This is a genomic window from Actinoplanes sp. CA-252034 (genome assembly GCF_050956125.1).
Taxonomy (GTDB): domain Bacteria; phylum Actinomycetota; class Actinomycetes; order Mycobacteriales; family Micromonosporaceae; genus Actinoplanes.
In genome coordinates, this window is the sequence record NZ_CP191846.1 from 4,917,283 (window position 1) to 4,972,081 (window position 54,799).

Here is a 54,799-nt window from a genome sequence, read left to right on the forward strand (position 1 = left end):
CTGCGGGGCTGGCTGCACCAGCTCCCGCCGCGGCACGCCGAGGTGTTCCAGATGTCCTGCGACGGCTACTCCAACGACGACATCGCCCGCATCCTCGGCGTGGCCGACGTCAGCGTCCGCAGCTACAAGGCCGCGGCCCGCAGCCGGTTGCGCCAGCTCGCCGAGGCCGACGGCTTCGCCCGCTCCGGCCGCCACCGGCGCCCGGGAGGTGCCCATGGACCTCGATGACATCCTCGAGATGGCCGCCACCCACCGGCCGAGCCCGCTGGAGCTGGCCCGCGCCCGGCGACTGGCGCGGACCGTGCAGAGTGCCTACGACCGCGCCCTCGACGGCGGCTACGAGATCCTCGTCGACACCGACCCGGTCGACCCACTCACCGCCGAGGCCGACGAGGTCACCCGGATCGCCCGGGCCGCCCAGCTCGCGAAGCGGGGCACCATCACGTGGACCGGAGACGCCGGGCTGCCGGTGTGCTCGGACGAGATGGCCATGATCCTCGGATGCGCCCCGGCGATGCTGCACAACACCACGGTGGAGGTGCTCACCGAGCTGGTTCACCCCGCCGACCGGGCAACCGTCCGCTCCGCCGTGGAGACCGCGTGGCGTCGCCGCCGCCCCGGCGAGATCACCTTCCGCGTGGTCGATCCGGGGGCGCCGTCCGTTACGTGCGCTGCGACATCGAGATCCTCACCACCGCCGGGCGCCCGTCCGGCATGGCCGCCACCGGCGAGGACGTCACCGCGCGAGAGCTCGCCCACCGGGAACGGCACCGGCTCGCCACCCGCAACGAGATGCTGCGCGCCGACCCGGCCGCCACGGACCTCGTGACCGGCCTGCCGACCCGCGACTACTTCATCGACCAGGTCGACCGGGCCCGGCGCACCGGTGACGGCGTGCTCGTGGTCGTGGCGACCGAATCGGCCACCCGTCTGTCGACCGCCCTCACCGACGACGACCACGAGCGGCTCACCGCCGACATCGCCGCACTCCTGCGCGACGCCGTCAGCCCGGGCCTGCCCTGCGGCGTCGTCGGTCCCGGGCTGTGGGGCCTGCTCGTCACCGCCGCGGAGCACGGCACGGCAGCCGCCGACACGCTGGCACCCCGGGTCGTCGACCGGCTCCGGCGACACCTGTTCACCGTCCGGCAGAAGACCGTGCGCCTCAGCGCGTGGGCGGGCATGGTCCGCTTCGGGCCCGACGCCACCGCCACCGGGTTCGACCTGCTCATCGACGCCGAGGACGCCGCCCGCGAAGCACGCCGCGGGTGCGGAGCGGTGAACGTCCTCGATCGGCCGGCATCGAGCCACGACCGTACGGCCCGCTGCCGTTCCCGGATCCGGCGCGCGGTCGCGGCCGACCGTTTCGCGCTCTACGCCCAGCCGATCGTCGACCTCGCCCTGAACCGGATCACCCGCCACGAGATCCTGCTGCGGGTCCGCGGCACCGCCGGTGACCCGGTCGCCCCCTGGGCGTTCCTCGACGTGGCCGAACGGGTCGGCGAGATCCTCGCCGTCGACCGGTGGGTCGTCGACCACGCCCTCGAACTGATCGGCCAGGGCGCGCAGACATCGCACTACCAGATCAACCTCTCCGGGAAGTCACTCGCCGACCCCGGACTGCTCCCCTTCGTGACCGACGCGATCCGCCGTCACCGGGTGGATCCGGAATGCCTGACGTTCGAGATCACCGAGACCGCGCTGATCGAGAACCGCACCGAGGCGCTGGCCTTCGCCACGGGCATCCGCGAGATCGGCTGCGGGCTCGCACTCGACGACTTCGGGACCGGGTACGCCGCCCTCGCCTACCTCAAACACCTCCCGGTGGACCTCGTCAAGATCGATGGCGTCTTCGTCACCGACCTCCGCCGGTCACCCCCGGACCAGGCGCTCGTCTCCAAACTCGTGGAGCTGTGCCACCTGCTCGGGATACGGGTGGCCGCCGAATGCGTCCCCGACGACGAGACCATCGAACTGCTGCGGGCGTACGGAGTCGACTTCGCCCAGGGCTACCGGACGGGCCGGCCCGTCCCGTTCGCGGCAAGCCTGGAGCCCAGGGAGAACAGCATCGAGCTGGAACTGTGGCTACCGGACTCCCGGACCGCCATGGGCTGAGCGACCGGAGCACACGTCGAGCGCGTGTGCTCCGGTCCATCCCGCGAGCCGGAACGGCAGACCTCAGCCGTCGTGGGCAGCGCGGCGGCGCCCGCGACCACGAGGACCGGCCTCCGCTGGGGACAGTGGTCCCGTCACGTCCCGAGTCCCTTGGCGACGGCATTCTATGCTGACCGCAACATCGTCATCGACGGGGGCGCGCGTGGCAGTGGTGGTTCGCCTCCGTGTCCGGAAGGCTGCCGGCTTCGGCCCGCTCATTCAGTGGCTCCGTCACCTCGACGCCCGAATCCTCGCGCTGATCACGTGGGCACTTCGCCATGGCGGCGGTCCTGTTCGTGGGCGCGGCCGCGTCGCTCGTGACCGCCCTGACCGGGCGGGGGCGTCACCGGAACGGCCGGCCCCGGCCGGTCACGTTCACCGAGGTCGCCGGGCAGGAGAAGTCGGCCCGCTCGCCTACCGGCTCTCCACCGGCAGGCCGTCCGCCTGATCTCGCGCCACCCGTGCTACCTGCTACCTGCTACCTGCTACCTGAGGGGAACGAATGACACGCCGTGCCTCCGGGATCCTGCTGTTCGTGCTGGCCGTTCCGCTGCTGCTGCTCGGCGTCACCGCTTGGAGGGACGCCGACCGCGAGTCCGAGGTACGGGCCTGGCAGCTGCGACAGGCCGCCGCCGCACCCGATCCGGCCGAACGGGAGAGCTTCACCGACTACGCCGAGAGCACCCAGCGGCGCATCGACGACGCCGCGTACAACCGCACCATGCTGTTGGCCGCCGGCGCGGCCGGAATCCTCGGCGGCATCGTGGTCCTGACGACCGGCCGGGGCCGCCGTGAGACCCCACCCGCCGTCACCGCCGGCTCTTCCGCCGTCACCACCGGCTCTGCCGGTCCGGTCCCTGCCGCCGGCTCTGCCGGTCCGGCCGTCGCCACCGGCTCAGCCGGTCCGGTCCCTGCCGCCGGCTCCGCCGGTCCCGCCGTCACCGCGGGCTCTGCCGGTCCGGCCTTCACCGCTTGCGGGGCCTGCGGGCGGACGATCTCGGTCGCGGCGACCGCCTGCCCGCAGTGCGGCCACCCGCGCCAGCCGACCGTCCCCGCTCCCACAGCCGCGGCCGCGGTTCCCGTGTCGCGGACTCCGGCCGGCCGGGTGCTGCGAGCGTCGTATGCCGGCCTGATCGTGCTGGGCCTGGGCGCCGCCGCGGTGATCTACACGGTGTTGTTCGACAGCCTGTCCGAGACCCAGTTGGTACGCGTCTCCCCGTTTTGGATCTTCCCGGCGGTGTTCGGCTACTACGGCCTGGTCGCCCAGCGTATGGAGGCACGGCTGCAGGCCACCCACCTGGACACCGTCTCCGACGCGCTGCTGCGGGTCATCCGCGAGACCGGCACGCCGGGTCAGGTCGTGGCATTCCTCGTCCACGCCCCGTTCCTGCTGGTCAAGAGCCGCCAGCCCTGGGTGACCGCACTGGTCGGCTCGCTGATCTGGGCGATCGCGCTGACCCTGTTCTTCAGCGTGGTCTTCCCGACCCTCTGACCACCGCCGCGGTCCCGGCACGGTCGCGCCGCGGAGGAGACGCGGTCGCCTTGGGGGATGCGGTCGCTGGGGGAGACGCGGTCACGCCGCGGGGGCGACGCGCTCGCGGACCAGGTGCAGCATCTCGGTGACCGAGCCGGCCGGGTCGGTCACCGGGAACTGGACGGCACGGATCGTCGCGCCCGGGTCCAGCAGCAGCGTGAGCCGTTTGAGACGGTCGGTGCCGCCCGCCCGGAACGTGGGCAGCAGCAGCGCCGACGTCAGGCGGCCGTCGGTGTCGGACAGCAGCGGGAACGGCAGCCCGGCGTGCGCGGCGAAAGCGGCGAGTTGATCCGGCCGCTGCGTGCTCACCCCCTGGATGTGAGCGCCGGCCGCGGTGAAATCGGCGGCCCGGGCGGCGTACGTCGCGGATTCGAGGGTGCAGCCGGGAGCGCCGGGGATGTCGGACCACTGTGGCGGGAGGCCCTGGGCCCCGGGCACGAAGGCGCCGGGGAAGCAGTAGAGGACCGTCCATGCGCCCACCGCGGCAGGTGGCACCGGGACGCCGTCGTGGCGTGGCAGCGTCAGCTCGGGGATCCGGCGGCCGACCAGCGCGTGCGCACGGCGGGCCTCGGCCGAGTCGGCGGCCGCCGTGGCGGTGAGGGAGCCGTCGCCCAGGACGTGCCGGTCGCCCCATTCCTGGAGGGCGATCAGGACCGGGAGCAGGCCCTCACCCTTGGCGGTGAGCAGGTAGTCGTAGCGCGGGGGCCGGTCGGTGTAGCGGCGTCGTTTCAGGACGCCGTGCCCGGTCAGGGCGGCGAGGCGCTCGGCGAGGGCCCGGCGGCTCATGCCGAGTCCGCGTTGCAGGCCGTCGAAGCGGGTCACGCCGCCGGCGATGTCGCGAACGATCAGGAAGGTCCACCAGTCGGTCAGGACGCCGAGGGACTGGGTGATGCCGCAGTCGGCGTCGGCGGGGTCGACTCTTCTCACGCCCATCACTATAGTCAGTTCCATTATGAAACTAACTCCGTTCTGGCGCTGGTGGACCGCCGGCGCGACCAGTCACCTCGGCTCCGCGGTCGGCGGGGTGGCGCTGCCGCTGACCGCGCTGGTCGTCCTCGACGCGACGGCCTTCGAGATGGGCCTGATCACGGCGGCCGGCTATCTCGCGTACCTGCTGATCAGCCTTCCGGCCGGGGTGATCGTGCAGCGTGTGCCGCTGCGCGGCATGCAGGTCGCCCTCGACCTGCTCCGGTGCGCCGCCATCGTCTCGGTGCCGGTCGCCTGGTGGCTCGGCGTCCTCACGGTCGCGCAGCTCGTCGTGGTCGCGCTCGTGGTGAGCTTCGGCAACGTGCTCTTCGACGTGGCCAACCAGACGTTCCTGCCGGAGATCGTGCCGCCCGACCAGCTCCAGGCCCGTAACAGCCTCAACTCCGGCACCCACGCGGTCACCCAACTCGGCGGGCCGTCACTCGGCGGCCTCGCGGTGCAGCTGCTGGGCGCGGTGCCCACCCTGCTCGTCGACGCGGTCAGCTATCTGATCTCGGCGATCCTGCTGCGGACGCTTCCGGAGCGCAGGGTCGAGCGGGCGGCGCGACGCCCGCCGATGGTCACCCTGATCAAGGACGGCTGGCGGTACGTCCTACGCCATCCGATCATCGGCCCGGCCATGTGGGACGCCACCGCCACCAACTTCGTGTGCGGCGCGATGCTCGCCCTCTTCCCGTTCTACCTGGTCCGCGAACTGCACGCGTCGCCGCTGCTGGTCGGTGTGCTGCTCGCCGCCGACGGCCTCGGCACCCTGATCGGCGCCGCCCTGACCACCCGCTTCACCGACCGGGTCGGCACCGCCCGTGGCCTGATCATGGCGGCGGTCGTCGGCGTGGCCGGAGCGATGATCATCCCGCTGGGCACCGGTGTCGTCGGCTACGTGGCGTTCGCCGTCGGCAACCTGGTCTTCGCCGGCTCCACGGTCGTGCTCAGCGTGACCACCCGCACCTACCGCATGCTGGCCAGCCCGCCGGAGCTGCTGTCCAGGGTCATCGCCACGGTGAAGTTCGTGTCCTGGGGCGCGATCCCGCTCGGTGGACTGCTGGCCGGCGTGCTGGCGGGGCCGCTCGGCGCGCGTACCACCCTGTTGCTCTTCGGCGCCCTGACCGTCCTGTCGCCGATCATCTACCTGTCGACGCCGATCCGCCGGATGCGGGACCTGCCGCTCGACCCCGCCCCGCAACCCGCCGCGGCCGCCGGGTGATCTCGCGGTTGGCGGGTAGGAAGGGAGGATGGCGAGGACCGAGCTGCAGGATGCGATCCGATCACCTCCCGTACCCCCGTCTTCGGTCTCTCCATCGGCAAGAACGTCACCGCGACGCTCGCGCATCTGCTCGTCGCCCGCGGCCACCTCGGCTACGACAGCCCGATCATCGAGGTCCGGCCCGGGTTCGGCGCGCACGGCAAAGGCACGGCGACCCTGCGGCACGTGCTGCGCGGCCCCGGAGCGCGGGATCGCCTTTGCGCTGACGAAGACCCGCCTGACCGCGGGTTTCGACACGGTCCTGCCGGTCGTCGCCATGCTGCCGGACGCTATCGGTGCAGCTTTCCTTCAGACGGGCGGCACGCTGCCGATGGTGGCGCGGCCGAGTTCCCGAGAAGTCGAAAGGCCCGCCGTTCCGTGAAGAGCTCCCCTGTCGTCCTCGCCGTCGCTCTGACCATGTCCCTGACGGGTCTCACCGGCTGCGCCTCCGCCGCCGATCCGGCGCCGCCGTCCGCGAGCTCCGTTCCGGCCGCGTCGGAACCGGCCGAGCCGGCCATGACGATGAAGAAGGCCGGCAAGACGTACGAGAGACTCAGCGCCGCCTCCAACACCGCCCGGGACAAGTGGATGGGCGCCCCCGCACCGACCACCGCGAACCTGGCCAAGCACCGCAAGCTGGCGGCCGGCGTGGCCGAGGCCACCGTCGCCTTCTCCGAGGGCCTCCGGAAGAACCGCTGGCCGGCCGAGGTCCAGCCCGTCATCACCGCCCTGGACGAGCACCTCCGGCAGCGCGCGGCCGCCTACCAGCGTGTCGCCGAGGCCGGCACCCTCGCCGACTATCTCGCCGCCGCGAGCGAGGTGCCGGTGACCAGCTCCCTGACCGCCCAGGTGCGGGAGGTGCTGGAACTGCCGAGAGCCGCCGCGGTCAAGGGCGTGAGCCCTCGACAGTGAAGCCGGTGGATCGCGCCGAGGTGGTGAACTCCGGGGGACCGGCCGCCGGGGCCGGCGTCGAGAGCCGGCCCTCCGCGATGCTCAGGACGAGCGGCCGAGCCGGGTGAAGGACACCGCGAAGACGGTCGAGGCGATCCAGCCGAGGATGGTGCAGAGATTCAACAGCCATTCGAGGAGTACGCCGTCGCGTTCCGATACCGGATACCAGGTGGACCGCTGGTGCAGGTCGATCAGCGGAACCACGGTGTCGACGGCGTAGAAGAACGGGCTCAGGCAGCGGACCTTGCCGTTCCCACAGTCGCCGGGCGGATCGTGCTCGTCCGGCAGCGGCCGTGCCCCGGCCGTGGTGAAGACAAGCGCGTTCTGGTCGGTGGCCCGCATCTGCGCCTGCACCGCGGGCAGGCTCAGCCCGGCGGTGACCGCGGCGATCAGCGCCACCAGCAGGTAGAGCGCCCGCTGCGGCCGGAACCCGTAGCGCACCGTGACGTCCTGCAGCACGTCGAAGAGCCGCCGCCGGCCCGTCCGTAGCCGGCGGGCCCGCCGGCGCTGAGCCACCAGCACGGTGTCCGCGCCGTCGACGTCACCGGCCGTGCGCAGGACCGCCGCGAGACGCTCCCAGGCCCGCGGGTCGTACCGCGTCATCCGGTCCAGCCAGGCGATCCGGGCGTCGGCGTCCCACACCGCCTCGCCGTGCCATTCGACCGCCTCGAACCGTTCGTAGGCGAAACCGCCCAGGTAGGAGTCCGCGGGCCAGTCCCCGTCCGGCCGGTCGGCGAGGTAGGCGGTGGACGCGCCGGTGAAGTCGACCCCGCCGGAGGTGACCTGCCAGCCCAGGTTCACCCCACCGCGGATGACGGCGGAGCCCGCGTCGATCGCGGTGCCGCGGCCCTGCGGCGGCTCGGTGCCCTCGGACCACGTGAGGGTGGCGCCGTCGGCCCGCAGCCGGCCGCCGATGACGGCCCGGTTCAGCACGACCCGCCCGATCGAGCGGAACCGGCCGCACAGGCGTACGTTGCCGGTCACCTGCGCCATGTGCAGGCTGACGGTCGGGCCGCCCGGGTTGACCACGAAGGCGTCCTGAGCGTCGAAGACCCCGGTGATCGAGGCGCCGCGGAAGGCGAGCGCACCGGCGAGAGCGGCGAGCCCACGAAGCTGCACATCGCCGGTCACGGTGAGATTGACGGCCGACAGACAGCGCCGGTCGTGTGGCTTGGCGAACGACGTCCGGTCCAGACGGACCGGGCCGTCCACACGGGCGCTGTCGAGCAGCACGGTGCCCTCGACGGAGACGTCACCCGCGTCGAGGCCGCCACCGAGCCTGGCCTGGCTCAGGTCGACCGCCGTGTCGTGCGGGTTCCACAGCGCCCCGGCCAGGTGGACCCCGCCGTCGAGCTGTGCTCCGGGCAGCAACAGGGCACCGCGTACCACCGTGTCGCCCTCGATGCGCAACGTCCCGTGCACGGTGAGCCGTGGCGCCAGCAGGACGGCCCGCTCGCTGTACGCGGCCACGGCGTACGAGCGCACGCCGGTGCCGGCCGGTGGGGCGGTCAGGTCCGCGTTGCGGATCACGAGCGCGCCCTGGACGGTCGTGTGGCTCAGCTCGATCCGGCCCTGGACGCGGCAGCGCCCCCGGTGCGTACCGAGTCCAGCAGGAAGACGCTGCCACCGATGGTGGCCTCGGCCAGGTCCAGCGCGCGCCCGTCGGCCGGGGTGAACCGCGCGTCCATCACGTCGAGCGAGCCGCCGAGCCGCATCGCCAGCAGGCGCAGCTCTCCGGTGGCATGGAAGCCCCTGGTCAGCCGAAGGTTTCCGGCCACCCGGACCCGTTCGGCATGCAGGGCGCGACCGGTCGCCGGCAGGATCCGCGTGCCGGCCGCGACGACGCTGCCGCCGATGTCGGCCTCGGTGAGCCAGATGCTCGCCGACCGGCCGCGTGCGTCTCCGGTCGCGACGTCGCCGGTGAACACCATGCCGGACAGGACCAGATCACGGTCGATCCGGACGCCGATGGCGACCAGCCCGGGCAGCGTGGCCGGCCGGCTCGCGGCGGGGTCGCCGCTGATCACCAGCTCGTGCAGCTCGGCGCCCTGCACGTTGACCGGGTCGGTGAACGCGCAGGACTCGAAGCGGAGGGGAACCGGCACGGCACACGTGCGGAGGTCGAGCCCGCCGGTGACCGTCGCCCCGGCCAGCCGGAGCCCGAACGGATCGGCCTCGCCGACGGCCAGGCACGCCGCGCGCAGGTCGGCGGCGTCGACGTCGGCGCCCGCACAGTCCAGGCCACGGCGGTCCCGCGACGCCGCGAGCAGTTGCGGGACGAACGACCCGTCCGGTCGCAGTGACACCCATCCGGACCCGTCCATGCGTACACCCTAGGAAGCGCCCCGGCCGGCGAGCTACCGGGCGCGGCGGGCCACCGGGGCGACCTACGAGCCCCGGCCCGGCCACGTCGACCACTACGCGCAGCGACGTGCCCGGTTCGCCGAGGTTCTACGAGACGCTGCTACACCTCTGACGAGGCCCGCAGACTCCGCGTCAGAGCGAAGATCATCACCGCCGCGGGTACGATGTGCAGCCCGATCAGGACGGCGATGGTGGCCGTGTCCGCCCCGGAGACGACCGGCGGCACCAGCGACAGCCCGGTCAGCGCCACCGCCGTGACCACGAACCGTTCGGCGGGCCGCGCGCTCCACCGTCGCAGAGCCGCCGCGATGACGACGCCCACGGCCGAGAAGAAGCCGGTCACCACGGCGAACCCGGGTAGCGGGATCGACTCGCCACCGTCCGGGATCTCGAAGTCGACGCCGGCGGCCATCGCGATCCCGGCGGCGAGGGTGGTGGCCGCCACCGCGGCGAGGACCGCGATCAGCCCGGTGCGGACGAGCCCCAGCGGCCGGGTGCCGGCCTTCTGGGCGGTCATGCCGCACCGTCCGCGGTCAGGCGCTCCGGCAGGCCGAGGCCCTCGAACCGGTCGGCGTGGAAGATGGTGACCTCGGTGATCACGCCGCCGCTGATCCGCAGGACGTCGATGGTCAACGGCAGGTACGCGCCCTCGTCCGCTCGCCAGTGGTAGAAGGCGACCGCGGGTTGCCGGTTCATCGAGGTGGGGACGCCCCGCAGGCCCGTGATCTCGGCGAACCCGTCCTCGATCCAGTTGGCCAGCACCGAGTCCCGGCCGAGGTGCAGACCCGGGGTCGGCGGCATCGAGGAGCGGACGTCGTCGCGCAGCATCGCGGTGAGCGCCGGGATGTCGGCGGCCTCGCTGGCCTCGGTGAACCGGCGGACAAGCTCCCGCGTCTCCGGGTCCTCCTCGGCGCCGGTCCAGTCCTGCCGTTCGGCCGGCAGGTGCTCGCGCATCCCGGCCCGGGCCCGCTGCAGCGCCGAGTTGACCGAGTTGACCGAGTCGCCGAGCAGCTCGGCGACGTCCTTGGCCGGCCAGTCGAGCACGTCACGCAGGATCAGCACGGCCCGCGGCCGGGGCGCGAGATGCTGCACCGCGACCAGGTAGGCCAGCTCGATCGTCTCCCGTGCGACGGCGACGCTCTCCGGCTCGTCCGCGCCGGCCGCGGGCAGCTCGTCGAGGAGCCGGTCCGGGTACGGCTGCAGCCACCGCACCTCGCCACCGGCGGCCGGCTCGGGGCGGGACTTGGCGAGCCGGTCGAGGCAGGCGTTCGTGGCGATCCGGTAGAGCCACGCCCGGAACGTCGACCGCCCCTCGAACGTCTCCCGCCGCCGCCAGGCCCGCAGGAACGTCTCCTGCACGGCGTCCTCGGCGTCCTCGAACGACCCGAGCATCCGGTAGCAGTGCACGTGCAGCTCCCGGCGGTGCCGTTCGGCCAGCCCGGAGAACGCCGGCTCGTCGACCTCGCCCAGACCACTCACGTCCCGATCCTCCACCCGCATGTACGTACCCATGACGTCATCCTTCCGCCTCAGCGAACCCTGTCGTATGTATGACGGGGACGGGGACGGGAACTCATCACCGCGGGGACGGCACCCCTTCCCCGGCACGCGCCGTCAGCGGTGGGGCGTCATGCACGACCGGACATGGGGGCGCGACCGCGGGCGATGGGCCGGCGGCGTCGGCCCATCGCGGCGGGGTGCCACGCACGGTCAGACGCGACGGCGGGACCGGGCCGTCGCAAGGACGCCGAGCACCACGGCGACCAGGCCGAACAGCACGCCCGCCGCACCTCCGACCACGCCGTTGCCGGTGCCGGGGCCGCCGTCGGCGGTGGCCAGCACCCAGACTCCGGCGGCCGTGCCGATCGCCCCCGTCACCAGCGCCACCATGCCACCGCGGGCACGCGCCAGCGCCCACCCGCCCGCGACCACCCCGGCCAGTGCCACGACCGCGGCCGCGGTGGCCACCGCCCGATCGGCGGTCAGGGCGGCCCCGACGTCGGCGGACCCGGCCAGATGCACCATCTCGATCATGATCTCCCCCTCGTCGCCCGAATCGGCTGCCTCCATCCGACCAGCTCACCGGCGTCCGGGAATCGTGCTGACGTGGACATGCCGGCTACCGCGGGCGGGGTAGGGGACCGGCCGGGTACGACGCGGGCGGTAGCGGCGAGACGAGCCCTGTAGGGTCCTGGGCGTGATATCGCAGTCCATCGTTCTTGCCGCGAGTTCCGGTAACAGCGTGTCGTACAACATCGGCTTCGTCGTGGGCAGGATCCTGTGCTGCCTGCTCGTCGTCGGCGCGATCGTGGGTGCTGTCGTGATGGCGGTGCGGTCGGTGCGCGCCCGTACGGCGGCCAAGGGTCAGGGTCAGTACCCGTATCCGCCGCCGCAGGGCTACTACCCGCCGCCCGGCCAGCCGCCCCAGCCGGGCGTCAACCAGCCGTACGGCGAGTATCCGCCGCCGCCGTACCAGCAGCCGCCGACGGACCAGCAGTACCCGCCGCCGTACCAGCAGCCGCCCACGGGCCAGCCGTACCAGCAGCCGCCGTCGGGTCCGTCCTACCCGCCGCCGGGCCAGCCCTATCAGCAGCCGCCGTCGGGTCCGTCCTATCCGCCGCCGTCGGATCAGCCGCCGACCGATCCGCCCCCGCCCTATCGGCCGTAGCGGCTCCCGGCTCCCGTGGCGTCAGTCGGCGCCCAGCTCGAAGTCGGCGCGCGGCGACTCCACCCCGTTGATCTGCAGCGAGATCGCATGCCCACCGGGGTGGTAGCGGCGCGTCGTGATCGGCCGGAACGAGTGCTCGCGTACCACCTCGATCCGCTCTCCCGGCGCGAGCGTGCGGGTCGTGAGCTTGAACGTCTTGCCGGTCTGGCCGCCGTTGGCCTTCCGGTGATGAACGACGTAGTCGATCGTGAGCCGCGCCGGATCGGCGCCGGTGTTGCGGATGGCGGCGGTGAACCGGATGCCGCCGCCGAACGGGACGGTCGTCCGGTCCAGGTGGGGCCCGTCGACCTCCAGGGTCGCGGCGGTGAAGCCGAGTAGTTCCAGCGCTCCCGGATGGCCGCTCTTGATCAGCGTACGCAACCCGTGGCGGACCAGGCGCTCCGTGGCCGGCCCGGGTTCGGCGAGCCAGCGGCGGGCGGTGTCGACGACGAGGCCGGGATGGTCGCGGCTGAGGTCGTTGAGGTGGTTGGCGACCGAGCGGCGTACGTACTCGCTGTCGTCACGGTAGAGGGCGTCCAGGACGGGCACGGTCGCGCCGGGTCGGGCCAGGATCTGCGGCACCCGCGACGACCAGGGCAGATACGGCCGGGTGCCCTCGGAGGCGAGCCGCCGCACGTCGGGGTCCGCCGACCGCGTCCACCCGGCGATGATGCCCAGCGCCCGGTCGAGATCGTGTCGCAGCAGGATGCGGATCGCGAACTCGGCGGTGAGGCGACCGGTCAGCTCGGCGAGCAGTGTCATCGCCGCGTCGAACGCGTCGTCGCCGCCCTCCTGCACCGCGCGGGTGGCGACGGCCCCGGTCACCGGCCAGATCAGCCATCCGGTGAACTCGGGCGCGAGGTCGCAGGCCCTGCGCACCGCCCGGTCCAGGGTCGCGTAGTCCCGGGCAGGTCGGTGAGCAGGGCGTCGCGCAGCAGGTCGGCGCGTTCCCGCAGGGTCAGCGGCGCGATCCGAGACCCCGCGGCGCGCAGGGACGCCAGGTCGGCGCCGGGGACGGCGGTCCGGACGGCGCTGAGCAGACTCTCGACCGTTCGCGGTCCGATGAGCTCGTCGGCGGTGGGCATGCCCGGACTCTAGGGCAGTGGTGGAACCCGGCGTCAACCGACGTATCCGATGTTCGGCGCCGGTGGCTCACGGTGTGGATTCCATCGATGAAACGTTTTAGGATCCGGACTGGACCCCGAGCCATCGAAGCTTGTCAAGATGGAGGGATGCGGTTCGACGATGCCGCTGCACCTGCCGCCGGAGGACCGTGACCTGTCGCCGTCGACCGGCTGGACCCGCGCGCACTGGGAGGCCGTCGCCGGTCACCTGCTCACCGCCGTCGAGCCGTATGCGACCGACGGGCATGCCCGCTACCGGCTTCCCGGAGCACCCAGCCGCAACGGCGTGACCAGCGACGGACTGGAGGGCTTCGCGCGTACCTTCCTGCTCGCCGCCTTCGCCGGCACCCACCTCGACCGGTACGCCACCGGCCTGATCGCCGGAGTGCGCGGCGGCTGGCCACCGCTGACCGATATGGCCCAGCCGATCGTCGAGGCCGCCGGCATCGCGATCGCCCTGCACGAGACCCGCTCCGAGATCTTCGACCGGCTCGCGCCCGCCGACCGGGAGCGGGTGGTCGACTGGCTGGCCGGCATGGTCGGCAAGCGCACCCCGGACAGCAACTGGGTGCTGTTCCGGGTGATCGTCGAGCAGTTCCTCGCGACCGTCGGCGGCCCGCACGACCCGGCCGAGATCGCCGGCGGCCTGGACCGCATCGACGCCTGGCACACCCGCGACGGCTGGTACTCCGACGGGCCCGGCCGCAACTTCGACTACTACAGCGGCTGGGCCCTGCACCTCTACCCGGTCCTGTGGGCCCGGATGACCGGCGACCACGGCCGCTGGACCGGCCGGGTCGGCGCGTTCCTCGACGGCTACCAGCACTTCTTCGCCGCCGACGGCCGTCCGGTCTTCCAGGGCCGGTCGCTGGCCTACCGGTTCGCGACCGTCGCGCCGCTCTGGCTCGGGCCGCTGACCGGCTCCGGGCCGCTGTCACCGGGCCGGACCAGGCGGATCGCCTCCGGTGTGCTGAGACACTTCCTCGGCCACGGGGCGCTCGACGAACACGGGCTGCTCACCCTCGGCTGGCACCGGCCGTTCCCGCCGATGATCCAGCCCTACTCGGGGCCCGCCTCGCCGTACTGGGCGTCGAAGGCCTTCCTCGGGCTCCTGCTGCCCGCGGAGCATCCGGTCTGGACGGCGACCGAGGAGCCCGCCGAGATCGAGCTGCGGGACGTGACCGTGCACCTGCCGGGCCCGAACTGGCTGCTCCACGGCACCCGTGCCGACGGCGTGGTCCGGCTGCTCAACCACGGCAGCGACCGCGCCAGGACACCGGCCGACCCGCACTACGTCCGGCTGGCGTACAGCACCCACACCGCCCCCCAACTCGACCCGGAGTCGTGGACCGACCCGGTCGACGGGCACCTCGCCGTGATCGGCCCGGACGGCCACACCTCGATCCGTTCGCTGATCGAGCCGACCGGCGCCGCGTCATCGGCGTACCGCGACGGGCCGGTCGAGGTGGTCACGGCCTCCGCCACCGACGGCGCCTTCGAGGTCCGCGTCCATCGGGTCACCGCACCGGCGGGCTTCCGGGTCCGGGACGGCGGCTACGCGCTCGCCGGCTCGACCGCCCCCGCCCGCGTGATCACGGGATCCTCCGCCGAGGTGTCGACCCCGTCCGGGCTGCACAGCGCGATCACCGCGCTGGTGGGACTCACCGGCGCGGGCGTGCGTGACCGGTGTGGCGCCGACGCCTTCGCCGAGCGCTCGGCGACGCCCTACCTGACCGCGGTCCATCCCGGCGGCACCGCCCTGTACGCCTCCCTGGTCCGCCTCGGTGGCGGCCCCGCCGGCCCGTCTCCAGAGGTCACCACGCGTAGCGACGAGACGGTCGACGTCCGGTGGGCCGGCGGCGACACGGTGACGCTGCGGATCGCCGAAAGGCCCGCCGCAGCCGGTTGAGCGCGCCCGACGGCTGAGAAGGCGCCCGATGCCTGCACCACGCCGAGTCACCATCCGTGACATCGCGGGCCGGGGCCGGGGTGTCGATCGCCATAGTGTCACGAGTCCTCGGCGGCACCTGTCCGCCCACCCGGGCTCATGCGCGAGGAGAGCGCCGCCGCGGCATGGTTGACACATCGTCAGTTCACTATTAGACGATAAGTTTTGGGAATGATTATCGTTCCGCTCACTCAGTGACAGGAGTGAGAACGATGAAGCACGCCCACCGTCTGACCTGGACCGCGGCCCTCGCCGCAGCCGTCACCGCGATCGCCGGGTGCGGGTCTTCCGCCGCCGATCCGGCCGCTGGTTCGGCCGGCTCCGCATCGGGCGGGCCCAAGCTCGCCGTCGTGGCCACCACCCCCGAGATCGCCGACTTCGTCCGCAACATCGGCGGATCGGATGTCGCCGTCACGCAGATCATCAAACCGAACGTGGACCCGCACGACTACGAGCCGACACCGGCCGATCTGCAGGCCATCGCGAGCGCCAAGCTGATCGTCAAGAACGGCGTCGGCCTGGAGGAGTGGCTGGACCGCACCATCGAGTCCGCCGGGTTCACCGGAACGGTCGTCGACTCCAGCCAGGGTGTCACCCTCCGCGAGGGCGGCCACCACGAAGAGGACGAAGGCGAGCACGCCGGAGAGGAGGGCGAGCACGCCGGGGAAGAGGGCGAGGAACACGACCCGCACATCTGGCACGACCCCCGCAACGCGAAGATCATGGTGACCAACATCCAGAAGGGCCTCGCCACCGCCGACCCGGCCAAGGCCGACGCGTTCGGCAAGAACCTCGCCGGCTACACCGCGCAGCTCGACGAACTCGACGCCGGCAACGCCGCCGCCTGGCAGAGGATCCCCGCCGACCAGCGCAGACTCGTCACCAACCACGACGCTTTCGGCTACTACGTGGCCCGCTACGACCTGCAGTTCGTCGGCTCGGTCATCCCCAGCATGGACACCTCGGCCGAACTGTCGGCCAAGCAGCTCACCGACCTGGTTGCGAAGATCAGGGCCACCGGCACCAAGGCGATCTTCGCGGAGAGCTCGCTGCCGCCCCGGACCGCCGAAGCCCTCGCCCGGCAGGCCGGGGTGAAGGTGGTTGCCGGGGAGGACGCCCTGTACGGCGACAGCCTGGGCGAGCCGGGCACCCCGGAGGGTACGTACCTCGGCGCGGAACGGCACAACACCCGGGTCATCGTCGACGCGCTGGCCGGCTGACCATGACGAGCGTCGCCCTGCGCTACACCGGGGTCAGCGTGGGCTACCAGGGCCGGCCCGTGCTCACCGGCGTCGACCTCGAGCTGGGCGCGGGGCGACGGCTCGCCCTGGTCGGCCCGAACGGCGCCGGCAAATCCACTCTGCTCAAGTCGGTCCTCGGGCTGGCCGAGATCCTCGACGGCACCGTCACCGTCCTGGGCCGGTCCCCGGCCGCCGCCCGTGGCCTGGCCGGTTACGTGCCGCAGACCGGCAACCTCGATCCGGACTTCCCGGTCAGCGTCCGCCAGGTGGTGATGATGGGCCGGTACCGGCGGCTCGGCTGGTGGCGCCCGGTCCGTACCCCCGATCGCCGTGCCGTCGCCGAGGCCCTCGACCGGGTCGGGCTCGCCGACCGGGCCCGGCACCGCTTCGGTCTGCTCTCCGGCGGGCAGCGCCAGCGGGTCCTGCTGGCCCGCGCGATCGCCGCCGAGCCCCGGCTGCTGCTGCTCGACGAGCCGTTCAACGGCGTCGACGCGATCAGCCAGGAGGCCATCGTGCGGGTGCTGCGCGAGCTGTCCGCGGCCGGGACGGCGCTGATCCTCAGCACCCACGACCTGGGCGTCGCCCGTGATCTCGCCGACCTGGTCTGCCTGGTCAACGGACGGCAATGGGCGGTGGGCACGCCCGGCGAGACCCTCACGGCCGGTCCACTGCGGCAGACGTACGCCCATGCCGCCCTCGACCTGGCCGACGGCCGGATGGTGCTGGTCGACCCGTGATCGAGCCGTTCGCCGTACCGTTCATGGGCCGTGCCCTCACCGAGATCGCCCTGCTGGCGCTGATCTGCGGCCCGGTCAGTGTCTTCGTCTTCGTGCGGGGCCTGTCGTTCGTCTCCGACGCCCTCACCCACACCGTCCTTCCCGGTGTCGTGATCGGGTTCCTGGCCGGCGGTCTGGACGGCCTGCTCGTCGGCGCGCTGGTCGCCGGGGTGCTCACCGCCGTCGTGCTGACCGTCCTGACACACAGCGCCCGGCTCTCCGACGACGCGGCCACGGCGGTCGTGCTCACCGCCATGTTCTCGATCGGGGTGATCCTGGTGTCACGGCGTTCGTCGTACACCTCGGATCTGACCGCCTTTCTCTTCGGGCGACTGCTGACCGTGACGCCGCGGCAGATCGCCGAGACCGCCGTGCTGGCCGCGGTGATCCTCGTGCTGCTCGTGGCGGGGTGGCGGGCGCTGCTGTTCCGGGCGTTCGACCCGGCCGGCGCGGCGGCCGCCGGGCTGCGCATCGGCCTGCTCGACCTGTGGCTCAACGTGCTGCTCGCCCTGGTCGTGGTGGCGGCCGTCCGCGCGGTCGGCACGATCCTGGTGGTCGCGCTGCTGATCGTCCCGGCGGCCGCGGCCCGCATGGTCACCGACCGTGTGGCCGTGATGGCCGTCCTCGGCGCCGGGCTGGTCGTCACCGCCGGTTATACGGGACTGCTGGTCAGCTGGACCGCGTCGCTGCGTTACGGGGTGGCGCTGACCTCGGCGTCCTCGGTGGTCCTGGCTCTCGTCCTGGCCTATCTGCTGTTCCTGCCGGTACGCCGGTGGCGCGACCGCCGCCACCCGCGCCCGGTCCCGGCGAACCGGAGGTCCCCGCATGAGCTGGTGGGATGACGTGATGCACCGGGCCGTCGCCGAGGTGATCCTGGTCGGCGCGCTGACCGGCCTGATCGGGGTGCAGGTGGTGGTACGGCGACTGTCGTTCTTCACCATGGCCCTCACCCACGCCACCTTCCCGGGCGTGGTCGCCGCGTCGATCGTCGGCGTGAACCTGCTGCTCGGCGGCGTGGTGACCGGCTCTCTCGTGGCTCTGGGCGTGGCCGCGCTGACCCGCCGCCGGGGGCAGGACGCCGCGGCCGCCACCGGGGTGCTGCTGTCCGGCGGGTTCGCCCTGGGTGCGGCCCTGGTGGCCACCCAGAGCGGGTTCAGCCGGGACCTGTCGTCGTTCCTGGTCGGCTCGATCCTCACGGTCAGCGCCGGGGATCTCGTCACCACCGCCGCCGTGCTGGCCGTGGTCGCGTCGCTCCTGCTGGTCTGCGCCCGGCCGCTGCTGTTCACCGCCTTCGACCCCGCCGGCGCGCGGGCCGCCGGTGTCCCGGCCGGCGCCTGGGACGTGGTGCTGCTCCTGACCGTGGTGCTGGTGGTGGTCACCGTGGTGCCGGCCGTCGGTACGATCCTCGCCCTGTCGTTGATCGTCGCCCCGGCCGCCGCCGCCCGGCTCTGGTCGGACCGCCTGCCGGTGACGACCGCTCTGGCGGTGGCCTTCGCCGTCGCGAGCGGCCTCGCCGGGCTCTATGCGTCGAGCCGGTGGGACCTCGCCGCGGGCGCGAGCATCTCGCTGGCCGCGACCGCGGCCCTGGCGGTGTCGTGGGCACTGCGACGGGCGGCCGGCACGGTACGGGCGGTGCCGGCGTGACCGTCGAGCCGGTGATCCACCCGTCCGACCTGGACCGTGCCGTCGAGGTGCTGCGGGGCATGGCCTACCAGCACCGCCTGCACATCCTGCTGGTCCTGCGCGCGGGGGAGGCGACACCGTCGGAGCTGGCGGGGATCGTGCGGGCGCACCCCACCGCGATCTCGCACCACCTGCGCCACCTCGCCGACGCCGGCCTGATCCAGCGGCGCCGCCGTGGCCAGCGGGTGTACTACTCGCTGCCGGGGGAGTCGACCGGCCGGCTGATCGACGGCATCCTGGCCTTCCTGGCCGATGGCGGCAGCGGCCGCCGATGACTCATGCCGTGCGCAGGTCCAGCACGTGCCACTGAGCCGTCGCGCCGCTGCTGGTGTACCACCACACCAGCCCGCCACGGCTCTGCGTGTCGTTCGCGGCGGCGGCCAGCTCGACGGTCGAGCCCGTGGCGATGTCGTAGACCAGCAGGCCCGCGGTGCCGGTGGCCGCGGACTGCGGTCCCGGGTCGGCGAGGATCTCGAAGCGGTCGAGGATCGCCACGTCCGGCACCGCGGCCCTCGCGCCACCACCGGCGATCGCCCGTCGCTCGGCGCCGTCCGGGCGCATCAGGTCGATGCGGGCCGGCGCGTCGCCGTCGAGGACCACGACCCGGCACCACGACGGGCTGCACGCGGCGAACTCGGCGCTGCCGGTCGGCACCGTGATCTCGCGGCCGGTGCTCGTGTTGCGCAGCAGGGTCGCGGCCGCGCCCCCACTGGCGCCGTCGTCGAGCCACGGCCACGGGGCCATCGTCCACTCGCCCGGCTGCCGGTCGACCCGGACCCGGCCGCCGGTCAGCGCGACCGACCGGACCTCGGTCGTGGCCGTCCCGTCGGTGGGCCGAGCGGTCCAGTACACCCGCCCGGCATGGTGGACCAGGTCGTCCTGGCTGCCGTAGAACAGCACGTCACCGACGTCGCCGGTCAACTGCCGGGCCGGTCCGCCGCCGGTCACGCTCGCCGCCCACAGCGTCGGCGGCCCGGTGTCGGCGAACTCGGTCCACACCACGTCGTCGCCGGCGGGGATCACGTTCTCGAACCGCGGGTTCACCGCCGTGTCCAGCCGCCGCAACTCCCGTGGAGCGCCGTCGGGGCCGTGCAGCAGCAGACGCTGGAAATGGTCGTCGTTGCTGGTCGCGACACCCACCACCCGGGCGGTGTCGAGGAACAGCAGCGGCCGCAACGGCAGGTCCGCGAGGACGGCGGCCTCCACTCCGGGCCAGGCCGTCGCCGCCGCCGGCCGCGCGGGGCGGGTCTCCGGTGGCGGTCCCGGGGCCGGTTCGGCGGGGCCGCGGCCGAGGACCAGGGCGCCGGTCGCGGCGAGCGCGACGGCGACCGGCAGGCTGTGCTTCAACGACGTCCTCACTCGTACGGCCTCCGCGGCGCCGTGGTCTCCTGCCAACTCGTCACCTCGAAGAACGGCACCCCGGCCTGGTTCACCGGGTCCCGGTCCACCCGGCTGCTGTAGACGCCGACCACCTGCACCCACCGGTCGGCCGGCGCTTCGACGGCCACGCCGGTGAGACCGACCTTGATCGGGCGGCCGTCGGCGGCGCAGCAGGCCAGCACCATCCGGGCCAGCATCGGGCGCCCGTCCGGGCCGGGCGTGACGAAGCCGGTCAGTCGCAGCGTGCGCCCGGTCAGGCTCCTTCCCTCGTCGAACACCGCCCGGGTCGCGTAGTCCATCAGGCTCAGCGGCACCGGATCACCGGGTGGCAGCGGCGAGAACTCCGACTCCACCTGCGCGGCGGCCAGCACGGTTCCGGACTGCCCGGCGGCGTACGACCCGAGCGCCGGCGGGGCGATCAACAGCAGCCCCGCCGCTGGAAGGATCAGCAGCCACCCGACGCGCGGCTCGTGATGGGCGTGCCCGTGCTGTGCCGCCGGCCGGGACCGCAGCTCGTACCAGAGCGTCATCGCCGCGGCCGCGAGCAGCAGAACGCCCGCCGCGACGAGGAACGGCCGCAGCCCCTCCTTGACGTAGCGCAGGTAGACGTCGGTGAGGCTCACGCGGAGGATCGCCCCACCGAACAGCGTCATCACGATCGCCTGTGCCCGCCGGTTCACCAGATCACCACCCCGACGGCCGAGCCCACCACGACCGCCGCCACGAAGGTGGCCGGCGCGAACCGGAATGCGAACCGGCGGCCGAACACACCGGTCTGCATCGAGATCAGTTTCAGGTCGACCATCGGGCCGACCACCAGGAACACCAGCCGTGACGTCAGCGAGAACTGCGACAGGGACGCGGCCACGAACGCGTCGGCCTCGCTGCAGATCGACAGCAGCACGGCCAGGACCGCGAGCGTCAGCACCGACAGGACCGGGTCGGCGGCCAGACCCTGCAGCCAGGACTCGGGCACCACGACGTTGATCGTCGCGGCGGCCGCGGCCCCGATCACGAGGAAGCCGCCGGCGTGCATCACGTCGTGCCGGCAGGCCGCCCAGAACGCCCGGGCCCGGGACTCGTCGTCCAGGTCGGAACGGCGCGGCAGCCGGATCCACTCGGTGCGGCCCAGCCGCAACCACAGCCAGCCCATGCCGACGGCCACGACGAGACTGGCCACTGCGCGGGCGGCCACCATCTCCGGATCGCCGGGGAACGCCACCGCGGTCGCGGTCAGCACGATCGGGTTGATCGCCGGCGCGGACAGCAGGAAGGCGAGCGCCGCAGCCGGTGTCACACCCCGCCGGATCAGGGAGCCCGCGATCGGCACGCTGCCGCACTCGCAGCCGGGCAGGATCACCCCCGCGAGGCCCGCCGCCGGGACCGCCAGGGCCGGATGCCGGGGCAGCGCCCTGGCCCAGAACGACCGCGGCACGAACACCGCGATCACCGCCGACAGCACGACCCGAAGACCAGGAACGGCACCGCCTGCACCAGCACCGACACGAACACCGTGGTCCACGTCTGCAACCTCGGATCGGACACCAGACCGGCGAGCGGGGTCCGGACGACGACGAGCAGAACGAGCAGTGCCGCCAGCGCCTCGACGGACCCGATACCCCGCGGCGCCGTGACAGCGGAATTCACCAATGCGCATCCTTTTCGCCGTTCCCAGTCATCAGCGTCAATCAACTTACCGTTTTACGGCGGTCGCGCAATATCCGATTCTGAATGCAACGAATGCGCAATTGTTGATACGTTCACGATATGGCGACCGGTGTCGTCCGGTATCTCCCGGCCGGGCGGGATCCCGTCGTCGCCGAGGCCGTGCCGTCCGCCGCCGGCCGGCCCGGCGCCGATATCGTCGGATGATGCGCGTGATCGAGATGACCTCCCAGCCTGCCGTGGCGGGGGACCGGAACACCGTCGGCGGCTGGCCGGTCCTGGACGCCGGACAGCCCTGGCCGGAGTGCACCTGCGGACGGCGGATGGCGCTGTTCTTCCAGATCGACGTCCCGGACGACGTCGCCGCCTTCGGTGGCGAGCACCTGCTGGTCTTCCAGTGCCCGGTCCACAACGAGGCCGCCTTCGGCCCTTCTCAGCTGCCGGAACGGTATTGGGAGATGCCACTGGGCGGGAACACGACCGCGTTCTGGCGGATCCTGCGGCACCGCGGCGACGTGGTGGCCGCGGCAGCCGACGAGACCCTGCAGCCGCTGCGGCTGGTGTTGCGCGAGGCCGGTCCCGACGACGACTGGGAGTTCAGCGTCGGCGGCGAGCCCGACTGGATCCAGGGGCCGGAGGAGCACACCTGCGCCTGCGGGGCCGCTATGGAGTTCCTGGCGCAGGTGCCGGAGAACTTCGGGTTCCCGAAACGGGCCGAGGCGCCGCGGCAGCCCGACACGTTCGACTCCGGCGCGTACGGCCTGTTCCTCGGCAACATGGTCTACCTGCTCGCCTGCCCACGGCGCTGCGACCCGGCCGCCGCGTGGCCGGTGAATCAGAACTGAGGCGCCACCCGGCCGCGGCGGGCGGGTGAACGAGCACTGGGCGCCGCCCGGCGGCGGCGTGGGTGGTGAGTCAGAACTCGGGCGCGGTCCGCTCGATCAGGGCCAGACCGGCGATCACCAGGGCGAGCCGCTCGGCCGCCGTCCACTCGTGCCGGGCCGTGCGCAGCAGTTCCGGCAGCGTGGAGAGCGGCGCGCCCATGTCGACGGTCTGCTCGGGGTCGAATGCCGGCTCGTGATCCTCCAGGCGCTCCCGGAAGGCGTCGGAGGCCAGCGACAGCACCTGGTTGTCGAGATCGCCGAAGGTCAGCGCCCCGTCGGTGATGGCGTCGGCCAGCGGAACCCCGGCGATGATCTCCAGCGTGGTGATGTCATCGGCGAGCACGGCCTCGGCGAGCGTGTAGGCGTGCTCCAGACCGTCGAGCAGCCACTGATCCGGCCACATGCCCTCCCACGTCTCGGCGGCGAACCCGTGGCCGGGGGCGTGGGCGTGCCGTGTGTCGCCGGTCGGCGCGTGGAACAGGTCACCCAGCGTGCCCGGCACCCGCCCGGAATCGGACAGTGCGACTCCGCGCCGGACCCGCTCACGGTGGGTCTCAGCCGGCCGTCGCCCCTCGCCCGAGACGCCGGCGGCCGGGGCGTCGAGCGCCTCGTACAGATACGTCAGCAGGTTGACCCGCGCGTAGTCGGCGGCGAACCGCAACGCGGCCCCGGTCGTCGGCGGCGGCGTGAAACCGCTGCGACGGGCCAGCACCGCGTCGATCCTCACCTGCCTGGCGGTGATGGCGTCGCGGTCTCCGGCACGGTATCTGCTCGACATTCACCGAACGATACCGTCGCCCCCGGATCCCGGTGGCCCCGCCGGACCGCCCGGGTGATCATGGGCGGATGACGAATCGGGTGGCGGCGGTGACGGCCATGCGCGGGCTCGCGCTGGGTGACGCGTTCGGCGAGACATGGCTGCTCCACTCCGCCGACGGGCTGGAGACGGCTCTGGCCGGGCGGCGGCTCGCGGACGGCCCGTGGCTGTGGACGGACGACACGGCCATGGCCCTCTCGGTGCTGCAGATCCTCGAGCGCTTCGGCTACATCGACCAGGATGCGCTGGCCACCGCCTTCGCCGACGCGTACGCCACCGACCCGAACCGCTCGTACGGCCCGTCGATGCACCGGGTGCTGCGGGAGATCGGTGCGGGCCGGGACTGGGCGGCGGTCACCCGCGATCAGTTCGACGGCATGGGCTCGTGGGGAAACGGCGCCGCGATGCGGGTCGCACCGCTCGGCGCCTGGTTCGCCGGTGACCTCGACACGGTCGTCACCGAGGCGGCGCGGTCGGCGGAGGTCACCCACGCCCACCCGGAAGCCGTCGCCGGAGCCGTGGCGGTGGCCGTCGCCACGGCGGTGAGCGTGACCGGGGCCCGCGGCGGAGACCTGATGGCCGCGGTGATCGACCGGACACCGGAGAGCGAGGTCCGCTCGCGGCTGCGCCGGGCCGCCCGGATACTGCCGGGCGCCGACTCCCGGCACGTCGCGGGCATGCTCGGTTGCGGGCGGGAGATCTCGGCGCCGGACACGGTCCCGTACGCGATCTGGTGCGCCTCCACCGCCGGCGACCTGGCCGAGGCGCTGTGGACCACTGCTCTGCCGGGCGGCGACATCGACACGACGTGCGCGATGGTCGGCGGTGTCGTCGCCGCGCGGACCGGGTTGGCCGGCGTCCCCGATTCCTGGCTGCAGGCGTGCGAACCGTTGCCGGCCTGGCTCGGCGCCGGCTGACGCCGATCGTGCGGGCCTGGCCGGGACGGGGACCGGCGTGCTTGGATCGCGGGCATGGGAGTTGACGGGAAGGCTCTGGTGCTCGGCGGGGGCGGCGTCACCGGCGTCGCGTGGGAGATCGGGATGCTGCACGGGCTGGCCGAACGCGGCGTCGATCTCACCGATGCCGGGTTGTTCGTCGGGACGTCGGCCGGCTCCTCCGTGGCCGCTCAGGTGCTGTCCGGCGTACCGCTGAAGGATCTTTTCGACGCGCAACTCGCCGAGGCGACCGGTGAGTTGTCGGCCCGCATCGGCCCCGGTGTCCTGCTGGGCTTCCTGGTGGCCGGCCTCTGGCCGGGCGATCCGGTGCGCGGCCGGGCGTGGCTGGGGCGGCGGGCGCTGCGCACCCGGACCGCGGTCTCCGAGGCGGACCGGCGAGCGGTGATCGCCCGGCGCATCGGCGACGGTGACTGGCCCGCGGCCCGGTTGCGGATCACCGCGGTCGAGGCGGAGACCGGGGAGGTACGGGTGTTCGACGCCGACAGTGGAGTCTCCCTGATCGACGCCGTCGCCGCGAGCTGCGCGGTCCCGCTGGTGTGGCCGCCGGTGACGATCGACGGCGTCCGGTACGTCGACGGGGGAGTGCGCTCGGTGGCCAACGTGGACCTCGCCGAGGGCGCCCGCCGCGTGGTGGTGCTGGCGCCGACGACCCGGTCGGCGCGCTCGTCGGGCCGGCCCGGCGTGCAACTGCGGACCCTCGGCGTGCCCGGTGTCGTGATCGCCCCGGACGCCGCCGCGGTCCGCGCGATCGGCGCCAACGTGCTCGACCCGGCCCGCCGCCGGCCCGCCGCCGAGGCCGGCTACGCGCAGGCCGCCACCGCAGCCGACCGCCTCCGCGAGCTCTGGAGTCGGTAACGGAAGTGCGACACGAGCGAGTCAGTATCAGTAACGGAAGTGCGACACGAGGGTCCGCAGGTTGGCCGACATCCCGGCCAGTTCCGCGGTCGCCTGCTGGGCCTCGGTGACACCCTGCGTGGTGAGCTTGGCGGCTTCGGCGACCGTCGACACGTTGACGGCGATCGTGTCGGCGGCCTGCGCGGTGTCGGCGACGCTGCGGTTCATCTCGGCGGTCGTGGCGGTCTGCTCCTCGACCGCCGAGGCGATCGTGGTCTGGTAGTCGCTGACCCGCCGGATGACCGCCGCGATCTCGCCGATCGCCGCGACCGCGCTGGTGGTGCCGCTCTGGATGGCGTCGACCCGGCGGATGATGTCCTCGGTCGCCCGGGCGGTCTCCTGTGCCAGCTCCTTGACCTCCCCGGCCACCACGGCGAAGCCCTTGCCCGCCTCGCCGGCCCGCGCCGACTCGATGGTCGCGTTGAGCGCCAGCAGGTTGGTCTGCTCGGCGATCGAGGTGATCGCCTTGACCACCTCGGTGATCTCCCGGGACGACTCGCCGAGCGACGCGACGGTGGTGTTGGCGGCCTCGGCGGCCTGCACGGCGGTGACCGCGACGGCGGCGGCCTCACTGGTGGAGTGGGCGATCTCCCGGATCGACGCGCCCATCTGCTCGCTGCCGGCCGACACCGCCTGCACGTTGTCCGACACCTGGGTCGCGGCCTCGGCGACGGCCTGCGCCTGGACCGCCGACTCCTCGGCCGAGGAGGCGATCTGGGTGGACGCGGCGGACATCTCCTCGGCCGCGGTGGCCAGTGCCGACGACGAGTCGTCGATGGTGCGCATCACCGTGCCGAGCGAGTCCAGGCTGCGCCCGAGGGCGCCGGCCATCTCGGCGACCTCGTCGTTGCCGGTGACCTCGACCGGTGTCGCGAGGTCGCCCTCGGCGAGCAGCTCGAGCCGCCGCCGGATCCGCTCGACCGGCCGGGTCACCGACAGGGTGACCATGGCGGCGAGTATCACCGCCACGACCACCGCTCCGAGGCCGACGGCCCAGGTCATGCGGGTGCCGTTGGTGTGTGCGTCCGCGGCCTCGAGCTCGGCCGCGGCGAACTCCTCGTCGGCGGTGGTGGCCGCCCGGTCGAGCAGGTCCCCGATCTGCTGGAACAGCTCGATCTCCTTGCCCAGCACCAGGTCGTTGGCGGCGCGGTCGTTGCCGGCCGTGTAGAGGCGTGCGATCTCGGTGTCGACGGTCATGAACTCGTCGACCACCGCGTCGATCTCCTGCAGCACGTCCTGGGCCGCGGCGTTGGGCGCCTTGCCGGCGGCTGCTTCCACCCGGTCCCGGAACGTGGCGACCGAGGCCAGGAACGCCGCCCGTGACGACCCGGTGTCGGCGGCGGCGTCCGCGACACCGCGCAGCGCGTCGAAGGCGTACGCCGTCTGCCAGCCGTTGAAGTCGGCGGCGGAGAACTTGGCGTCCTTCACCGTGGCGACGAACTGCTGGGCCCGGTTCATCCGGCCGGTCGCGGCGTGCTGGCTCGACGACGTGGCCAGGGCCTCGGTCATCATCACCAGCATCAGCCCGACGACGACGGCGAAGGCCACCGCCAGGCGTACACCGAGGCGCATACGGGTCAGGATCGTCACATCGTCATGATCTGCCAGTCGAGCGGTGCGGCGAGAGCATTCCGCCGGAGTGTGTGGCCGGTGGGGCCACTGTTTCCCGAAATAGCCGAGGGAGAAGTGTTATGACCATCCGGGCGCAATGGTCGTACATTTTCGCTTTCATTCTTGAGGGTGTTGGGAGCGCTCCCGTAATATGCGCGGCAGCGGTTTCATCCCCCACCGCGATCCCCTCAGGAGAAGCGCATGCGCAAAAACAGAATCGTCATGCTGGGTGGCGTCCTGCTGCTCGGCGCGGCGACGGCGGCGGTGGCGTTACCGGCCGCCGCGGCCGCGGGCTGTGCGGTGAAATACACGGTGACGTCGCAGTGGCAGGGCGGCTTCGGCGCCGACGTGGCCGTCACCAACCTCGGCGACCCGCTGACCGGCTGGACGCTGACGTGGAACTGGCCGGCCGGCCAGAGCGTCACCCAGGCCTGGAACACGACCCTGACCCAGAGCGGGTCCGCGGTCACCGCACGCAACGCCGCCTTCAACGGCGCGGTCGCCACCAACGGAACCGTCTCGTTCGGCTTCAACGGCGCCTGGACCGGCGGCAACCCGGCGCCGGCGAGTTTCGCGCTCAACGGTGTGGCCTGCACCGGCGGCACCGCCCCATCGCCGTCCTCGTCACCGGTGTCGCCCTCGTCGTCGCCCTCGACGGGCCTTCCGCCGGCGCAGGCCGACATCACGGTGAACACCGCGACCCGCTATCAGACGATCGACGGCTTCGGTGCCGCGGTGTCGATCTGGGGCAGCGCCTGGTCCACCGCCGAGACACAGACCCTGGTAGGCCTCGGTCCCGGCCAGCTCGGCCTGTCGATCGTGCGTACCGGCGTCTCCCCGGTCTCCGGCGAATGGGGCACCCAGGTCAACGCCCTGAAGACCGCGAAGTCCTACGGGTCGAACGTCAAGGTCCTCGCCTCCCCGTGGACCGCCCCCGCCGCGTGGAAGACCAACAACAGCCGGGTCAACGGCGGCAAGCTGAAGACCGACTACTACGACGACTATGCCGGCCACCTCAACAGCTACGTGCAGTACATGCGCGGCCAGGGCGTCGGCATCGATGTCACCTCGGTGCAGAACGAGCCGGACTGGCACCCCGACTACGACTCGATGGACTGGAGCGGCACCGAACTGCGCACCTTCGTCCGCGACCAGGGCGCCAAGGTGCAGAACACGAAGTTGATGGTGGCCGAGGCGGTGAACCTCAACTACGGCTACACCGACCCGACGCTGAACGACACGACCGCCCGCAACAACATCGGCTACATCGGCGGCCACCTCTACGGCACCGAGGCGTCCGGCCGCCTGAAGGACTACCCGCTCGCCGCGCAGAACGGCAAGCCGGTGTGGATGACCGAATGGAACCTGCACGAGGCCGACGGCAGCGGCTCCAACATCTGGGGCAACCCGGGAAACCAGACCGTCTGGAACGAGACCCTCGACGACATCATGCGTACGGTCCACAAGTCGATGGAGTCCAACTGGGCCGCCTACATCTGGTGGTACGGCAAGCGCTACTACTCGTTCATCGGTGACGGTGAGGCGGCCTACGGCACCACGGCCGGCGCCCCGCTCAAACGTGGCTACGCGTTCTCCCAGTTCGCCAAGTACGTCCGCCCCGGCCACCAGCGGGTCGCCCTCACCAAGAGCACCAAGGCGTCCCCGCTGGAGATCACCGCCTACCAGGGCGACGGGAAGATCACCCTGGTGGTGCTCAACCGTTCGACGAGCGCCGTGAACAACGCCGTCGTCCAGTCTCCGCAGGCCGTCACGAGGGCCGAGCACCTGCTGACCTCGCAGACCGCCAACGCCGCCGCCCAGCCCGCCACCGTCAACGGCAGTCAGGTCACCGTCAGCGTCCCTGCCCGCAGCATCTCCACGGTGGTGCTCACCCTCTGATCGCCGGGGCGGGCCGCGACGTCCGCGTCGATGTGGACGGATCGGGGCGGCGCTGCCGCCGCCCCGATCCCGGTCAGCCGAGGCGCCAGAACTGGGCGGCCAGGCCGTTGCAGGGGTAGAGGGACAGCCGGGCGCCGTTGGCGGCGTCCCAGTTGTAGTTGTCCAGACAGCTGTTGCCGGCGACGTTGCGCAGCGAGAACCAGCCACTGCCCCGGTCCTGGACGATCCACTGCTGGCCGGTGGAGCCGTTGCAGGTGTAGAGGCCGACGTCGGCGTTGGAGGCGGTGCTGCCGGTCAGGTTGGCCAGGCAGGTGCCGGTGTTGCGGTTGCGGATCTCGTAGTACGTGCCGTTGCGGTAGTTCCACTCGAACTGCTGGGCGGTGCCGCCGTTGCAGTCGTAGATCTTGACGAGCGCGCCGAGGGTGGTGTCCCGGTTCCAGTTGTCGACGCAACGGTTGCTGTGCTGGCCGCGGATGCCGGGGTTGACGACGGTGCTGGGGATCGGCTGGCCGAAGAACGGGTCGCCGTTCTCCCGCCACAGCAGTTGCTGCACGCGGGTGTGCCGGTTGGGGTCGGTCAGCGCGTCCGGGGTCGGGGTGGCGTAGTCGCGCGCGTGGTAGACCAGCATGTCGGTGACGCCGTCCTCGGCGACGGTGAAGCTGCCGTGGCCGGGGCCGTAGACGCCGTTGGCCGTCTGGAACACCGGGTTCGGGTGCTTGTACCAGGACGCCGGGTTGAGCAGGTCGGCGGTGTCCCACGAGGACAGCAGGCCCAGCTTGTAGCGCGAGTCGGTGGCCGACGCCGAGTAGGCGATGTAGACACGGCCGTTCTTGACCAGCGGGGACGGGCCCTCGACGACGCCGGCCACGCCCTCCTTCTCCCAGGCGACGGTGGGCCGGGCGATCTCCACGGCGGTGCCGGTGATCGCGGTCGGGCCGCTCATCCGGGCGATGTACATGTGACTGTTGAAGTTGGTCGACGGGCTGTCCTGCGCCCACGCGAAGTAGCGCACGCCCTTGTTGACGAAGACCGCCGCGTCCAGCTGGAACGACTCCCAGCCCGTGTTGAAACGCTGGGGGGCGCTCCACGTACCCGTCATCGGGTTGGCACTGGTGTTGCGGATCCAGTAGAGGCGCTGGTCGAACTGGGCGGTGTTGGGGGAGGCGGAGAAGTACATGTACCAGGCGCCGTCGATGTACTGGATGTCCGGCGCCCAGATCCAGCCGCTGAGCGCGCCGCTGGACGGCGCGACGAACGCGTTGGACGTGGCGGCGGAGCCGAGGCCCTGCAGGGTGGTGGCGCGGCGCAGCTCGACGCGCTTGTAGTCGGGCACCGAGGCGGTCATGTAGTAGTAGCCGTCGGTGTGCTTGAAGATCGCCGTGTCGGCGCGCTGTTTGATGACCGGGTTGCTGACCGCGATGAACTGGGCGGATGCCGGAGCGGCGAGTCCGGCCAGCAGCACGACCATCAGGGCCAGCGCGACCGTGACCTTGCGGCGGAGGCGAGCGGGGAGACCCATCGAGACTTCCTTGCCAGAGGGGGACGAGGTGTGATCGTTAACATGCCGGTCCATGTCGCGCTCGTCAAGAAACCTCGTCGAAATCTCCACGTCTCGCCGATTCGTGAGTCTTGTTAAGTCTGTCTATGTCTCGTAACATGCCCGTCATCTTTGTGAGCGCTAACCAAGGAGGCGGCGTGCGCCTGCGTGCACTCTTGACGGCCCTGCTGACGGCGATCACGCTCGGCATGGCAGCCCCGGCCGTCGCCGCGCCCGGGGCCACCGTCCAGAACCCGGTCGTCGCCGCGCCCAACAGCGCCGACCCGTGGATGGGCTACTACAACGGCGACTACTACTACGCGGCCACCACGTGGACCGGCAGGATCCTCATCCGCAGGTCGGCGACGCTGGCCGGGCTGAGGACGGCGCCCGAGACCACCGTGTTCACCATGTCGCAGCCCAACGCCGTGTCGAACATGTGGGCGCCGAGCCTGCACCTGCTCAACGGGCCGAACGGGCGGCGCTGGTACCTGTACTACTCGGCCGGGCCGTCCGCGTGCTGCGGCGGGCAGCGCCAGCACGTCCTGGAGAGCTCCGGCACCGACCCGATGGGCCCCTACACGTACAAGGGCGCCCTGGTCCTGATGTCGAACAACGGCTGGTCCATCGACGGCAGCGTGATGACCGTCGGCGGGGTCGACTACTTCGTGTACTCGGCGTTCAACAACAACGGCGGCTTCGAGAACGGCGGCCTGCAGAGCCTGTTCATCACCCGCCTGACCAACCCGTGGACGCCCGCGGCGCTCGGCACGATCATCTCCGAACCCACCTACGCCTGGGAGAGGATCGGCAACCCGGTCAACGAGGGGCCGTACGTCCTGCAGCGCGACAACCGCACCTTCCTGACCTACTCGGCCAGCTACTGCGGCACGCCCGATTACAAGATCGGCGCGCTCGAGCTGACCGGCTCCGACCCGCTCGCCCGGAGCTCGTGGACCAAACGGCCCGACCCGCTGTTCCAGCGCAGCGACGGCAACGGGGTGTACGGCCCGGCCCACCACAGCTTCTTCAAGTCGCCCGACGGCACCGAGGACTGGATCGTCTACCACGCCAACGACTCCGCGTCGCAGGGGTGCGGGACCACGCGTACCAGCCGGGCGCAGCGGATCTCCTGGAACGCCGACGGCACCCCGAACCTGGGCGTGCCGGTGTCCAAGGCGACCGTCCTGGCCGGGCCCTCGGGCGAGCTCGGCAACCCGGGCGCGGTCACGGTCCAGCGGATCCAGTCCTACAACCTCCAGGATCGATACGTACGCCACGCGAACTTCGCCACCCGCATCGACGCGAACGTGTCCCCGGCCCTGGACTCCCGGTTCCGCGTGGTCGCCGGTCTCGCCGACGGCACCGCCGTGTCGTTCGAGTCGGTCAACTTCCCCGGCCACTACCTGCGGCACAACAACTACGTGCTGCGGCTCGAACCGAACAACGGCACCGCCACGTTCCGGTCGGACGCCACCTTCCGCCAGGTCAGCGGGCTGGCCGACGCCGGCTGGTCGTCGTTCCAGTCGTACAACTTCCCGGACCGCTACATCCGGCACAGCGACTACGCGCTGCGCATCGACCCGATCAGCACCGCCACCGAGCGGGCCGACGCCACCTTCCGCCGTACCTCCTGACCCGGCATCGATCGCCGGCGCCGCCTAGGCTGCAGCCATGACCCGGCAGGCCGACCACCGCGAGGTGGAACACGCCCTGCTGCGTGACGGCTGGAGCCCCTGCGGCGCCGGCGACTGGGCCATCGCCCTCCGCTCACCCGACGGCGCCACCGCCGCACGGATCAGCCCGTTCGACCCGACCGGGCCGTACACCGCCGCCCTCTACTCCCGGGCCGCCGCGACCCGTCAGGTGCCGGTCCTGTTCGAGCACCGCCGTCTCGCCGGTGGCGGAGACCTGCAGATCATGGAGTGGCTACAGCCGGTTCCGGAGGACGAGGCTGTCGCCTTCCACCGGGCCCTCGCCGGTCACGCCCCGCACGTCGCCGAGCTCGCCGGCATCGTGCGCGACGTCCACGACCTCGCCCGGCGCGAGCTGCCCTGGTGCGGCCCCCTGGACGACAACCCGGCCAACGTGATGCGCGCCGCGGACGGCCGGATCGTGGTCATCGACCTGTTCTACGCCGACGGCCCCGACCTGTACGCGACCGCCGCGACCGACCCGGACCGCGTCGCCGAGCTGATCCCCGAGTCGCAGCGGCGGTTCATGACCGAGATCCCGCTGGCCACCTCCGGACCGTGGGATCCCGAGGCCCGCCGGGCGGTACGCGAGGGACTGGCCGCCGCCGACGCCCGCCGGCGGGCGGTCAGGCCGCCGCGATGACGTTCCGCTGCAGCGTGCGGGTGATGTCGTCGGCCGGCATCGGCTTGGCCAGGTGGTATCCCTGTGCCAGGTCGCAGCCGATCTCGCCGAGCGCGGCCAGCGTCGGGGCGTCCTCGATCCCCTCGGCCACGACGGTGAGACCCAGGTTGTGGCCCAGCTCGACGGTGGAGGCGACCAGCGCCCGGTTGCCACGGTCGGTGCTCATGTCCTGCACGAACGAACGGTCGATCTTGAGCTCGTCGAGCGGCAACAGCCGCAGGTACGTCATCGAGGAGTAACCGGTGCCGTAGTCGTCGACGGAGATCTTCGCGCCGAGGCCACGAAGCCGGTGCAACGCCTCGATGGCGGTGTTCGGGTCGCTCATGATGCTGTACTCGGTCACCTCGATGCCCAGCAGGTCACCGGGCACGCCGGTCTGGCGCAGCAGCGCCGCGACCCGGGCCGGGAAACCGGTGTCGAGCAGCGACCGGGTGGAGATGTTGACCGCCACCGGGACCCGGTGCCCCAGGTCGAGCCACGCCCGCGCCTGCGTCAGCGCCTGCGTGAGCACCTGGTGGGTGAACCGGTGGATCAGCGTGGTGGCCTCCAGGACCGGGATGAACTCGCCGGGGGAGATCGGCCCCTTGACCGGGTGCCGCCAGCGGGCGAGGGCCTCGACACCGGCCAGCGACCCGTCGTCGATGCTGACCTTGGGCTGGTAGTGCAGGGTGATCTCGTCACCGGTGTCCAGGGCGCGGCGCAGGTCGCCCAGCAGGGTGAGCCGGGCGTTGCTGTCCTCGGTGCGCCCGGCGGAGAACCGGCGGAACCCGAGGCGCTGCTGCTTGGCGATGGTCATGGCGACGTCGGCGTGCCGCAGCACGGTCGGCACGTCCTCGCCGGGGCCGGCGGTGGCGGCGCCGACGCTGACCTCCAGGTCGACCGTGATGTCGTCGATGACGAACGGCTCGTCGAAGGCGTCGGTGAGGCGGGTGGCGATGGTCTCCCCGATGGTCGGGTCGGCGTCGCGCAGCAGGATGCCGAACTCGTCGCCGCCCAGCCGGGCGACGAAGTCGTGGGTGCGGACCGACTCCTGCAAACGCCGGCCGACGTGGGTGAGCAGCACGTCGCCGATCCGGTGGCCGAGCTGCTCGTTGACGTCGCGGAACCCGTCGAGGTTGACCACCAGCACGGTGGCCCGGCCGAGGCGCGGCTGCTTCGGGCGCCGCCTGTGGCTGGCGTCCTCGGTCAGCGCGACCCCGGTTCGGGCGGCGAACGCCGTCCGGTTCGGCAGACCGGTCAGCGGGTCGGTGGCCGCGATCGTCTCCACCTGGCGCCGGTGCGAGCGGGCCGACCGGCTGAACATCACCAGCACCATGAGGCTGACCGCGAACGCGAGCGCGCTGCCCCACAGCTGCCGCTGCGACTCCAGCTCGCCGTCGGCCTGCTTCTCGGTGTGGTCGGCGAGGTGGTGCCGCTGCTCGGCCAGCACCGTCGCCATGATCGAGCTGGTGGCGGGCTCGAGCACCTGCTCCAGCTGCGCCTCGGCGGTGTCCAGGGCACCCCGGTCGATGAGGTCCAGGTATTCGTTGAGCTGCGGCTTCAGCGCCCGGTGCGTCTCCACCAGGCGGGCCGTGAGCTCCGCGTCCTCGACGTCGACCTCGCCCATGTACTCCATGGCGTTCTGTGCCTGCCGGTACACGCCGAGAAGCTGGTAGCGCTCCTCGCCGTCGGGTTCCCGCAGAGACGCCTGGATCAGCGCCGTCTCCCAGGTGACCAGGTACGCGGTCTGCTGGTAGGCGTCGGTGTTGGCGCTGTCCTGCGCGAGCTCCGAGACGATCACGGACTGCCGCCAACTGCCGAACACCGCATAGCCGGACATGCCCGCCAATACCACAGCGAGCAGGCCCACCAGCCATCGCGAAGCTCCACGCGCCGCAGTCATCATCACCTTCCGGAGTCCACCGTTCCCCTCTCATCGGCGGACCGACGAAAGGCATGACATCTCGGCGGGTTGCACCCCGGGTGCGAGTGCGGTCGGTCACACGGCTCGCCGTGCTCAGCCCGCGTCCAGCCCGAATCGGCGTACCACGTCGGCCAGCCACGGGCGGTCGACGAACGACAGGCCGTGCTCGGCGGCCAGGGCGGCGCCCCGCTCCGGGTCGGCGTCCCCGGACTCCACCATGTCGACGACCGCACGGAAGAAAAGCTCGAACCCGGCCGGACTGATCACCTCGATCATCCGGGCCGGCACGTCCCCGGCGTTCCACATGGCGTGCGCCTCACCGCGCGGCTTGAGGATGTAGCCGCCCGCCCCGAGAACCGTCTCCCGGTCCTCGGACCGGAACCCGATCACCCCGGCGGTCACGATCGATGTCTCGTCCTCCAGGGTGTGCACGTGCGGTGGCACGAGAGCGCCCGGTGGGAACTCGTGCTCGACGATCGCCAGGGAGCCGCCGGTGTCGGCGCCCCAGACCTTGAAATCCACGGTGATCGCGCCGAGATCACCCTTGCGGCCCTCACCGGGACCGACGATACGTAGCCGACTCATGCCGAGACCCTCGAATCACTGGATGCCGATGTCAATCGAGATACCCCGACGTCGACCGGCGACGATGGGGTCATGCTGATCTCCGTGGTCGTGCCGGTCTACAACGAGGAGCACTTCCTCCGTGCCTGCCTGGACGCGATCCTGCGCCAGCACGAGCCGGTCCACGAGATCATCGTGGTCGACAACGGCTCCGACGACGCCACTTCGCAGATCCTCGGCGACTACGCCGGGCGGGTGACCGTGCTGCACGAGCCGCGCCGGGGCGTCCAGCACGCCCGCAACCGGGGCCTGGACGCGGCGACCGGTGACGTGCTGGGGCGCATCGACGCCGACACCCGCCTCGATCCCGGCTGGTCACAGGCGGTCCGCCGGGCCTTCCGGGATCAGGACGTGCAGGCCGCCACCGGGCCGGTCACCTACTACGACATGGCGGCGGCCCGCCTGGTCGACGCCGGTGACGCTCTCTTCCGCCGGGTCTGGGGCCGCGGCCCGCTCGACTGGCTGCTCGGCGCCAACATGGCGATCAGATCAACGGCATGGCATCGGGTACGACCGGAGCTGTGCACCGACGAGAACGTCCACGAGGACATCGACCTGGGCATCCACCTGCACCGTGCCGGCGCCGCGACCGTGTTCGCCCCCGGCATGCGCGCCGGAACCTCCGCCCGCCGGATCGCGAACCGATTCGGTGACTACAGCTCGTACACGCTGATGACCGAGCGGACCTACCGCCGTCACCCGGGGCGCCCGCACGCCTACGCCCGCGCGTGGGTCACCGGCCGGATTCAGCTTCTGCTCTTTCCCGCGCTGCGCCTGGCGTACGCGCTGGCCCAGCCCCGCCCGTGGGCGACGCTGCGCAGCGACGGCGGCCGGAAGAACCCGATGCTGCCCGGCCACTGAACACCCCGATCCAGCCCAGCCCGGCGAAGAGCGCGACCCGTTCCAGCAGGCCGCTCGGCGTGCCGGTCCGGATCCCGGCGGCGTCCAGGAGCACCAGCACGGTCGCCGCCGTGAACAGCGCCGTCACGGCACCCGCCACCGGCCACGCGAGGCGCCTGGGACCGAGCCTGGCCACGGCGCCGACCCCGGCGGCGGCCAGCGTGACCGAGATCATCTGGTGGATCAGCCCCCGCACGGTGTGCTCGACCGGCACACCCGGCGGAAAACCCAGGCCCGCATCGGTACGCACCACGGCCAGCGCCACCAGGCACAGCCCGCACCACAGCACCAGCCCGGCCGTCCACCGGTCCACCCGGCGGCGGAGCCCGGCCGCGCACAGGACCAGCCAGAGTCCGCAGGTCGCGAGGTTGACCGTGCCGATCCAGCCGTACTCGCCGAGGCCCAGGTGACTGATCCACTGCCGCAACGGGTCGAACCCGGGACGCAGCAGCCCATCGACCGTGCTCACCACGAGCAGCTGCACGGCGGCGAGCACGCCGAAGAACGGCAGCACCCGCGTCACCCCGCCCATGACCGGCAGACTACGTCGGTGCCTCATCAGGGGTGGCGACGCGTACGGCGTACCGCGAAGATGTCGGCATGTTCTGGGTCTTCTCGGTGTCGTTCTGGGCTTTCATCGTGGTCACCAGCCCGGTCTTCTTCGTCGGCGCGGTGCTGGTGTGGCTGGTGACGCTGCCCTTCGACCGCCGCCGGGTGGCCCTGCACCTCTACTCGTCGGCGTGGGCCTCGTTCTACGTCTACATCTGCCCGCTGTGGCGGCTGAGCGTGCGGCACCGCGACCGGCTGCCGTGGCACGGGCCCGCCGTGTTCGTCGCCAACCACGCCTCGCTGATCGACATCCTGGTCCTGTTCGCGCTGTTCCGGCCGTTCAAGTACGTCTCCAAGGAGGAGATCTTCCGGGTTCCGGTGATCGGCTGGAACATGCGGCTCAACGGCTACGTGCCCTTGGTCCGCGGCAGCGGCGCGTCGGTGCGCCGGATGATGGAGCTCTGCGACGGGCACCTGCGGGCCGGCTCACCCCTGATGATCTTCCCGGAGGGCACCCGCACCTCCGACGGCGAGCTGCAGAGATTCAAGAACGGGGCGTTCGACCTGGCGGTACGCCACGACGTGCCGGTCTATCCGATCGTGGTGCACGGCACCCGGCGGGCCCTGCCGCGCGCGGGGTTCGTGCTGCGCGAGCACATCCGGGCCCGCGTCGAGGTCCTGCCACCGCTGCGTCCCGCCGACTTCCCCGACGTCGGCGCCCTGCGTGACGCGATCCGCGCGGCGATCGCGGCCGGGCTCGCGCGACCGTGAGGATCGCGCACTTCTGCGACAGTCACCCGGGCCGTCCCGACGGCGTCATCCGATCGACGGAGATGCAGGTACGGCTGCTGCGTGCCGCCGGGCACCGCGTCGACCTCCACCGTCCCGGGCCGCTGCTGCGCCCCGGCGTCCGGTCGGTGCCGGTGCCGTTGCGGCAGGTCCGGGTCGCGCTGCCGTTCACGCCGCCGCCCGCCGACATCGTCCACGCCCAGACGACCGGCCCGATCGGGATCACCGGCTTCCGTGCCGCCGCCGCCTGGCGGGTGCCGCTGGTCGTCACCTGGCACACCGACCTGCTGGCGTACGCCGACCTGTTCGCCGAGATCCCGATCGGCGCCGCCTGGTGCGCCCTGCGACTGGAGGTGGGTTGGTCGGCGCGGGAGTACCTGGAGCTGACCCGGCCCGGTCGGGTCCGCCGCCTCCGGCTGGAGTCCCTCGGCCGGGCCATGTTCGCGCGGATGGCGGTGGCGGTCGCCCCGTCTGCCAAGACCGCCGCCGGGTTCGCGGCCTTCTCCCCGGCCGCCTCGATCCGGGTGCTGCCGACCCCGGTCGCCACGGTCCACCCGCCCTCGCCCCCGGCTCCGTCCTCGCCCCCACTTTTGCCTCCGCTCCCGGGCCCTGCCCGCCGCGACGTCGTGCTGTCGGTCGGCCGGGGCACCGCCGAGAAGAACCCGGAGCTGCTGTTGCAGGCGTTCGCCCGGGTCCGTGCCGCCCGCCCCGGGGCACGACTGGTCCTGGTCGGGGTCCAGCAGCAACGCCGTCGTCTGCTCCGCCGGATCGCCGCCCTCGGGCTCGGCGGACACGTCGAGGTGCATCCGCCGGTGCCACACGAGCAGGTCACCGGCTTCTACCGGGCGGCGGGCGTGCTGGCGTTCACCTCGACCACCGACACACAGAGCCTGGTGCTGGCCGAAGCCGAAGCGGCCGGGCTCCCGGTGGTCGTCGTCGACCGGGGGCTCATGACCAGGCCGGGCGAGACCGGCGGCGCACGCTTCGCCTGCGACCCGGCACCGGACGCCCTGGCCTCGGCCCTGCTGCGGATGCTCGACGACGACACGCTACGGGCCGCCACGATCCGCGACGGACTCGCGGCGGCCGCGGCGTACACCCCGGAGGTCTTCCTCAACCGCCTGCTGGCGATCTATGAGCTGGCCCTGTCGGTGCGGGCCAGATCGTCGTAGGCGGTCACCGCCGCGGCCGTGTCCTTCAGCAGCGCCTCGCGGGTGCCGGAACCGACGAGCAGCACGACCCTGCCGCGTGGCACGACGGCCGTGAACGGGATCCCCGCGTCGTGATCGACGAGAGTGATCCCGCCGCCCTTCCCGTGTCGCTTCTCGGCGCCGCAGCGACCGGCTTCGACCCTCCGCACGTACGCCGCCGGACTGCCCGCCGTGACCTCGTCGATGACGACGACGGCCTGATCGGCGCCGTCGGGATTCTCGACCAGATGGAACGCCAGCCGGCCGGGAGGCAGCTCGACATCGCACGGCACCATCGACCGCGCGCTCTCCGTGGCCGGCCCGGACAGCAGGACATGGGTGAACGCTCCCTCCGCCAGGGAGACGTCAGCGACCACGCGCAGCAGCTCCGCGTCGTCCAGCGACCGGTACTTCCGGCCGGCCTGAGCCGGCGCGGCGGCGGCCATCCCGAGAGCGACGGCGGACAGGACGACGGCGGCCCGGGTCAAGATCATGATCGTCACGGTGGCACAACCCGGTGCCCGACGAGCAGGAAACCGGCACAGGACTCCGCCGCTCAGCGACCTCCGGCAGGCCGCTGGTCCCGCCAGGCCCGGCGCCCGGCCTTCACCGCGGTCTCCAAGGTCCGGTCGGACGGGGTCCGTGGATGGTCAGCGCCGCTGGGTGAGCCATCGCATCACGTCGAGGGCATGCGACGCCGGGTCCGGAATCGGATGGAACACGTGCTCCACCACGTCGTCGGTGACGATCAGGGTGAGCCGGTCGTAGACGGTCAGGTCGCCGACCGTCCGGATGGGCAGGCCGGCCGCGGCGGCCAACGTCAACTGCGGGTCCGGGATCAGGGGGTACGGCAGCCGCAGCCGATAGGCCAGCTCCCGCTGATAGCCGGTCGACTGGGCGGACAGGCCGTACACCCGGGCGGCCCCGGCGGCCAGCAGCTCCGCATGGTGGTCGCGCAGCCAGTTGTCGCCGCCCGCGCCCCGCGCCCCGTGGATCTCCAGCAGCCCCCGCGGCAGGTCGACGCCGGGCCGCCCGGTCAGCGGATAGACGAACACGATGCTGCGGCCCGGCCCCAGCGCGTGCAGGCTGATCGGCCGGCCGTCGGTGCCGTAGAGCTCCCGCTCCGGCAGCCGGGTGCCGACCAGATCCACCGGGCGGCCCTCGGCCGTGGGCGCCGCGGTGACGATCTGACGGGCGGCGACGTCGATGCGCACGTCGAGCGCCTCACGCTGGGCGGTCAGCTCGCCGATGCGGGTCTGCAGGCTGGTCACCGTGCTGCGGAAGGTGGCCACCGCGGCCGCGCACACGTCGTCGTCGTTGGCCAGCGACTCCACGAACGGGCGGGTCTCCTCCACGGTGAGGCCCAGCGCCATCAGCTCCCGGATCTGCGCGACCTGCCGCTCGGCGATCGGCTCGTAGTCGCGGTAGCCGTTGCCGAGCCGCCGCGGCACGACCAGCCCCGTCTCCTCGTAATAGCGCAACGCCCGGATGGTGGTCCCGGTGCGTCGCGCGAGTTCCCCCACGCGCATGCGGCGACCCTAAACCCATACCCGGGGTACGGGTCAACGCGATTCTCCTCGCGATGACAACCCCGCCGGTGTACGGCCAGTCTGGTCCCGCAATCACGACGGACCAGGGAGTGTGGAAGATGACGGCCATCAGCCGGGTGATCGGGCGGCAGATCCTCGACAGTCGAGGGAACCCGAGCGTCGAGGTCGACGTGGTGCTCGCCGACGGCTCGACCGGCCGGGCCGCCGTGCCGTCCGGGGCGTCCACCGGTGCCGCCGAGGCCGTCGAGTTACGCGACGGCGACCCGCAGCGGTTTCACGGCAAGGGGGTCAGCCGGGCCGTCGCCGCGGTCAACGGCGAGATCGCCGCGGCGGTGACCGGCCTGCACGCCGAGGAACAGGCCCTGATCGACGCCACGATGATCGAGCTGGACGGCACCAAGGACAAGGGCCGGCTGGGCGCCAACGCGATCCTCGGCGTGTCGCTGGCGACGGCGAAGGCGGCGGCCCAGGCCCACCGCCAGCCGCTCTACCGCTATCTCGGCGGGGTCGGCGCCCGTCTGCTGCCGGTGCCCATGATGAACATCGTCAACGGCGGCGCACACGCCGACAACCCGCTCGACTTCCAGGAGTTCATGATCGCCCCGGTCGGCGCGCCGACCTTCTTCGAGGCGGTACGGATGGGCTCCGAGGTGTTCCACACGCTGCGCCGGCAACTGGCCGCCGCCGGGCACAGCACCAACGTCGGCGACGAGGGCGGGTTCGCGCCGTCCTTCGCCGACGCCGACGAGGCGCTGCGGTTCGTGGTACGGGCCGTCGAGGACTCCGGCTACCGGCCCGGCGTCGACATCACGGTCTGCCTCGACCCGGCGGCCTCCGAGTTCTTCCACGACGGCGCCTACGTGTACTCCGGGGAGAAACTCACCCGAACCGTCGACGAGCACATCGCCTACCTGCTGGACCTCGCCGGACGTCACCCGATCAGCTCGATCGAGGACCCGATGGCCGAAGACGACTTCGCCGGCTGGAAGAAGCTCACCGCACAGGCCGGTGACCGGCTCCAGCTGGTCGGCGACGACGTCTTCTGCACCGACGCCGACCGCCTGACCAGCGGCATCGAGGGCGGCTACGCCAACGCGATCCTGGTGAAGGTCAACCAGATCGGCACGCTCACCGAGACGCTGCGTACGGTCGAGACCGCCCAGCGGGCCGGCTACCGGGTGGTGATGTCGCACCGCTCCGGTGAGACCGAGGACACCACGATCGCCGACCTGGCCGTCGCCACCGGATGCGGACAGATCAAGACCGGGTCGCTGTCGCGCAGCGACCGGACCGCCAAGTACAACCAGCTGATCCGCATCGAGGAGGAGCTGGGCCGGTCGGCCCGCTACGCCGGTGCCCCGCCCCGGAGCGTCGGCATCCCGGCCCGCTAAGCCGGTGCCCCGCCCCGGGGCGTCGGCATCCCGGCCGGCTACGTCGGCATCCCGGCCGGCTACGTCGGCATCCCGGCCGGCTACGTCGGCATCCCGGCCGGCTACGTCGGCATCCCGGCCGGCTACGTCGGCATCCCGCCTCGGGGCGTCGGCATCCCGCCTCCGGTCGCCCGGGATCTCGCCTCCGGTCGCCGGGATCTCGCCTCGGGGCGTCGGCATCCCGCCTCTGGTCGCCGGGATCTCGCCTCGGGTCGCCGGCGCCTGATAGAGGTACTGCTGGTACTACCCTCAGCAGGGCCTCCCTGCGGCGGGCGGGGGCGGGTTGAATCAACGGCATGGAGCTGCTTCCCGTCCGTCCCACCGTGAAGACACCCGCCTCGGCGTTCACCGGCGACGTCTACATGACGCCGATCCACATCGGCAGCGGGCCGTCGCGGATGACCGTGGCGCTGGTCCGGTTCACGCCCGGCGCCCACACCAACTGGCATTCGCACGCCGTCGGCCAGACTCTGCACGTCACCGAGGGTGTCGGGCTGGTCGGCACCCGCGACGGTTCCGTGCTGCGCATCCACGCCGGCGAGACGGTCGCCTGCCCACCGGGGGAGGAGCACTGGCACGGCGCCGCCGCTGACACGTTCATGTCCCACCTGGCGATGCTGGAGGCCGAGCCGGGCGGTGGCGACCCCACCACCTGGCTGGAGCCGGTCAGCGAGGAGGCGTATGACGAGGCCGACCAACGGTGACCACGCAGTCGAGGATCCGGCCGTCGCTCGTGCCGACGAGCAGCCGCCCGACCGCGGGCACCGTCAGCGCGGTCGGGTAGGTCCCCGGGAGGTGGCAGCGCCACTGCACCGAGCCGTCGGCCAGGTCGAAGGCGACGATCTCGCCGTCGTCGAAGGCGACGAAGGCGGTGTGGTCGTCGGCGTCGAGGGCGACGGCGGGATGGTCGGTGCGGAATACCCAGCGCGGCGTCCCGGAGGTCATATCGCGGCGCACCACGAACACGCCGCCCGGCTGCAAACCGTGGCCGTGGTGCACGGTTCCGGCGTAGACAAGGCTGCCGTCCGCGGTCTCGGTCCCCGGACCGCCGTGGTGCCATTCGTCCGGCACCCAGGCGTAGGGGAACAGCCGCCGCAGGCTCCCGGCCCGGTGGGGGTGGCCGTCGATCTCCGGTGGCGCCACCTCAGCGGCGGTCAGCCATTGCGCGGGCGACTCGATCTCGTCCGGGGGCGTGGGCTCGATCTCGTGGAGGTAGACGGCTCGGCCGCGCGTGATCCGCAGGCGCGCACGCTCGCTCAGGGCAGCGTCGAACGCGATGACCGGGCGCCCGTCCGATCGGACGAGAGTGCAGGGAGCAGGCGGAGCGAACTCGTCCAGGCGCGCACCGTCCTCCAGCGAGTGCCGGCTCACCGACTGCACGCTTTCCGGCCAGGTGTGACGGCGCAGGCGCGACCAGACCGATGCCCCGTCAGGGGTGACGACGAGTTCAGCGCCCCCGTCGTCGTCCGGGACGCGCCATTGCAGCTCACCCGAGGGCAGCCAGGCCTCCACCGCGACGCCGGACAACGCCGCCAGGACACGTCCGTCGGGCAGCTCCTCGACGGCCCGCACATTGCGCCGCGGCCGGTCGAGCGCGAGGAGCTCCTGACGCGGCGCGGGCACCCGGGGCCCGGCCAGCTCCTGGTATTCGATCGACTCGGGAGGCATGGACCGCCAGTCGTCACGGCGGACCACGGCCTCGTGGCCCTCGACCCGTGCGGCCCTGTCCTCCCAGTCGTCGGGTGGCGCCAGGAGCAGGCGTAGCTCGTTGTTGTTCAGCCACTCCAGACCGAGCACCTGGCGACCCGGTCCCTCCTCGATCAGGGACACGACCGCGCCCGTCTCCAGGTCCAGCAGCAGCAGCTCACCCTCGAAGAAGTAACCCCCGTCGTACTCGCCGGTGCCCACCGCGAGCAGCGGCGCCGTCGGATGGAAGGCCAGCGCCTGCACCGGATGGCGAGACCGCAACACCGCCCGGCGACGCTGGTCGCCACCGTCGTAGACGGCCACCGGCGCCCGGCGCGTTTCGTGGTCGAACTCGCCCGCCATGGCCACGAGCCCACCGGCCGTGACCGTGAGCACGGATTCGCTCACCTCGGCGAAGGGACGATCACCGAGGATCCGTTCGACGTCCAGCGGCTCGTTCACGCCGGAGATCATCGCAGGCGCGGCGGTGCGGCCGGCTCGTAGCATCGGCGGCAGGAAGGCCGGCCGGGCCCGTGGCGAGTGCGGCCGGCATCGAGGTCGGGTCGGCGGGGAGGGAACGGTGGAGGCGTCGGACGGCACCGCGAAGGCACGCCGTGTCTGGGACAGGGCGGCCCCGAGCTATGACCGGCAGATCGCGTTCCCGGAGCGGTTCTGGTTCGCGGGCGGGCGGGAGTGGCTCGGCGCCCGTGTCGAGGGCCGAGTGCTGGACGTCGGCGTCGGCACCGGCCGCAACCTGCCGTATTACCCGAAGGCGCCGACACCTCCGGTCACCGGCTCAAGGACGGGGACAACTCCGGGGTCGGTGACAGCGACGGGGACCGAGACCGGGATGGGGACGCCGACGGCCGTGGGGCCCGGGCTGGGGACGGTTACCGGGGTCGATGTCAGTCCCGGCATGCTGGCGGTCGCCCGGCGGCGGGCCGGCGATCTGGGCCTGGAAGTCGAACTCCGGGAAGCCGATGCGGCGCGGCTGCCGTTCGTCGACGGGTCGTTCGACACCGTGGTCTGCGCGCTGTCGCTGTGTGCGATCGCCGACCCGCGGGCGGCGGTTGCCGAGATGTGGCGGGTGCTGGCGCCTGGCGGCCGGCTGTTGCTCTTCGACCACGTCGTGAGCACCTGGCCGCCCGTCCACGCGGTGCAGTGGCTGGTCGAGCGCTTCTCCATTCCGGCTGCCGGCGAGCACTTCACCCGTCGTCAACTACCGCTTGTCCGGGCTGCCGGCTTTCAGGTCGTCGAGACCGTCCGCCGGCGGGCCGGCACCATCGAGCTGGTCCACGCGATCAGGCCCGCTAACGTTCAGCAGTGACGCCACGGAACTCGACGCCGCTCAGAGAGAGCCGGTTCGGAAGCCGAGCCCGGCGACGCCGCGGCGCGGCAGCCCCGCCCCGCTCGGCCCGGCCCGGCTCGGCCCGCCTCGCCCCGCCCGCCCGCCCGGCTCGGCCCGGCTCGGCTCGCCTGGCTCGGCTCGCCTGGCTCGGCTCGGTCCGGCTCGGCTCGGCCCGACCGGGTCGGCTGAGCCGATCGCGTGCCGGCCTCCGGCGGGCGGCCGCGGGCAAGGGCCGCCCGGCTGATCATCTCGGTCGGCTGGACCACGGAGGACACGGAAGCAGGAGAGCGTTGACCCGGATCTTCATCACCGGCTCGGCCGACGGGCTCGGGCGGCTCACCGCCGAGACGCTGTTCGACGACGGGCACCACGTCATCGTCCACGCGCGCAACGAGAACCGCCTGGCCGCCGTCAAGGATCTCGTCGACCGTGGGGCATCGGCGGTCGCCGGTGACCTGGCCGATCCGGGGGAGACCCGGGAGGTGGCCGAGCAGGTCAATCGGCTCGGCCTCGTCGACGTGGTGATCCACAATGCCGGCGTCTACACCGGCGCGCAGATCATGCCGGTCAACGTGGTGGCCCCGTACCTGCTGACCGCCCTCATCGACGGTCCGGGCCGGCTGGTCTACCTGAGCAGCGGCATGCACCGGGGCGGCCGCGCCGACGTCTCCCGCCTGACGTCCGGCAGCTATTCGGACAGCAAGCTGTTCGTCACCACCCTCGCCGCCGCGGTCGCCCGGCTCCGGCCCGCTGTGGTCAGCAACGCCGTCGACCCCGGCTGGGTGCCCACGAGAATGGGTGGGCCGGGCGCCCCCGACGACCTGCGGCTCGGGCACCTCACCCAGGAGTGGCTGGCCACCGGCGACGATCCGGAGGCGCTGACCAGCGGCGGATACTGGCACCACCGGCAGCGCCAGGCCCCGCACCCGGCGAGCCTCGACCACCGTTTCCAGGACGGCCTGCTGGCCGCGCTGTCCGGCCTCACCGGCATCGCGCTGACCTGACCCGACCCGGCCCGGGTGTCCCTACGTCAGGCCACCCCGGCCCGGGTTGCCCTCCGCCTGGATGACCCGCCCGGGCCTGACGTCCCCACGTCTGGCTGATCCGGCTCCGGGTGTCCCTCCGTCTGGCTGACGCGGGCCCGAGTGTCCCTCCGTCCGGCTGACCCGGCCCCGGGTGTCCCTTCGCCTGGCTGATCTGGCCCGGGGTGTCCCGGCGTCCCTACGTCCGCCCGGTCCGACCTGGGCGCTTCACCGGCGCCGGCCGGGCGGCCCGGCGCCGGGCCGCCCGGGAACCGGGCGGGCCGCTATCTCGGCAGATAGCCGTTCTCGGCGAGGTTGTGGGCGTGCTTCTCGTAGACGGCCGGGTCGGACGGGGTGAGGGTGCCGAGACCGTCGACGTAGCGGTTGAACATGCTGAACGCCGCCGCGATGAGGACCGTGTCGTGGATGGTCCGGTCGTCGGCGCCGGCCGCGCGGGCCTGGTCGATGTCGGCGGCCGTCACCGAGCGGCCGTCCACGCGGACCCGGTCGGCGATCGCCAGCAACGCGTCCATCAGCGGGTCCGGGTCGGCCGCGCCGAGTCTGCGGGCCACGGCGCCGTGCGTCTCGGCGCAGAACGTGCATTCGTTACGGCGGGACACGTACGCCGCGATGGTCTCCCGTTGGGCGGGGGACAGCGGTGACGGGCCCCGCAGCAGGGTCTCGGCGAGGTCGTTGAGGGGTCCGGCGGTCTGCGGGAAGCCGGCGAGCAGGCCGGCGATGCCCGGCAGTGGTGGAAGATCGATGTGTGGCACGGCCCCACGTCATCATGTGGCGGCGGCGCGAGTCCACCTCCGAACGGCTCGACGTTCGTCCGGATTGGATCTCGTGGCGGCGATCTCGTAAAATCAGCCGCCGCGTGACTCGTTGGAGAGACACGGACGAGTGGGGGATCCTGGTGGGCGCCGACAGATCGGACCTCGCGGCCCGTATCGACATGACCAAGCCGCATCCCGCGCGCCGGTATGACTACTGGCTCGGCGGCAAGGACAACTTCCAGGCTGACCGGGACGCGGCTGAGGCGATCGCCGCGGTCTTCCCGCACATCCGGACCGCCGCCCGTGAGAACCGGGCCTTCATGCAGCGTGCGGTGCGGTTCCTGGCTGCCGAGGCGGGGGTGCGGCAGTTCCTGGACATCGGCACCGGCCTGCCGACCGCTGACAACGTGCACGACGTCGCGCAGCGGATCGCCCCCGAGTCGCGGATCGTCTACGTGGACAACGACCCGCTGGTGCTCGTGCACGCGCGGGCGCTGCTGGCGAGCTCTCCGGAGGGCGCGACCGCCTACATCGACGCCGACGCCCGTACCCCCGAGAAGGTCCTCGCCGACCCGGCGCTGCGCGACACCCTGGACTTCTCGCAGCCGGTCGCGTTGCTCCTGGTTGCGCTTCTGCACTTCGTCGAGGACCACGAGGACCCGTGGTCCGTGGTCCGGCAGTTGGTCGCGGCGCTGCCGCCGGGTAGCTACCTGGTGCTGTCGCATGCGACGTTCGATCCGCTCGACGCCGAGACGATCGCGGCCATGGACGCGGTGAACAAGAACATCAAGCCGGTCTTCTCACCCCGTCCGCTGACCGAGGTCACGCGCTTCTTCGAGGGTCTCGACCTGCTGGAGCCGGGCATCGTGTCGGTCTCGGACTGGCGGCCGCAGCCGGGCCCGCGCCCCACCCCTGCCGAGGCCACCGGCTACGGTGCGGTCGCCCGGATCGGCTGACCCGGGGGCTCCCGGCGGCCGGCTCGGTCGTGGGGCACCAGCAGGGTCGCGGCCAGGACGGCCGCCACCACGAACAGGCCGACCTTCGCGTTGAGCAGGACCTGGGTGGACACCGTCCCGGCCAGGACACCGGCGATGAACATGCCGAGCGCCTGCAACCCGTCCGACAGTCCGAGGATCGCCCCGAGAACGCGACCCCGGATGTGCGGCGGAGCGGCCCGCTGGATGATGGCCAGCCAGCCGGCGTGCGTGTAGACACCGGGGGCGCCCACGATCACGAACAGCACGATGTAGACCCCGAAGGCGGTCGTGAACGACGGAGCGTTCCACGTCACGGCGCTCACCGCACCGAAGGCGAGCAGACCGGCCGACAGCAGCCGTGCCGGTCCCAGGCGGCGAGCCAGCACACCCGCGGTCACGCCGCCGATGAGACCGCCGATCGCCTGGACGCCCCGCAGCACCCCGGCTTCGGTCTCGCCCTTCCCGAGCAGATCGGTGATGAACAGCAGGAACAGGACGACGAACATGCCCTGCGCGATGGCGAGTAGCCCTTCGACCAGCATGCAGGCCCGCAGTTCCCGGATCCGCCACAGGCTGCCCAGCGCGTCGCCGATGCCCCGCCAGAACGGGGCGGCGGCCACCTCGACCACTCCGTCGAGCCGATGCCGGGAGATGGTGGCGGCCAGGCATGCCGTCCCGGCGAACGCCGCCCCGCCGAGTGTGACCACGCCGGGCAGCCCCCAGAGTCCGAGCACCACGCCGCCGAGTGGGCTGCCGGTCAGCCGGCCCAGGTTGGCGTTGAGCCCGATGGCCGCGTTCGCGGCGACGAGCTGGTCCTCGGCGACCAGCGTGGCGACGGCGACGTTCTTGGCCGCCTCGAACATGGCGGCGAGGGCGGCCTCTCCGGCGGACACCAGATAGATGATCCACAGGTCGCCGGTGTCGTCGACCAGCAACAACGCCGGCAGGAGCAGGCCCTGGCCGGCGCTGATCAGGACCAGCAGCACCACCAGGTTCCAGCGGTCGGCGATCGCCCCGGCCAGCGGCGCGAAGACCAGGCTGGGCAGCAGGCCGAGCAGCGCGACGGCGGAGGTGATCAGCGCCGACCGGGTGAGCTGGAGAACATACAGGGGGAGGGCGAGCATCAGCGCCCACTGGCCGATCTCGCCGAAGAAGCCCGCCGCCCACAGCCGGGCGAACGCGGCCTCGCGCAGCGGGTGCGTCAGCGGCGGGCTGACGGCTGCTCCGCCCGGAACAGGTCGACGATGTCGTCGAGCATGACGACCAGCAGCGCCGCGACCGCCGCCGCCCCGGCCGTGATCGCCGCCACGGCGGGGTCGGCGCCCTGACCGGGCCGGACCGCGGCCACCACGCCGGCTCCGGCGAGCAGGGCCAGCACCCCGTTGCGGTAGAGGTGGTGCCGGCCGAACGGCGCCGCCGACACCCCGAAGCACCGGCACGACGCGGTGGTCCCGGCGGCTAGCTCCCGCGCGATGCCCGCCGAGAACGCCGTCAGCAGCAGCACCGCGAGAACGAGACCGGCAGCCGCGGCGCGCGGCACGAGAAGCAGCACGGGGATCGCCAGCTCGGTGGCGGCGACCACGGCCGCGACCGGCCCGGCCAGCGGTCTCGCCACCACACGCATGTCGGCGACCGAGGCCCGGAACGCGGCGAAGGCGCCGCGGCTGCGCAGTTTCGTGAACGCCGAGACCGCGAAGACCAGACCGATCAGCACCCGCGCACCGATCAACGCATGACTCACTTCCGGACCTCCCCGTAGATCCCTCGGTGGTCCACCGTACCCGGCACCGGAGGGCCACATTCATCGATGGACGGGACAGCGGGCGACCCTCCACTGTGGGTAGTGTCGGCCCGCCGAGATCATCTCGGGAGCGTAAACGAAGGAGTTACACATGCGACAGAAGCTGGGCGCGATCGCCGACCGCATGCTGGCCACGTTCCTTCCGCAGGAGCGTGCCGGCGCCTGCCCGTGCCGGCCGGGTGAGGGCTACTACCAGTACCGCTGCGTCGGCCACCTGCAGCAGCGCCGCTGGTGTGTCGACAGCTGCAACTGCTCCGCGACCTGCGGCTCCTGGTCGAACACCTTCACCACCTGCTGACACGCCGCTCCTGCGGCGCGTGGGGCGGGACCCGGCCGGGTCCCGCCCCACCCCGGCCCGAGAGGAACCACATGCTCTACCTGACCGCCGCCGTCACCGTGGCCCTCGCCGCGACGGCACTCAACCTGCTGCTCACCTTCGGCGTGATCCGTAAGCTGCGGGTGCACGACGCCAAGCTGGCCGACCGCGACGCTGTCATCCAGGAGGCGACCCTCCCGGCCGGGACGTCGGTGCCGGCCGTGACCGCGCGGACCGTCGACGGCGGCGCCGTAACGAGCGTGCGGCCGGGCAGCGCCCAGCTCGTCGGCTTCTTCTCGATCGGCTGCGGCGCCTGCGACGAGCGGATCCCCGAGTTCGTCGCCTACCGGCAGCGCACCGGCGTGGCCGCGGTCGCCGTGGTGGTCACCGACGCCGACGACTCCGGGCCGTACGTGGCACGTCTGTCCCCGCACGTCGACGTGGTCGTCGAGCGGGAGCGCGGCCCGCTGGCCACCGTGTTCGCGGTGACCAGTTTCCCGGCGCTGTGCCTGGTCGACGCCGACGGTGTGGTCGTCGCGGGCGGCAACGCCTTCCGGGAGCTTCCCGAGGCCGTTCCGGCGTGACCGGCTCGACGTCGGTTCCGGTTCGCCGGATCCCCGGGCACCTGTGGGCGGCCGTCCGTATCGGCGCCGGCGCAGCGCCGGGCGTCCTGACCGGATATGTGCTGGTCACGGTCGCGGCCGGGGTTGCTCCGGTGGTGACGGCGGCCGTTCTCCGTACCCTCATCGACGGGTTGGCCGCGGGCCGGGGGATCGCCGCGCTGACCGCCCCCGCCGTGTTGCTCGCCTGCCTGGGTCTGGTCCTGGGGGTGGTCCCGGCGGTCCGCGGCTACCTGTACGGCCGGATGCTGCGTGCCGTCGGTGTCCGGGCGATGGACCGTCTCTACCAGGCGATGAGCCGTTTCGTCGGCATCGGCGTGATGGAGAGCCCGGAGTTCCGTGACCGGCTGCGGATGGCCCAGCAGTCGGGTCGTTCCGGGCCCGGGCAGCTCGTCGACGACACCCTCGGCGCGGTGGAATCGGTGATCATGCTGTCCGGGTTCGTCGGTGTGCTGTTCGCGCTGAACCCGTGGCTGGCCCTGTTCGCCCTGGCCGCGGCGGGCCCGGCGCTGGCCGCGCAGTTCTGGCTGAACCGCCGCAATGCCCGGATGCTGTGGCAGATCAGCGGGCGCGCCCGTCGCGAAGCGCACTACGCCGAGCTGTTGACCAGCTTGAACGCGGCCAAGGAGCTGCGGATGCTGGGGCTGGGCGGGCTGTTCCGCAGCCGGATGCTGCGCGAGATGACGGCGGGCAACACCGAGCAGGCCCGCCAGGACGGCCGTGAGCTGTGGGTCCGCTCCCTGCTGGCGGCGCTCAGCGCGATCGTCGCGGGCGGCGGGCTGATCTGGGCGGTCCACCAGGCCGCGGCAGGGCGGCTGTCCATCGGTGACATCACGCTGTTGGTGGCGGCGGTGGGTGGCGTGCAGTCGGCGGGCAGCGGACTGGTCGACCGGTTCGCCTCGGCACACGAGAACGCCCTGCTTTTTGATCACTATCGGACACTCGTCGACGCCGAGTCGGATCTGCCGGTGCCGGCGCACCCGCTGCGGGCCGGCCCGCTGCGCCGCGGCATCGAGCTGCGCGACGTCTGGTTCCGGTACGGCCCGGACAAGCCGTGGGTGCTGCAGGGCGTCAACCTGACCATCGCGCACGGGCGGACGACCGCGCTCGTCGGGCTCAACGGCGCGGGCAAGAGCACCCTGGTCAAGCTGCTGTGCCGGTTCTACGATCCGACGCGGGGCAGCGTCACCTGGGACGGACAGGACCTGCGTGATCTCGATCCGGCCGAGGTCCGGGACCGCATCGGCGTGGTCTTCCAGGACTTCATGGCCTACGAGCTGTCCGCGGCCGAGAACATCGGCGTCGGCGACCTGCCGGCCATGGACGACCGGGAGCGGATCGAGGCCGCCGCCGGCCGTGCCGGTATCCACCAGGCGCTCGCGGCCCTGCCCGCCGGTTACGGCACGATGCTGACCAACGCCTGGTACGACGACGCCGACCGGGAGAACGAGGAGACCGGCGTGCTGCTCTCCGGCGGGCAGTGGCAGCGGGTGGCGCTGGCCCGCGCGTTCCTACGGGACCGGCGTGACCTGCTCATCCTCGACGAGCCGACGGCCGGGCTCGACCCGGAGGCCGAGTACGAGCTGCACCAGGGGTTGCGGCGGCACCGGCGGGGACGTACCAGCGTGCTGATCTCGCACCGGCTCGGCACCATCCGCGACGCCGACGAGATCGTCGTGCTCGCCGAGGGCGCCGTCCGCGAACGCGGCAGCCACGACGAGCTGATGGCCGCCGGCGCGGGCTACGCGCGCCTGTTCCGGATGCAGGCCGACGGCTACGCGAGCGCCGAGTGATCTGGCTGCTCACCGCCGCCGGCCTGCTGGCGGCCGCGGGTCTGCTGGCACGCCGGCGGCTGCTGCTGGTCACGGTCGAGGGCGTCAGCATGCAGCCGACCTACCGCCCCGGCGACCGCCTGCTGGTCCGCCGTGCCGCCCTGGCCGGCGTGCGCCGGGGCGCGGCGGTCGTCGTCGCCTCGCCGCCCGGCGCGGGCCCCGGCGATCCGCCGCTCATGGTCAAACGGGCCGCGGCCCTGCCCGGCGATCCGGTCCCGGCCGGCATCCCGGTGCCGGACACCACCGTCCCACCCGGTCACCTGCTGGTTCTCGGCGACAACGCCGGCCGCAGCGCCGATTCCCGCACGATGGGCTACCTGCATGCCGCGGACGTCATCGGGGTCGTTCTCCGCCGCATACCCCAATGATCAAAATGTACGGTCGACCGGCCCCGCCTCCACGCAAGAGGCCTCCCGGCGGAACCGGAAGTGTGCCATGTCGATAGACATCGGTTGATATTTCGGAAACTTGGATGTAATCCTTTCGGGAGCGCTCCCAATCCCCCATGACAGCGCTCTTCCGTTCCCCGGAAGGCCCAACCGAAAGGACGAACTGTGCCCCCACACAAGTCCCGCCGCTCCCGCAGGCCCGTCCAGGCAGCCGTTGTCGTGCTGACTCTGCTGCTCAGCGCCCTGCCCTGGACCGGCTCGGCCCAGGCCCACGGCACCATCATCAACCCGCAGTCCCGCGCCTATCAGTGCTGGAAGACCTGGGGCAGCCAGCACATGAACCCCGCCATGCAGACCCAGGACCCGATGTGCTGGCAGGCGTTCCAGGCCAACCCCGACACCATGTGGAACTGGATGAGCGCCCTGCGGGACGGGCTCGGCGGCCAGTTCCAGGCACGCACCCCCGACGGTCAGCTGTGCAGCAACGGGCTCACCCGTAACGACAGCCTGAACCAGGTCGGCGCCTGGAAGACCACCGGCAACCTGACCCGCAACTTCACCGTCCAGCTGTACGACCAGGCCAGCCACGGCGCTGACTACTTCCGTGTCTACGTGAGCAAGCAGGGGTTCAACCCGGCCACCCAGAAGCTCGGCTGGGGCAACCTCGACTTCATCACGCAGACCGGACGGTACGCGCCGGCGCAGAACATCTCGTTCAGCGTGTCCACCTCGGGCTACACCGGACAGCACATCCTGTTCGTCATCTGGCAGGCCTCGCACACCGACCAGGCCTACATGTGGTGCAGCGACGTCAACTTCGTCTGACCCGTACCCCCGGCCCGGGGCCCACAGCTCCGGGCCGGGGGTCCCTCTCGGCCACGAAGTGGAGAAGATGCGATGCACCGCTATGTCTGGGCTGCCGTGACCCTGCTCGCGGTGTCAGCCGGCGCGGTCGCCCTCAAGGTCGTCGAGGAGCCGCCGGACCTGCGACAACAGCTGACGTCCCGGATGCGCGCCACCCTCGAGGAGGCCGACCCGGCCACCCATCGGCACGCCGGGCACGGCAGCCTGCCGCAGAACCAGGCGGTCGTCTGCGGCGTCCACCTGTACGGCTACGAACCGGCCGACGTCACCGCGCTCGCCGACGTGCGCACCGTCTACGGGTTCCACATGTGCGGCGTCGCCGAGCCGCAGCTGCCATGGGACGTGGCGGTCAAACTGGCCGGCCCGGTCATCGTCACGATGTCCGACCCACCCGGCATCCAGGTCGTCGAGGCCACCGAGAACGTCAGGTTCGTCGACCGGCTGCGCGACATGTTCCCCGACCGGTACGCCCGGCTCGCCCTTACCGAGGCGCTGTCCGAGACGGAGATGACCGACCTGCGCAGCCGTTACGACACCGCGGCGGGGCTCTGAGGGCACCACCAACGCCGGGACGCCAGCGCCGCCAGCCCGGCCCCCGCGGTGTTGAGCAGCACGTCGTCCACCGAGGTCACCCGGTCCAGCTGCAACACGTACTGCGCCGCCTCGACCAGGGCTGACCCGGCCGCCGCGACCGCCAGGACCCGCGGCACCGACGCCAGCGCCGCGAACCGGATCGGCCCGAAGAACCCGAGCGCCGCGAAGACCAGCAGATTCCCCACGATCTGCACGACGATCGTCACCGGCCCGGCCGCGAACACGGTGAACAGGTCACGCAGCGGGACGAGGCTCACCCGGGCCTCGTCACCGGGCAGCAGGATCATCCACACCCACGGCACCGTCCCGTAGACGATCCCCACCTCGGCGAGCGGCCGCCGCCACTGCCCGCGCCGCCGGGCCAGCCCCCACACCACGAGGCCCGCCACCGGAGCCGCCAGCACCGTGACGACCACGACGCCGGTGATCGTCGCGAACCAGTCGTGCCATCCCCCGAGCATCAGCGCACTCTACCCAGCCCGCACCGCCGCAATGGCGCCCGCCGCCGGGTCGTACGCTGGGCGCATGCGTCCCGTTCTTCGTCTGCTCGGCCTTCGGCTGCTGTATTTCCTGCTGGTCTTCGGGGCTCTCACCGTCGCGCCGCTCGGGCTCGACCTGGTGTTGCGGGTGCTGATCGCCTTCGTCGTCAGCATGGTGCTCTCGTTCTTCCTGCTGCGCCGGGAGCGGCTCGAGGTCACCGAGAAGGTGGTGACCTCGGTCGACGCGCGCCGGGAGCGGCGCCGTCAGTCCGGCCGGGGATAGTTGCCGGAGACGATGATCATCGCCTGGAGCTGGAGGGTGTCGCCGAAGTAGTCGCGGGGGTCGACCCGCGACGTGGCGAGTCGCTCCCACAGGGCGTCGAGCCAGGGCTGCGCGGTCGGGTCGGTCATCGCGCTCACCGCCAGCGGCGC

General features: G+C 72.2%; 57 protein-coding genes and 3 pseudogenes (2 of these 60 running past the window's edge). 35 read left to right on the forward strand and 25 right to left on the reverse strand.

From position 1 onward, the window contains the following. The 4 genes from ACQPZW_RS22255 to ACQPZW_RS22270 all read left to right on the forward strand — a co-directional run. Positions 1-228, forward strand: partial view of an RNA polymerase sigma factor gene (locus ACQPZW_RS22255; protein WP_433796852.1) — the 3' portion only. 396 nt of this gene lie to the left of the window's left edge; the window shows 228 of its 624 coding nt (coding positions 397-624); its start codon lies beyond the left edge, outside the window; it ends in the stop codon at positions 226-228. Beyond that, positions 215-829: a PAS domain-containing protein gene (locus ACQPZW_RS22260; RefSeq protein WP_433796853.1), complete on the forward strand. Its 615-nt coding sequence runs from the start codon at positions 215-217 to the stop codon at positions 827-829. The genes ACQPZW_RS22255 and ACQPZW_RS22260 overlap by 14 nt, the downstream gene beginning before the upstream one ends. Before the next feature lie 350 nt (positions 830-1,179). After that, positions 1,180-2,112 carry an EAL domain-containing protein gene (locus ACQPZW_RS22265; protein ID WP_433797594.1) on the forward strand — a complete coding sequence of 311 codons (933 nt, stop codon included), beginning with the start codon at positions 1,180-1,182 and terminating at the stop codon, positions 2,110-2,112. Positions 2,113-2,653: 541 nt separating this feature from the next. Then, positions 2,654-3,643, forward strand: a complete 990-nt coding sequence (locus ACQPZW_RS22270) for a collagen-like triple helix repeat-containing protein (RefSeq protein WP_433796854.1) — start codon at positions 2,654-2,656, stop codon at positions 3,641-3,643. Between the two features lie 81 nt (positions 3,644-3,724). Here the strand turns inward: ACQPZW_RS22270 and ACQPZW_RS22275 are convergent, their stop codons facing one another. Beyond that, on the reverse strand, positions 3,725-4,612 hold the full coding sequence (locus ACQPZW_RS22275) for a winged helix-turn-helix transcriptional regulator (protein ID WP_433796855.1): 888 nt from the start codon (positions 4,610-4,612) through the stop codon (positions 3,725-3,727). 25 nt (positions 4,613-4,637) lie between these two features. Between ACQPZW_RS22275 and ACQPZW_RS22280 the strand changes: the two genes are divergently transcribed. From ACQPZW_RS22280 to ACQPZW_RS22290, 3 genes and pseudogenes are all read left to right on the forward strand, one after another. Then, on the forward strand, positions 4,638-5,876 hold the full coding sequence (locus ACQPZW_RS22280) for an MFS transporter (RefSeq protein WP_433796856.1): 1,239 nt from the start codon (positions 4,638-4,640) through the stop codon (positions 5,874-5,876). A gap of 93 nt (positions 5,877-5,969) precedes the next feature. Further along, a pseudogene (locus ACQPZW_RS22285) lies at positions 5,970-6,047 on the forward strand (hypothetical protein); the annotation flags it as partial. A gap of 246 nt (positions 6,048-6,293) precedes the next feature. Beyond that, on the forward strand, positions 6,294-6,827 hold the full coding sequence (locus ACQPZW_RS22290; protein WP_433796857.1) for a hypothetical protein: 534 nt from the start codon (positions 6,294-6,296) through the stop codon (positions 6,825-6,827). Positions 6,828-6,908: 81 nt separating this feature from the next. Here the strand turns inward: ACQPZW_RS22290 and ACQPZW_RS22295 are convergent, their stop codons facing one another. The 5 genes from ACQPZW_RS22295 to ACQPZW_RS22315 all read right to left on the reverse strand — a co-directional run bounded on the left by ACQPZW_RS22295 (position 6,909) and on the right by ACQPZW_RS22315 (position 11,300). Further along, complete coding sequence (locus ACQPZW_RS22295; RefSeq protein ID WP_433796858.1) at positions 6,909-8,396, reverse strand: hypothetical protein; 1,488 nt, start codon at positions 8,394-8,396, stop codon at positions 6,909-6,911. 26 nt (positions 8,397-8,422) lie between these two features. After that, on the reverse strand, positions 8,423-9,190 hold the full coding sequence (locus tag ACQPZW_RS22300) for a hypothetical protein (protein ID WP_433796859.1): 768 nt from the start codon (positions 9,188-9,190) through the stop codon (positions 8,423-8,425). A 140-nt stretch (positions 9,191-9,330) separates the two neighbouring features. Further along, positions 9,331-9,747 carry a DUF6069 family protein gene (locus ACQPZW_RS22305; RefSeq protein ID WP_433796860.1) on the reverse strand — a complete coding sequence of 139 codons (417 nt, stop codon included), beginning with the start codon at positions 9,745-9,747 and terminating at the stop codon, positions 9,331-9,333. Beyond that, complete coding sequence (locus ACQPZW_RS22310) at positions 9,744-10,742, reverse strand: RNA polymerase subunit sigma-70 (RefSeq protein WP_433796861.1); 999 nt, start codon at positions 10,740-10,742, stop codon at positions 9,744-9,746. The genes ACQPZW_RS22305 and ACQPZW_RS22310 overlap by 4 nt, the downstream gene beginning before the upstream one ends. Before the next feature lie 198 nt (positions 10,743-10,940). Further along, positions 10,941-11,300: a DUF6223 family protein gene (locus tag ACQPZW_RS22315; protein WP_433796862.1), complete on the reverse strand. Its 360-nt coding sequence runs from the start codon at positions 11,298-11,300 to the stop codon at positions 10,941-10,943. 127 nt (positions 11,301-11,427) lie between these two features. Here ACQPZW_RS22315 and ACQPZW_RS22320 point away from each other — a divergent pair, with 127 nt between their 5' ends. Beyond that, a complete protein-coding gene (locus ACQPZW_RS22320) occupies positions 11,428-11,898 on the forward strand; it encodes a hypothetical protein (RefSeq protein WP_433796863.1) in 471 nt (156 codons plus the stop codon). A gap of 21 nt (positions 11,899-11,919) precedes the next feature. Here ACQPZW_RS22320 and ACQPZW_RS22325 read toward each other — a convergent pair whose 3' ends face one another. Continuing rightward, positions 11,920-12,816 (reverse strand): hypothetical protein, encoded by an 897-nt coding sequence (locus tag ACQPZW_RS22325; protein ID WP_433796864.1) that lies wholly within the window; start codon positions 12,814-12,816, stop codon positions 11,920-11,922. Continuing rightward, positions 12,771-13,022, reverse strand: a complete 252-nt coding sequence (locus ACQPZW_RS22330) for a hypothetical protein (protein WP_433796865.1) — start codon at positions 13,020-13,022, stop codon at positions 12,771-12,773. Before ACQPZW_RS22330 ends, ACQPZW_RS22325 begins: the two co-directional genes overlap by 46 nt. Before the next feature lie 160 nt (positions 13,023-13,182). Between ACQPZW_RS22330 and ACQPZW_RS22335 the strand changes: the two genes are divergently transcribed. The 6 genes from ACQPZW_RS22335 to ACQPZW_RS22360 all read left to right on the forward strand — a co-directional run bounded on the left by ACQPZW_RS22335 (position 13,183) and on the right by ACQPZW_RS22360 (position 18,984). Then, positions 13,183-14,970 (forward strand): DUF2264 domain-containing protein, encoded by a 1,788-nt coding sequence (locus ACQPZW_RS22335; RefSeq protein WP_433796866.1) that lies wholly within the window; start codon positions 13,183-13,185, stop codon positions 14,968-14,970. A 251-nt stretch (positions 14,971-15,221) separates the two neighbouring features. Further along, the gene (locus ACQPZW_RS22340; RefSeq protein WP_433796867.1) at positions 15,222-16,229 is read left to right on the forward strand and encodes a metal ABC transporter substrate-binding protein; all 1,008 of its coding nucleotides are present in this window, start codon (positions 15,222-15,224) and stop codon (positions 16,227-16,229) included. Positions 16,230-16,231: 2 nt separating this feature from the next. Then, positions 16,232-16,987, forward strand: a complete 756-nt coding sequence (locus ACQPZW_RS22345) for a metal ABC transporter ATP-binding protein (protein ID WP_433796868.1) — start codon at positions 16,232-16,234, stop codon at positions 16,985-16,987. Continuing rightward, positions 16,984-17,868 (forward strand): metal ABC transporter permease, encoded by an 885-nt coding sequence (locus tag ACQPZW_RS22350; protein ID WP_433796869.1) that lies wholly within the window; start codon positions 16,984-16,986, stop codon positions 17,866-17,868. The genes ACQPZW_RS22345 and ACQPZW_RS22350 overlap by 4 nt, the downstream gene beginning before the upstream one ends. Further along, entirely contained in the window at positions 17,852-18,670 is an 819-nt protein-coding gene (locus ACQPZW_RS22355; protein ID WP_433796870.1) for a metal ABC transporter permease, read from the forward strand. The genes ACQPZW_RS22350 and ACQPZW_RS22355 overlap by 17 nt, the downstream gene beginning before the upstream one ends. Beyond that, entirely contained in the window at positions 18,667-18,984 is a 318-nt protein-coding gene (locus tag ACQPZW_RS22360; protein ID WP_433796871.1) for an ArsR/SmtB family transcription factor, read from the forward strand. The genes ACQPZW_RS22355 and ACQPZW_RS22360 overlap by 4 nt, the downstream gene beginning before the upstream one ends. A gap of 1 nt (position 18,985) precedes the next feature. Here the strand turns inward: ACQPZW_RS22360 and ACQPZW_RS22365 are convergent, their stop codons facing one another. From ACQPZW_RS22365 to ACQPZW_RS22375, 3 genes and pseudogenes are all read right to left on the reverse strand, one after another. After that, entirely contained in the window at positions 18,986-20,068 is a 1,083-nt protein-coding gene (locus ACQPZW_RS22365; protein WP_433796872.1) for a hypothetical protein, read from the reverse strand. Beyond that, positions 20,065-20,769 carry a TIGR03943 family putative permease subunit gene (locus ACQPZW_RS22370; protein WP_433796873.1) on the reverse strand — a complete coding sequence of 235 codons (705 nt, stop codon included), beginning with the start codon at positions 20,767-20,769 and terminating at the stop codon, positions 20,065-20,067. Before ACQPZW_RS22370 ends, ACQPZW_RS22365 begins: the two co-directional genes overlap by 4 nt. Continuing rightward, positions 20,766-21,739: pseudogene (locus tag ACQPZW_RS22375) on the reverse strand (permease). Before ACQPZW_RS22375 ends, ACQPZW_RS22370 begins: the two are co-directional and overlap by 4 nt. A 221-nt stretch (positions 21,740-21,960) precedes the next feature. Here ACQPZW_RS22375 and ACQPZW_RS22380 point away from each other — a divergent pair. Continuing rightward, positions 21,961-22,599, forward strand: coding sequence for a hypothetical protein (locus ACQPZW_RS22380; RefSeq protein WP_433796874.1), 639 nt, complete (start codon positions 21,961-21,963; stop codon positions 22,597-22,599). Between the two features lie 70 nt (positions 22,600-22,669). Here the strand turns inward: ACQPZW_RS22380 and ACQPZW_RS22385 are convergent, their stop codons facing one another. After that, complete coding sequence (locus ACQPZW_RS22385) at positions 22,670-23,416, reverse strand: hypothetical protein (protein WP_433796875.1); 747 nt, start codon at positions 23,414-23,416, stop codon at positions 22,670-22,672. A 68-nt stretch (positions 23,417-23,484) separates the two neighbouring features. Here ACQPZW_RS22385 and ACQPZW_RS22390 point away from each other — a divergent pair, with 68 nt between their 5' ends. Both ACQPZW_RS22390 and ACQPZW_RS22395 read left to right on the forward strand, forming a co-directional pair. Then, positions 23,485-24,372 (forward strand): ADP-ribosylglycohydrolase family protein, encoded by an 888-nt coding sequence (locus tag ACQPZW_RS22390; protein WP_433796876.1) that lies wholly within the window; start codon positions 23,485-23,487, stop codon positions 24,370-24,372. 54 nt (positions 24,373-24,426) lie between these two features. Beyond that, on the forward strand, positions 24,427-25,266 hold the full coding sequence (locus ACQPZW_RS22395) for a patatin-like phospholipase family protein (protein ID WP_433796877.1): 840 nt from the start codon (positions 24,427-24,429) through the stop codon (positions 25,264-25,266). 27 nt (positions 25,267-25,293) lie between these two features. Here ACQPZW_RS22395 and ACQPZW_RS22400 read toward each other — a convergent pair whose 3' ends face one another. Further along, positions 25,294-26,895, reverse strand: coding sequence for a methyl-accepting chemotaxis protein (locus ACQPZW_RS22400; RefSeq protein ID WP_433796878.1), 1,602 nt, complete (start codon positions 26,893-26,895; stop codon positions 25,294-25,296). Positions 26,896-27,117: 222 nt separating this feature from the next. Between ACQPZW_RS22400 and ACQPZW_RS22405 the strand changes: the two genes are divergently transcribed. Further along, positions 27,118-28,815 carry a cellulose binding domain-containing protein gene (locus ACQPZW_RS22405; protein WP_433796879.1) on the forward strand — a complete coding sequence of 566 codons (1,698 nt, stop codon included), beginning with the start codon at positions 27,118-27,120 and terminating at the stop codon, positions 28,813-28,815. A gap of 73 nt (positions 28,816-28,888) precedes the next feature. Here ACQPZW_RS22405 and ACQPZW_RS22410 read toward each other — a convergent pair whose 3' ends face one another. After that, positions 28,889-30,334: a family 43 glycosylhydrolase gene (locus ACQPZW_RS22410; protein WP_433796880.1), complete on the reverse strand. Its 1,446-nt coding sequence runs from the start codon at positions 30,332-30,334 to the stop codon at positions 28,889-28,891. A 176-nt stretch (positions 30,335-30,510) separates the two neighbouring features. Between ACQPZW_RS22410 and ACQPZW_RS22415 the strand changes: the two genes are divergently transcribed. Then, positions 30,511-31,989 (forward strand): family 43 glycosylhydrolase, encoded by a 1,479-nt coding sequence (locus ACQPZW_RS22415; RefSeq protein ID WP_433796881.1) that lies wholly within the window; start codon positions 30,511-30,513, stop codon positions 31,987-31,989. Between the two features lie 37 nt (positions 31,990-32,026). After that, complete coding sequence (locus ACQPZW_RS22420) at positions 32,027-32,689, forward strand: hypothetical protein (protein WP_433796882.1); 663 nt, start codon at positions 32,027-32,029, stop codon at positions 32,687-32,689. On the opposite strand, the gene ACQPZW_RS22425 is transcribed toward ACQPZW_RS22420, so the two are convergent. Both ACQPZW_RS22425 and ACQPZW_RS22430 read right to left on the reverse strand, forming a co-directional pair. Beyond that, positions 32,673-34,577: a putative bifunctional diguanylate cyclase/phosphodiesterase gene (locus tag ACQPZW_RS22425; protein ID WP_433796883.1), complete on the reverse strand. Its 1,905-nt coding sequence runs from the start codon at positions 34,575-34,577 to the stop codon at positions 32,673-32,675. The two genes, ACQPZW_RS22420 and ACQPZW_RS22425, sit on opposite strands and share 17 nt — an antisense overlap. 147 nt (positions 34,578-34,724) lie before the next feature. Continuing rightward, positions 34,725-35,216: a cupin domain-containing protein gene (locus ACQPZW_RS22430; protein WP_433796884.1), complete on the reverse strand. Its 492-nt coding sequence runs from the start codon at positions 35,214-35,216 to the stop codon at positions 34,725-34,727. Between the two features lie 72 nt (positions 35,217-35,288). Between ACQPZW_RS22430 and ACQPZW_RS22435 the strand changes: the two genes are divergently transcribed. Then, positions 35,289-36,116, forward strand: coding sequence for a glycosyltransferase (locus ACQPZW_RS22435; protein ID WP_433796885.1), 828 nt, complete (start codon positions 35,289-35,291; stop codon positions 36,114-36,116). Positions 36,117-36,171: 55 nt separating this feature from the next. Here ACQPZW_RS22435 and ACQPZW_RS22440 read toward each other — a convergent pair. Then, positions 36,172-36,714, reverse strand: a pseudogene (locus tag ACQPZW_RS22440) (DUF998 domain-containing protein); the annotation flags it as partial. A 41-nt stretch (positions 36,715-36,755) separates the two neighbouring features. On the opposite strand from ACQPZW_RS22440, the gene ACQPZW_RS22445 reads away from it, so the two are divergent. Continuing rightward, a complete protein-coding gene (locus ACQPZW_RS22445) occupies positions 36,756-37,475 on the forward strand; it encodes a lysophospholipid acyltransferase family protein (protein ID WP_433796886.1) in 720 nt (239 codons plus the stop codon). A 62-nt stretch (positions 37,476-37,537) separates the two neighbouring features. Continuing rightward, entirely contained in the window at positions 37,538-38,665 is a 1,128-nt protein-coding gene (locus tag ACQPZW_RS22450) for a glycosyltransferase (protein ID WP_433796887.1), read from the forward strand. Here the strand turns inward: ACQPZW_RS22450 and ACQPZW_RS22455 are convergent. Together ACQPZW_RS22455 and ACQPZW_RS22460 are read right to left on the reverse strand one after the other, a co-directional pair. Next, a complete protein-coding gene (locus tag ACQPZW_RS22455) occupies positions 38,626-39,177 on the reverse strand; it encodes a hypothetical protein (protein WP_433796888.1) in 552 nt (183 codons plus the stop codon). The two genes, ACQPZW_RS22450 and ACQPZW_RS22455, sit on opposite strands and share 40 nt — an antisense overlap. A gap of 156 nt (positions 39,178-39,333) precedes the next feature. Continuing rightward, positions 39,334-40,212: a MerR family transcriptional regulator gene (locus tag ACQPZW_RS22460; RefSeq protein ID WP_433796889.1), complete on the reverse strand. Its 879-nt coding sequence runs from the start codon at positions 40,210-40,212 to the stop codon at positions 39,334-39,336. 119 nt (positions 40,213-40,331) lie between these two features. Here ACQPZW_RS22460 and eno point away from each other — a divergent pair, with 119 nt between their 5' ends. Further along, complete coding sequence (gene eno / locus ACQPZW_RS22465; RefSeq protein WP_433796890.1) at positions 40,332-41,624, forward strand: phosphopyruvate hydratase; 1,293 nt, start codon at positions 40,332-40,334, stop codon at positions 41,622-41,624. Positions 41,625-41,959: 335 nt separating this feature from the next. Next, positions 41,960-42,367, forward strand: coding sequence for a (R)-mandelonitrile lyase (locus ACQPZW_RS22470; RefSeq protein WP_433796891.1), 408 nt, complete (start codon positions 41,960-41,962; stop codon positions 42,365-42,367). On the opposite strand, the gene ACQPZW_RS22475 is transcribed toward ACQPZW_RS22470, so the two are convergent. Beyond that, on the reverse strand, positions 42,330-43,811 hold the full coding sequence (locus ACQPZW_RS22475) for a hypothetical protein (RefSeq protein WP_433796892.1): 1,482 nt from the start codon (positions 43,809-43,811) through the stop codon (positions 42,330-42,332). The genes ACQPZW_RS22470 and ACQPZW_RS22475 overlap by 38 nt on opposite strands. Positions 43,812-43,929: 118 nt before the next feature. Between ACQPZW_RS22475 and ACQPZW_RS22480 the strand changes: the two genes are divergently transcribed. Together ACQPZW_RS22480 and ACQPZW_RS22485 are read left to right on the forward strand one after the other, a co-directional pair. Next, a complete protein-coding gene (locus tag ACQPZW_RS22480) occupies positions 43,930-44,676 on the forward strand; it encodes a class I SAM-dependent methyltransferase (RefSeq protein WP_433796893.1) in 747 nt (248 codons plus the stop codon). A 311-nt stretch (positions 44,677-44,987) separates the two neighbouring features. Further along, positions 44,988-45,701 (forward strand): SDR family NAD(P)-dependent oxidoreductase, encoded by a 714-nt coding sequence (locus tag ACQPZW_RS22485; protein ID WP_433796894.1) that lies wholly within the window; start codon positions 44,988-44,990, stop codon positions 45,699-45,701. Positions 45,702-46,003: 302 nt separating this feature from the next. Here ACQPZW_RS22485 and ACQPZW_RS22490 read toward each other — a convergent pair whose 3' ends face one another. After that, a complete protein-coding gene (locus tag ACQPZW_RS22490) occupies positions 46,004-46,492 on the reverse strand; it encodes a carboxymuconolactone decarboxylase family protein (RefSeq protein ID WP_433796895.1) in 489 nt (162 codons plus the stop codon). 182 nt (positions 46,493-46,674) lie between these two features. On the opposite strand from ACQPZW_RS22490, the gene ACQPZW_RS22495 reads away from it, so the two are divergent. Beyond that, positions 46,675-47,451 (forward strand): SAM-dependent methyltransferase, encoded by a 777-nt coding sequence (locus ACQPZW_RS22495; protein ID WP_433797595.1) that lies wholly within the window; start codon positions 46,675-46,677, stop codon positions 47,449-47,451. Here the strand turns inward: ACQPZW_RS22495 and ACQPZW_RS22500 are convergent. Both ACQPZW_RS22500 and ACQPZW_RS22505 read right to left on the reverse strand, forming a co-directional pair. Further along, positions 47,424-48,677, reverse strand: a complete 1,254-nt coding sequence (locus tag ACQPZW_RS22500) for an MFS transporter (protein WP_433797596.1) — start codon at positions 48,675-48,677, stop codon at positions 47,424-47,426. The two genes, ACQPZW_RS22495 and ACQPZW_RS22500, sit on opposite strands and share 28 nt — an antisense overlap. Next, complete coding sequence (locus ACQPZW_RS22505) at positions 48,674-49,213, reverse strand: MauE/DoxX family redox-associated membrane protein (protein WP_433796896.1); 540 nt, start codon at positions 49,211-49,213, stop codon at positions 48,674-48,676. Before ACQPZW_RS22505 ends, ACQPZW_RS22500 begins: the two co-directional genes overlap by 4 nt. Positions 49,214-49,364: 151 nt before the next feature. Between ACQPZW_RS22505 and ACQPZW_RS22510 the strand changes: the two genes are divergently transcribed. The 6 genes from ACQPZW_RS22510 to ACQPZW_RS22535 all read left to right on the forward strand — a co-directional run bounded on the left by ACQPZW_RS22510 (position 49,365) and on the right by ACQPZW_RS22535 (position 53,846). After that, a complete protein-coding gene (locus tag ACQPZW_RS22510) occupies positions 49,365-49,571 on the forward strand; it encodes a hypothetical protein (RefSeq protein WP_433796897.1) in 207 nt (68 codons plus the stop codon). Between the two features lie 71 nt (positions 49,572-49,642). Continuing rightward, positions 49,643-50,173 carry a hypothetical protein gene (locus ACQPZW_RS22515; RefSeq protein WP_433796898.1) on the forward strand — a complete coding sequence of 177 codons (531 nt, stop codon included), beginning with the start codon at positions 49,643-49,645 and terminating at the stop codon, positions 50,171-50,173. Beyond that, positions 50,170-52,002: an ABC transporter ATP-binding protein gene (locus tag ACQPZW_RS22520; RefSeq protein ID WP_433796899.1), complete on the forward strand. Its 1,833-nt coding sequence runs from the start codon at positions 50,170-50,172 to the stop codon at positions 52,000-52,002. Before ACQPZW_RS22515 ends, ACQPZW_RS22520 begins: the two co-directional genes overlap by 4 nt. After that, the gene (locus ACQPZW_RS22525) at positions 51,999-52,409 is read left to right on the forward strand and encodes a S26 family signal peptidase (protein ID WP_433796900.1); all 411 of its coding nucleotides are present in this window, start codon (positions 51,999-52,001) and stop codon (positions 52,407-52,409) included. The genes ACQPZW_RS22520 and ACQPZW_RS22525 overlap by 4 nt, the downstream gene beginning before the upstream one ends. A 240-nt stretch (positions 52,410-52,649) precedes the next feature. Continuing rightward, positions 52,650-53,255: a lytic polysaccharide monooxygenase auxiliary activity family 9 protein gene (locus ACQPZW_RS22530; protein WP_433796901.1), complete on the forward strand. Its 606-nt coding sequence runs from the start codon at positions 52,650-52,652 to the stop codon at positions 53,253-53,255. 72 nt (positions 53,256-53,327) lie between these two features. Further along, complete coding sequence (locus ACQPZW_RS22535; RefSeq protein WP_433796902.1) at positions 53,328-53,846, forward strand: hypothetical protein; 519 nt, start codon at positions 53,328-53,330, stop codon at positions 53,844-53,846. On the opposite strand, the gene ACQPZW_RS22540 is transcribed toward ACQPZW_RS22535, so the two are convergent. After that, positions 53,822-54,349: a VanZ family protein gene (locus tag ACQPZW_RS22540; protein WP_433796903.1), complete on the reverse strand. Its 528-nt coding sequence runs from the start codon at positions 54,347-54,349 to the stop codon at positions 53,822-53,824. The genes ACQPZW_RS22535 and ACQPZW_RS22540 overlap by 25 nt on opposite strands. 64 nt (positions 54,350-54,413) lie before the next feature. On the opposite strand from ACQPZW_RS22540, the gene ACQPZW_RS22545 reads away from it, so the two are divergent. Beyond that, complete coding sequence (locus ACQPZW_RS22545) at positions 54,414-54,650, forward strand: DUF4229 domain-containing protein (RefSeq protein ID WP_433796904.1); 237 nt, start codon at positions 54,414-54,416, stop codon at positions 54,648-54,650. Here ACQPZW_RS22545 and ACQPZW_RS22550 read toward each other — a convergent pair. Beyond that, positions 54,632-54,799, reverse strand: partial view of a glycosyl hydrolase family 8 gene (locus ACQPZW_RS22550; RefSeq protein WP_433796905.1) — the final stretch only. 954 nt of this gene lie beyond the right edge of the window; only the last 168 of its 1,122 coding nucleotides appear in the window; its start codon lies beyond the right edge, outside the window; it ends in the stop codon at positions 54,632-54,634. The genes ACQPZW_RS22545 and ACQPZW_RS22550 overlap by 19 nt on opposite strands.

Excerpts from the sequence above, each read along its gene's own strand:
- ACQPZW_RS22265 (WP_433797594.1), top strand. The coding sequence starts at position 1,180 with ATGGTCCGCTTCGGGCCCGACGCCACCGCCACCGGGTTCGACCTGCTC.
- ACQPZW_RS22545 (WP_433796904.1), top strand. The coding sequence starts at position 54,414 with ATGCGTCCCGTTCTTCGTCTGCTCGGCCTTCGGCTGCTGTATTTCCTG.
- ACQPZW_RS22380 (WP_433796874.1), top strand. The coding sequence starts at position 21,961 with ATGCGCGTGATCGAGATGACCTCCCAGCCTGCCGTGGCGGGGGACCGG.
- ACQPZW_RS22460 (WP_433796889.1), bottom strand. The coding sequence starts at position 40,212 with ATGCGCGTGGGGGAACTCGCGCGACGCACCGGGACCACCATCCGGGCG.
- ACQPZW_RS22335 (WP_433796866.1), top strand. The coding sequence starts at position 13,183 with ATGCCGCTGCACCTGCCGCCGGAGGACCGTGACCTGTCGCCGTCGACC.
- ACQPZW_RS22435 (WP_433796885.1), top strand. The coding sequence starts at position 35,289 with ATGCTGATCTCCGTGGTCGTGCCGGTCTACAACGAGGAGCACTTCCTC.
- ACQPZW_RS22315 (WP_433796862.1), bottom strand. The coding sequence starts at position 11,300 with ATGGAGGCAGCCGATTCGGGCGACGAGGGGGAGATCATGATCGAGATG.
- eno (WP_433796890.1), top strand. The coding sequence starts at position 40,332 with ATGACGGCCATCAGCCGGGTGATCGGGCGGCAGATCCTCGACAGTCGA.
- ACQPZW_RS22330 (WP_433796865.1), bottom strand. The coding sequence starts at position 13,022 with ATGCCCACCGCCGACGAGCTCATCGGACCGCGAACGGTCGAGAGTCTG.
- ACQPZW_RS22310 (WP_433796861.1), bottom strand. The coding sequence starts at position 10,742 with ATGGGTACGTACATGCGGGTGGAGGATCGGGACGTGAGTGGTCTGGGC.
- ACQPZW_RS22390 (WP_433796876.1), top strand. The coding sequence starts at position 23,485 with ATGACGAATCGGGTGGCGGCGGTGACGGCCATGCGCGGGCTCGCGCTG.
- ACQPZW_RS22450 (WP_433796887.1), top strand. The coding sequence starts at position 37,538 with ATGCAGGTACGGCTGCTGCGTGCCGCCGGGCACCGCGTCGACCTCCAC.
- ACQPZW_RS22395 (WP_433796877.1), top strand. The coding sequence starts at position 24,427 with ATGGGAGTTGACGGGAAGGCTCTGGTGCTCGGCGGGGGCGGCGTCACC.
- ACQPZW_RS22535 (WP_433796902.1), top strand. The coding sequence starts at position 53,328 with ATGCACCGCTATGTCTGGGCTGCCGTGACCCTGCTCGCGGTGTCAGCC.
- ACQPZW_RS22280 (WP_433796856.1), top strand. The coding sequence starts at position 4,638 with ATGAAACTAACTCCGTTCTGGCGCTGGTGGACCGCCGGCGCGACCAGT.
- ACQPZW_RS22410 (WP_433796880.1), bottom strand. The coding sequence starts at position 30,334 with ATGGGTCTCCCCGCTCGCCTCCGCCGCAAGGTCACGGTCGCGCTGGCC.
- ACQPZW_RS22420 (WP_433796882.1), top strand. The coding sequence starts at position 32,027 with ATGACCCGGCAGGCCGACCACCGCGAGGTGGAACACGCCCTGCTGCGT.
- ACQPZW_RS22300 (WP_433796859.1), bottom strand. The coding sequence starts at position 9,190 with ATGGACGGGTCCGGATGGGTGTCACTGCGACCGGACGGGTCGTTCGTC.
- ACQPZW_RS22385 (WP_433796875.1), bottom strand. The coding sequence starts at position 23,416 with ATGTCGAGCAGATACCGTGCCGGAGACCGCGACGCCATCACCGCCAGG.
- ACQPZW_RS22345 (WP_433796868.1), top strand. The coding sequence starts at position 16,232 with ATGACGAGCGTCGCCCTGCGCTACACCGGGGTCAGCGTGGGCTACCAG.
- ACQPZW_RS22355 (WP_433796870.1), top strand. The coding sequence starts at position 17,852 with ATGAGCTGGTGGGATGACGTGATGCACCGGGCCGTCGCCGAGGTGATC.
- ACQPZW_RS22305 (WP_433796860.1), bottom strand. The coding sequence starts at position 9,747 with ATGACCGCCCAGAAGGCCGGCACCCGGCCGCTGGGGCTCGTCCGCACC.
- ACQPZW_RS22260 (WP_433796853.1), top strand. The coding sequence starts at position 215 with ATGGACCTCGATGACATCCTCGAGATGGCCGCCACCCACCGGCCGAGC.
- ACQPZW_RS22340 (WP_433796867.1), top strand. The coding sequence starts at position 15,222 with ATGAAGCACGCCCACCGTCTGACCTGGACCGCGGCCCTCGCCGCAGCC.
- ACQPZW_RS22455 (WP_433796888.1), bottom strand. The coding sequence starts at position 39,177 with ATGATCTTGACCCGGGCCGCCGTCGTCCTGTCCGCCGTCGCTCTCGGG.
- ACQPZW_RS22515 (WP_433796898.1), top strand. The coding sequence starts at position 49,643 with ATGCTCTACCTGACCGCCGCCGTCACCGTGGCCCTCGCCGCGACGGCA.
- ACQPZW_RS22445 (WP_433796886.1), top strand. The coding sequence starts at position 36,756 with ATGTTCTGGGTCTTCTCGGTGTCGTTCTGGGCTTTCATCGTGGTCACC.
- ACQPZW_RS22540 (WP_433796903.1), bottom strand. The coding sequence starts at position 54,349 with ATGCTCGGGGGATGGCACGACTGGTTCGCGACGATCACCGGCGTCGTG.
- ACQPZW_RS22470 (WP_433796891.1), top strand. The coding sequence starts at position 41,960 with ATGGAGCTGCTTCCCGTCCGTCCCACCGTGAAGACACCCGCCTCGGCG.
- ACQPZW_RS22510 (WP_433796897.1), top strand. The coding sequence starts at position 49,365 with ATGCGACAGAAGCTGGGCGCGATCGCCGACCGCATGCTGGCCACGTTC.
- ACQPZW_RS22495 (WP_433797595.1), top strand. The coding sequence starts at position 46,675 with ATGACCAAGCCGCATCCCGCGCGCCGGTATGACTACTGGCTCGGCGGC.
- ACQPZW_RS22270 (WP_433796854.1), top strand. The coding sequence starts at position 2,654 with ATGACACGCCGTGCCTCCGGGATCCTGCTGTTCGTGCTGGCCGTTCCG.
- ACQPZW_RS22405 (WP_433796879.1), top strand. The coding sequence starts at position 27,118 with ATGCGCAAAAACAGAATCGTCATGCTGGGTGGCGTCCTGCTGCTCGGC.
- ACQPZW_RS22430 (WP_433796884.1), bottom strand. The coding sequence starts at position 35,216 with ATGAGTCGGCTACGTATCGTCGGTCCCGGTGAGGGCCGCAAGGGTGAT.